Below are 57,671 nucleotides of genomic sequence, written 5' to 3' on the forward strand. Positions count from 1 at the left end.
ATAAACTCAAACGTTCAATTTCTTCATCAAATAGCTCAATACGCACGGCAATATCGTCCGATTCAGCCGGAAAAATATCAATCACTTCGCCACGCACTCGAAATGTACCACGCTGAAAGGCTTGATCGTTACGTGTATATTGCAACTCTGCCAATTTTGCCAAAATTTGACGTTGATCGATAATCGCACCCTGTTGCAAATGCAACATCATTTTTAAATAACTATCGGGATCGCCCAAACCATAAATCGCCGAAACGGAAGCCACCACAATGGTATCCCGGCGTTCCAAAAATGATTTGGTGGCAGAAAGGCGCATTTGTTCAATTTGATCGTTGATAGACGCATCTTTTTCAATAAAAGTGTCACTGCTCGGCACATAGGCTTCCGGCTGGTAATAATCATAGTAAGACACGAAATATTCCACCGCATTTTCAGGAAAAAACGCCTTCATTTCCGCATAAAGTTGAGCGGCGAGGGTTTTATTGGGTGCAAGCAACATTGCCGGTCGATTAAGTTTTGCAATTACGTTGGCAATGGTGAAGGTTTTCCCCGAACCGGTTACCCCAAGCAAGGTTTGATGGGCAAGGCCGTCATCTAAATTTTCTGCCAATTTTTCAATTGCTTGTGGCTGATCGCCTGAAGGTTTAAAGTCGGAATGAAGAATAAAAGGTTTGCTGTTAATTTTTTCTGCCATAAAAGTGCGGTTAAAATTTGATGAATTTTTGTGGGCGGCATTCTAGCATATTCTCACGCCTAATTAAGGAGAAAATGCAAGTTTTACACAGTGTTAGCAATGTCAAGCGGAAAACCATACAAATTTGAAAAAAATTTTTAAACTTTTTACTGGACTTTATCTAACTTATTGAAAAATAAAGAAATGTTATTTTGCAGTCAATTTTTGATCAGATTCGCAAACCCCTAGTATTTATGGGTATTCTGCGATCTTAATCTTATTTAATCCACAAAGTTATCCACAGTCTTTGTGGATAGAAAAAAATGAGGAAAAAACCTGAGGTAAATATTAAAAATTTTTATTTTCAAGCATTGACAATCGCTTTTTGGAACATTAAAATCCGCCACCAATTCTTCGTGACACAGAATTTATTCCTCCTTAGTTCAGTCGGTAGAACGGTGGACTGTTAATCCATATGTCGCTGGTTCAAGTCCAGCAGGAGGAGCCAATTTTTCTTTTGGCTTAGTTTTCGTTTGTCTCCTTTGACGAATCCTAAATTAGAACCCAAAAGATTTTAAGCCCGTCATATTAATGGGCTTTATTTTTTTCAACTATTTTCCAAACAATACAGCGCCACCCTCTACATCAAGGATTGTACTGTACAGTAAACTGGCAGCAAAAAAGATCACAATACAACCAGCAATCAGTTTAATAACTCTTCCACTATATTTATTCAATGCTTTTGCACCATACCAATGCCCTAATCGAATAGCGATTTGTTTTGCATAACGCACAAGTATGGCAAACAAGGAAAGCATTAGCCCCGTGCCAATTGACATCGAAAGGGTGGCGAAAATGCCCCATATAAAAAGATCGAGCATATAAGCCAGAAAAAGGACAAAAATAGCCCCTGTGCAAGGGCGCAACCCAATACTCATAATCACTAGAAACTGGTTTTTCCATGTGTTTGCTTGTTTTAATTGCACCATATTAGGTAAATGTTGATGCTCGCAACCACAATCCATTTTAAAAGTGCGGTTAATTCTGACCGCACTTTGCTTCATAGAATCAGCACGTTGAACGGACTTTATCTGAAATGCTGCTTTAGGCTTTTTTATTGCCTGTATCATCCAATAAATACCTAATCCCATTAATAAGATTAAAGCACTGCGTTCCAGCCACAGTTGACTTAACTTAAAATAGCGCGAGGAAAGATTCAGGATCACTACAATAATAGACGTTGCAGTTATCGCAACAATTCCTTGAATTAAAGATGAAAGTAAACTGAGCTTTACACTGTTTTTCAATTCACTTTCGTGAGTCGATAAATAACTAGCAATAATAAACTTACCGTGTCCTGGTCCCAGTGCATGTAAAAAACCATAAAGAAAACTTACACCAATTAATGCGATACCGGCTGAAGCAGAATGCTGCTGAATACGATGAAGGCTTTCAGAAATAAGTTGATTAAATGCCTGCTGCCAAGTCACGGATTGTACAAAAACCCAAGGCAAAAACCAAAACATTGCGCTAAATAGAGCCAACACACTAAACAATCGTTTTAAAGGAAAAGTAGATTTCATCATTTACTCACATTGAATATTCACTTTTTGGGCAAAAATCACACCAAGCGTATCATTTTCATATTTTTGCGTTTTGTCTAAAGAAGCAGCATAAGATTGCATTTTTTTATTTACATTCGGCGCAAGCACTTCCCCTTTGCAATATAGAGGAAGACCAGAAAAATTAACAGCACTTTTACCTTCAGGATAAACCATAGAAACATAATAAGTGCGATCATAAGTCATCATCGTAAAAGCATTATTTCGTAACGGTTGAGGATGAACGAGTAAAAAATCAAAATAATACTGCAAGTACATTCCTTTAATATTTACGCCATAATTTTGCACCTGTTTTTTATATCTGATTTTGCGATTATTTTTATCAAACAAATGAGTGAAATAATGCTCGTTCACAATATTATTCATCACATCATCAATCAATTTTTGTTGTGCAATTTTACTTTCGGCTTGTTGCATATCGTATAAAACTGCGGCAGAACTAGCTTCATCTAATGTCCATTTCATTGAAAATCCCACTAATTTATCTTCTTCAATCAAGAGGGCACTTTGCATCTCAATAAAGGCATGCGGGTGAGCCAATGCGATAGAAGCCGAAAACATACCAACCAATAAAAATAATTTTTCCACTTATAAAATCCCCAATAAATGTTTTCTCCGTTCCATTATAATGTTGAAAACATCATATCAAATGCTTATTTGGTAATCAAAAAAGAAATAAATTGAGAAAATTGTTTGATTTATATCAATAAATGATGAAATTGAATTTTGTTTAGCAAGAAATTTTATGTATCATTCCGCACATCAAGTGATTGCTTGATATTCATAAAGTTCCTAAATAAATAATCATAAATATAGCTAAACTACTTTCCTACCACCCGATTCGGGTGGTTTTTTTTCATCTAAAATTTGTGGAGTGTTAGGTAAATCCTAAAACTTCAAGTAAAATGACCGCACTTTTTTTAACTCATAAGAAGGACGATTATGTCATCTCAATTTGTTTATACGATGCATCGGGTTGGTAAAGTTGTACCACCGAAGCGTCATATTCTGAAAGATATTTCCCTCAGCTTTTTTCCGGGTGCCAAAATCGGCGTTTTAGGCTTAAACGGGGCGGGTAAATCCACGCTTTTACGTATTATGGCGGGCGTGGACAAAGAATTTGAAGGCGAAGCGCGCCCACAACCCGGTATTAAAATCGGCTACCTTCCGCAAGAACCTAAATTAGCGCCGCAACAAACCGTACGTGAAGCGGTAGAAGAAGCGGTTTCTGAAGTAAAAGGTGCATTAACCCGCTTAGATGAAGTCTATGCACTTTATGCCGATCCCGATGCGGATTTTGATAAACTGGCGGCAGAACAAGCCGAGCTTGAAGCCATTATCCAAGCACAGGATGGACATAACCTCGATAATCAATTAGAACGTGCAGCCGATGCGCTACGCTTACCGGATTGGGACGCTAAAATCGAGCATTTATCTGGTGGGGAACGCCGCCGTGTAGCACTTTGTCGCTTATTGCTCGAAAAACCGGATATGTTGCTGTTAGATGAGCCGACTAACCACTTAGATGCGGAATCTGTCGCTTGGTTAGAACGTTTCTTACACGATTATGAAGGCACGGTGGTGGCAATTACCCACGACCGCTACTTCTTAGACAATGTAGCAGGTTGGATCTTAGAACTTGACCGTGGTGAAGGTATCCCTTGGGAGGGCAACTATTCCTCTTGGTTAGAACAAAAAGAAAAACGTTTGGAACAAGAACAGGCGGCTGAAAATGCCCGTCAAAAATCCATTGCAAAAGAGTTGGAATGGGTGCGTCAAAATCCGAAAGGTCGCCAAGCGAAAAGCAAAGCCCGTATGGCACGTTTTGAGGAACTAAATTCAGGCGAATATCAAAAACGTAACGAAACCAATGAACTCTTTATTCCACCCGGCCCACGTTTGGGCGATAAAGTCATTGAAGTGCAAAATCTTACCAAATCTTATGGCGATCGCACTTTAATTGATGATTTATCTTTTAGTATTCCAAAAGGTGCAATTGTTGGCATTATCGGGGCAAATGGTGCGGGTAAATCAACTTTATTCCGTATGCTTTCAGGACAAGAGCAACCGGATACAGGCTCTATCACAATGGGAGAAACCGTTGTGTTGGCTTCGGTGGATCAATTCCGTGATGCGATGGATGATAAAAAAACCGTATGGGAAGAAGTATCAAACGGACAAGATATTCTCAATATCGGCAATTTTGAAATCCCAAGCCGTGCTTACGTTGGACGCTTCAACTTTAAAGGTGTCGATCAACAAAAACGTGTTGGCGAATTATCCGGCGGCGAACGGGGTCGTTTGCATTTAGCCAAACTTCTTCAGCGCGGCGGTAATGTCCTCTTATTAGACGAACCAACCAATGATCTTGATGTTGAAACCTTGCGCGCCTTAGAGAATGCAATCTTAGAATTTCCGGGCTGTGCAATGGTGATCTCGCACGACCGTTGGTTCTTAGACCGTATTGCCACCCATATTTTAGATTACGGTGATGAAGGCAAAGTCACATTCTACGAAGGCAATTTCTCGGACTATGAAGAATGGAAAAAGAAAACCCTTGGTGATGCGGCAACACAGCCACATCGTATAAAATATAAACGTATTGCGAAATAATCTTATTGCTTGGTGGGACATCCCACCAAGTTTTTTATTTATGAATATGATAAACCACCATAATTTATCGGAGTAAAAATGTTGATTAAACTACACGTTCTTTTTGCTTTTCTGAGCTTGGGCTTATTATTTATTCGAGGAATAATGCTATGTTTGGGAAAAAACTGGCGAAATATAAAAATCTTAAAAATCCTACCGCATTTAAGCGATACCCTACTATTAGTAAGCGGTCTTTACTTACTGTATCTTTGGGATTTTGACGTGCCTCTTTGGCTTGTAGAAAAATTTATTTTATTGGTGCTGTATGTCTTTTTCTCCACAAAATTTTTCAGTCGAAAACAAGCTCAAAATCGACCGCACTTTTTGATTCTCGCTTTACTCAGTTTTATCGGTGCAATGCTTTTAGCTTATTTTCGTTAAAAAACAAAATACCGAGTATCAAACTCGGTATTTTCTTTTCTTCACTAGCCACCGGCTAACTTCACCTTAAAACCTTTTTGCTCTAAAAGTTGTTTTAATAAATCACGCTTTTCACCTTGAATTTCAATCTTCCCATCTTTTACCGAACCACCACAGCCACAACGTTTTTTCAGTTCAGCTGCCAATTTTTTTAGTTCCTCATCGGGAAGATCCAACCCCGTAATAATTGATATGCCCGCGCCTTTTCGACCACTTGTTTGCTTTTGGATACGTACAATACCATCACCCTTCGGGCGTTGAACCTGTGATTTTTCTTCTTTAATACGTCCACGCTCAGTGGAATACACGAGAACAGAATCAGACATAATTTATTGAGAAATTGAGGCGTTAATTGCACGAAGGACTTCTGCCGGATTTGCAGCCTGCGTAATTGGGCGACCAATCACTAAATAATCCGAACCGGAACGAATTGCAGCCGATGGCGTCATTACACGGCGTTGATCGCCAAAATCTGCTCCAATCGGACGAATTCCCGGTGTGATTAATTTAAAATCCGCACCACAACTGTTACGTAAAATTTCAACTTCTTGCGGAGAACACACTACACCGTCTAAGCCTGCACGCTGCGTTAAATGAGCAAGACGTAATACCTGCTCCATTGGCGAAGCGTTAATGCCGATTTGAAGTAGATCCAAATCTTCCATACTGGTTAAAACCGTCACAGCAATTAAAAGCGGTGCATCTTTGCCATAAGGCTCCAAAATTTTTTTCGCTTCTTCCATCATTTTTAAGCCGCCACTAGCGTGTACATCCACCATCCAGACACCTAAATCTGCCGCTGAACGCACCGCTCTTGCTACCGTGTTTGGAATATCGTGAAATTTTAAATCAAGGAATACGTCAAAATCACGCTGATGAAGTTGTTTAACAAAATCTGTTCCCAAAGTTGTGAACATTTCCTTCCCAACTTTTAAACGACATAAGCTCGGATCAATTTGATCAACTAAAGCCAATGCCTCGGCTTCTGTTTCATAATCCAGTGCAACAATCACTTTACCGGTCATAATTCACCTCTCTATTATGTTAATTATATTCTTGTGCGGATAATGGTTTGATCGTTTCCCAATGACGACAGGAAGGACAATTCCACAATAATTTGTGGATTTGATAGCCACAATTTGTGCATCGATAAGCCGCACTCTGCTTTATTCGTTCCCCAACCATTTTATGCAATAAAATAAGGCTTTCCTTTCCTCTACCCTCTTCCGCGTCATTAATTTGATATTGAATAAAACGATGAAAAATAAGCATACTGGGCTTTTTGGTCAGCTGCTGATAAAGTTTAGCCTGCGCTGCGGATTTACCATCTTTTTCTTCAATCAATTTCGCCAATGCCAAATCCACATCATCATTTTTTATCTGCTGACCGGCACGAATCAAAAATAATTCAAAGTTCTCGATTTGATCTAATGAGTGATAACAGTTTTTTAATAACGGCAAGACTTCACCAATATAATCGGCATTTTGCTGAAGCACATTTTCCAGTGTTGTAATGGCTTGCGGATAGGCTTTTTCTTGAAGATCTAACTCTGCCAATAATATTGATGCTCTTACACAGGTTTTTGACACTTGAAGTGCTTTTTGTAAAATTTGTCGTTTTTCAACCGCACTTTCATCATCTAGACTTTGCGCATACTCGCAATAACACTGCGCCAATTTGATATTATTTTCCTGCGGACAAATTTTTGCTAATTTCTCGGCAACGTTAACAGCTTTTTTCCATTCTTTGGTTTTTTGATAAATGACTAAAAGTTGCTGTAATGCATTTTGCGCAAATTCAGGTTCATCCACCAACAGAATATAAAGATTTTCGGCGCGATCAAAAAAACCCACCGTCATAAAATCACGGGCGAGTTGTTGTTTGGCGAGGAGCTTTTGTTCAAAAGAATAATGAGGACTTCGATCAAGGGCTTGATGAATGCGTAACGCGCGATCAACTTCACCACGAGAACGGAATAGATTACCTAAAGTTAATTCAGCTTCAAATTGTGAGTGACTTTCTATTTCATTTTCCGCTTCTTGTTTTTGCAACATATCCAAGAACAAATCAACGGCTTTATCGGTTTGATTAGAAAGCAAAAAATTAACGCCCGTGACATAGTCACGGGAGAGTTTATTACTAATATCTTCCTGATCTTTTTTTGCACTACGCTGCCCCATATACCAACCATAAGCAGCAGCAATAGGCAAAAGCAGAAAGAGTAATTCAAGCATTATTCAGCCTTAGCTTTATCACGCGTTGTCGTTAGTTCATTAATTTGAAGAGTTTGACGTTTAATTTGACGATTAAGAGACATATTTTTGAATTTCAATTTTAAGTAGAAAAAACCGGTAATAAACCAACCTAAAATTAATCCTAAGCCAAATAAAATGGCAACCAATGTTGAAAGTTGGAACTGACTTTCCGCAACAATGTAATTGAAGGTAATAATTTGATCATTATTTGCCCCCACAGTAATGGCAACAAGTACGATAGCCAAAACAATAATAAATCCTAAAATATATTTAATCATAAATAACCCTTAAAAAATCTTACACTGAAGTCGTTTATCAACTCTAAAAATACAACACCTATGGTTAAGCGAATATATCTACACGCTCTTTCAGCGACTTACCGGCTTTAAAATGTGGAACGCATTTTGCGTCTAATTTGACGGCATCGCCGGTTTTTGGATTTCGACCTAAGCGGGGTTGCCGATAATGTAGAGAAAAACTACCAAAGCCACGGATCTCTGCACGATTCGTATTTTCTAGGGATTGGGCGATAAGTTCCAAAATATCTTTTACAATCGCCTCAACCTCTTTTGCCGATAAAAGGGGATGTTTAGCGGATAAATTTTCAATCAGCTCTGATTTAGTCATCATATTCTCCTTTTGTTACTAACATATCTATTTTGGACAACAAGATTTATGAATAATCTATCTTTACACAATAAATTATTCATAAATCTTAAAAAATAAGGCTGGGATTTCCCAGCCTTACTGAATAGATTAATTATTCACCTTTAGCTGCTTTGAAGGCTTCAGCCATTGCATTTGGAATAGCAACTTCTTCTTGTTTGTTATTCACACTTGCTACTGCTGCCGCTTCTTCAGCTTGATCTTTCGCTTTTACAGATAAGTGAACGATACGGGCTTTACGATCTACACCGGTATATTTTGCTTCAACCACATCGCCTGCTGCAACTTCGTTTGTTAAGTCGGCTGTACGAATGTAACCTTCAGCTCCGCCTACTAATTCAACTTTTGCACCTTTTGCATCTACTTCAACAACAGTTGCAGAAACGACTGCACCTTTTTTGTTGATAGAGATAAAGTTGTTAAATGGATCTTCTTCAAGTTGTTTAATACCTAAAGAAATACGTTCTTTCACTGCATCTACCGCTAATACCACTGCAGAAACTTCGTCACCTTTTTTATAGTTACGAACTGCTTCTTCACCTGATACATTCCAAGAAATATCAGATAAGTGAACTAAACCGTCAATACCGCCTTCAAGACCAATGAAGATACCGAAATCAGTGATAGATTTAATTTTACCGGTTACTTTATCGCCTTTATTGTGGGTTTCTGCAAATTGAGTCCACGGGTTAGGTTTGCATTGTTTTAAACCTAAAGAAATACGACGACGTTCCTCATCAATTTCTAATACCATTACTTCAACGGTATCGCCTAAGCTAACCACTTTAGATGGGTGGATATTTTTGTTCGTCCAATCCATTTCAGAAACGTGAACCAAACCTTCAACACCATCTAAAATCTCTACGAAACAGCCGTAGTCGGTTAAGTTAGTTACTTTACCGATTAATTTGCTATTTACAGGGTGATTTTCAGCGATAGCAACCCAAGGGTCTTGACCTAATTGTTTTAATCCTAAAGATACACGGGTACGATCTTTATCGAATTTTAATACTTTAACGGTAACTTCATCGCCAACATTCACGATTTCGCTTGGATGTTTAACACGTTTCCAAGCCATATCGGTGATGTGTAATAAACCGTCAACACCGCCTAAATCTACGAATGCACCGTAGTCGGTTAAGTTTTTAACGATACCTTTAACTTCTGAACCTTCAACAAGGTTTTCTAACACTTGTTCACGTTCTTGGCTGTTTTCAGATTCGATCACTGCACGGCGGGAAACAACTACGTTGTTACGTTTTTGATCTAATTTAATAACTTTGAATTCTAATTCTTTACCTAATAAATGATCCGCATCACGAGCCGGACGGGTATCTACTAAAGAACCAGGTAAGAATGCACGAACACCGTTTAACTCAACTGTGAAACCGCCTTTCACTTTGCCGTTGATTAAACCGATAACAGTCGCTTTGTCTTCGTAAGCTTTTTCTAATTCAATCCAAGATTCGTGACGAACCGCTTTCTCACGGGAAAGTTTGGTTTCGCCAAAACCATCTTCAACTGCATCTAATGCTACGTTTACAGTATCGCCAACTTGAATTTCAAGTTCGCCTTGTGCATTTAAAAATTCCGCAACCGGAATTGCAGATTCGGATTTTAAGCCTGCATCAACAAGTACGAAACCTTTTTGGATAGCGACTACAGTACCGTTAACGATTGAACCTTGACGGGTTTCAAGGCCTTTTAATGATTCTTCAAAAAGTTGAGCAAAAGATTCTGACATATAAATAATCTTCTATAAAAGTTAATAACATCCACATTTTGTCCATAATATGTGGGGTTGATAATAAATGTTTATTCGTCCTTGAACAAACCGGAAAATTAACCGTTTATACGCTGTTGAATATAAGCCAAGGCTTGAGCAACCACTTCATCAATACTCAATGTTGTGCTGTCTAATAACAACGCATCTTCAGCCGGTTTTAGCGGCGCGACTTCGCGATTTCTATCACGAAAATCACGTTCCTTTATCTCGGCTAAAATCTGCGCAAAGTTACCATTAATTCCTTTGTTTTGCAACTGTTTATAGCGTCTTTTTGCACGTTCTTCCGCGCCGGCATCTAAAAATAATTTCACTTGGGCAGTTGGAAATACCACCGTTCCCATATCACGACCATCAGCAATCAAACCGTCATTTTTCGCAAAATCTTGCTGAAGTTGTAACAATGCGGCGCGAACTTTTGGGAAAACGGCGACTTTTGATGCAGCATCCGCCACTTCTTGCGTACGAATTAAATGGCTGACATCTTCATCATTCAATACAATTTTCACTTCTCCCTCTTCGGGAATAAATTGAATCTCCAAATCACGTGCCAAGCTCGCCAACGCAGATTCATCGGTTAAATCGACCGAACTTTTTAAAGCCGCCAATGCCGTAACACGATAAATTGCCCCACTGTCTAACAATGCATAGCCCAATTTTTCTGCCAAGGCATAACATAATGTGCCTTTGCCCGCTCCACTCGGGCCATCAACGGTAATGATCATTCCCATTCATAACTCCTGATAAAACACCGATTATAATCTATCCAACATCGCCAACACTAATGCCGAGGATTGTTTGGCCGCAAGGGGTAAAAATTCCTCAAAAGACATACTTGCTTCGTCATCTCCCCCATCAGAAATGGCACGCACCACAACAAACGGCACATTAAAAGCGTGACACACCTGTGCGATAGCAGTCGCTTCCATTTCCACCGCCATGACATTGGGAAAATTTGCTTTTATCTCTGCAATTTTTTCTTCGCTATTGATAAAGCTATCACCGGAACAAATTAAACCACGTTTCACCGATTGTCCTTGATTTTTTGCGATTTCTTCCGCCAAATCTGCCAATTTATTATCAGATAAAAATGCTGGCGGATTGGCGGGAAGTTGCCCTTTTTCATAACCAAACACCGTCACATCCGCATCGTGATAACAGGTTTCATCGGAAATAACAATATCCCCTACGCGCAAGCCTTTTGCCACGCCACCTGCCGAACCGGTGTTAATCACTACATCAGGTTGTGTGAGTTGTAATAAGGCTGTTGTGCCAATAGCCGCCGCGACTTTGCCAATGCCCGATTGTAATAATGCCACCTCTTTGCCATTAATTTTACCTTCAAAAATGACCGCACTTGCTACACAGGTTTCTTTTCTATCCGCCATTAATCCGGTTAAAATCTCAACCTCTTGAGCCATCGCACCGACAATACCGATTTTCATTTTTTACGTTCCTTTTCCAATTTATTCACTAAATAATCCAACACCGCCACCGTATAATCATCATTATAAAGCGTACTGGCCGTCAGCACATATTTTCCACCGATGACCACATAAGGATAAGTAAACACACCATATTCTTCGGTTAATTCAATGGCGTCTAACACTTGTTCCTGCACGGAATCCGAATTTTCCATTTGGCTAAATTCACGTTTATCAAAGCCCTGTTCCTCCGCCCATTTTAGGATTTTGGCGGGCGAATTTAGCTCCGTATAACGGGATTTTTCTGCGGTTTCAAATAATAAAGCATCCGAGAGTTCATCCGCTTTAAGTGCTTTCAAAGTGTAAAATATTTTCGCACTAAATTGGTTTTCCTCTGTCGCCACAGGATACTGTTCCAGCGCAATTTTATTTGGACGAATTTGCTCATAAAGTTCCAAAATATCCTGTGCGGACGAACACACCCGACAATCATAATCAAAAAAGAATTGAATACGAATTTTTCTATCCGCCCGCCGGGGCTGTTCAATGGGATCTTGATAAGAAAAATAATCCCGCCCGTCTTCAAAGGTTAGACGGTTTGAAGACGGTAAGTGCGGTTGATTTTGTTCAGATAAATCTTGCACATTCCCTTCGGCAAGGGCAAATTGTGCCATTACCAAAAGCAACAACCCTCTCCACCGCCACACCATTATTTTACGCATCAATAGGCTCAATATAATCAACTAATAACTGTATATTACGATTGCCACGAAATTCATTGATATCCAATTTATACGCCAAACGCGCCCATTTGATGGACTTGTCCGGATACAATCGGGTATCCACATTAAAAGCAATCGCATCTAAAAGCGGCCCACCTTGTTTTGGTTCAACCAACATTTTGAGGTGATTCTGATTCGCCCCAACTGCACGCTGATCCAAAATTTTAAATTCACCGTCAAAAGAAGGCTCGGGAAAGGCTTGTCCCCAAGGGCCGCCTGCTTTAAGTTGTTCGGCGGTTTCAAGGGTGAGTTCATTTGATTTTAATTCGCCGTCTGTCCAAATCACGCCCTGTAAACGTTCTTCATCCAGCCAATCTGCCACCGTTTGATTAAAAATTCGTTGAAACTGCTCAAAACATTCCTCACGAATACTCAATCCTGCCGCCATTGCGTGGCCGCCAAATTTTAAGATCATATCAGGATGTTGAGAATGGATTCTCTCCAATAAATCCCGTATGTGCAATCCTTCAATGGAACGTGCCGATCCCTTTAAAACGCCCTCACCATCCTGTGCAAAAGCAATCACCGGTCGATGAAATTGATCTTTAATGCGGGAAGACACAATGCCCAACACGCCCTGATGCCAATCCGCCTGATAAAGCACAATACCGGTGGGTAATTCATTAAAAAGTGCGGTCAAATTTCGGCAAATTTCTAAGGCTTCCAGTTTCATTCCCGCCTCAATTTCTTTGCGGGTTTGGTTAAGCTGATCGAGATCCAACGCCAGCTCACGTGCCGTTTGCATATTCTCCGCAAGCAATAATTCAACGCCAAGGGACATATTGTCCAACCGCCCTGCAGCATTGAGTCTTGGCCCGATAGAAAATCCCAAATCACCGGCTGAAAATTGTTCTACATTACGATTCGCCACTTCCGCCAAAGCGATAATCCCCGGACGGCAATGTTTTGCACGGATACGCATTAAACCCTGATGTGCCAAAATTCGATTATTTTGATCAAGTGGCACAACATCGGCAATCGTACCGAGTGCAACGAGATCGAGTAATTCGGTGAAATTCGGTTGAGTTTCGGCACTAAAAATCCCTAATTCCCGAAATTTAGCCCGCACGGCGAGCATAAGATAAAATGCAACCCCCACACCTGCCAATGATTTTGACGGAAAACCACATTGGCTTAAATTCGGATTCACGATCGCATCAGCCGGCGGCAATATTTCAGGCGGCAAATGGTGATCGGTCACCAAAACCTGTACGCCCTGTGCTTTTAAAAATTGCACGCCCTCAAAAGACGAAACGCCATTATCCACCGTCATTAACAATTGTACGCCTTTTTCCAATGCCATTTCCGCCACAGAGATACTTAATCCATAGCCCTGTTCAAACCGATTCGGCACCAAATAATCAACATCGCTAAATCCTAATTGGCGAAGCGCAAGCACGCTTAATGCCGTACTGGTTGCGCCATCCGCATCAAAATCCCCCACAATCACAATTTTTTTTTGCTGTTGATAAGCCGATACCAATAATGCAACTGCTTGCTCAATGCCATATAACCGATTTGGATTAAGCATTGATTTCAAAGTGCGGTCTAATTCTTGGGGATTTTTGATATGGCGTGCGCGATAAAGACGATCCAACAATGGATTTTCCGAAACCGAATTTCCGCGTGGAATTTCACGACGTTTGATAAGTTTGTTCACAACAATTAAAAAAGAGAGAAAGTTAATGAGATCTTAAAAAAAGTGGGCATTCCGCCCACAACCATTATTCTTCTAACGCTGCCAATAAATCTGCCGGTTTTAAATATCCGCCAATCACTTCACCGTTTGAGGTAATAATGCTTGGTGTACCGTTCACCCCAAATTGAACACCCAATTCATAATGTTTTTTCACGATATTTGGCGTTTTTACTTCTTTAGGCAAATCGCCTTTTTCCGCTTCGTTTAAGGCGAAAACCGGATCTTTTGCCGTCCAAATGGCTTCCATTTGTTTTGCCGTTTCCGTTCTCATACCGGCACGCGGAAATGCCAAATAACGCACGGTAATACCAAGATCATTATATTCTTTTAACTGTTGGTGCAATAAATGACAATAATGGCAGGTGATGTCCATAAAAACGGTTACCACGTGTTTTTCATTTTTTGCCGGATAAACAATCATTTCATTTTTATATGAATTCAATTTATCCATCAATAATTTACCGGCAACATCCACCGGGCCTTTATTGGTTAATTCATAGAGTTTACCTTGGAAAGCATATTTGCCGTCTTCGGTAACATAAATAATCCCTTCATCGGTCACGGCTGTTTTAATGCCTGAAATCGGGGACGTTTTTACTTCAATACTTTTCGCACCAAGTGCCTGTAATTTTGCTTTGATAGCCGCATCATCCGCGATGGCGGCAGTGGAAGCAACACATAAAAGTGCGGTCAAAATTTTCTTCATTTTTTGTTCCTAAACTCGCTAACTCAAGAAAGCCTGAGATTATAAAGAGATTGCAAATTTGCGCAAGCCCAACTATCCAAAAATAAGAAAATAGCTTATAATCCCACACTTTATAACATTACCCTTCTATTATGTTTGAAATTAATCCTATAAAAAATAAAATCACCGACCTTTCCGACCGCACTTCCGTGCTTCGGGGGTATCTTTGACTTCGATGCCAAAGTTGAGCGTTTAGAAGAAGTTAATGCAGAATTAGAACAACCGGACGTATGGAATGATCCGGATAAGGCACAAGCCTTAGGCAAAGAACGGGTTTCCCTCGAACAAGTTGTCGATACCATCAAAAATCTTGAACAAGGTTTGGAAGATGTTGAGGGGTTATTGGAACTTGCCGTTGAAGCGGAAGACGAAGAAACCTTCAATGAAGCCGTCACCGAATTGGAACAGCTTGAGCAACAGCTCGAAAAATTAGAATTTCGCCGTATGTTTAGTGGTGAACACGATGCTTGCGATTGCTATGTGGATTTGCAAGCCGGTTCGGGCGGTACGGAAGCTCAAGATTGGACAGAAATGCTGCTACGAATGTACTTGCGTTGGGCGGAAAGTAAAGGTTTTAAAACCGAATTAATGGAAGTTTCGGACGGTGATGTCGCGGGCTTAAAATCTGCCACAATCAAAGTGAGCGGTGAATATGCCTTTGGTTGGTTACGCACAGAAACCGGTATTCATCGTCTTGTGCGTAAAAGTCCGTTCGATTCCAACAACCGCCGCCACACTTCCTTTAGTGCCGCATTTGTCTATCCGGAAATTGATGATGACATTGATATTGAAATTAATCCTGCCGATTTACGGATTGATGTTTACCGCGCCTCCGGTGCCGGTGGTCAGCACGTTAATAAAACGGAAAGTGCGGTGCGAATTACCCATATGCCAAGCGGTATTGTGGTGCAATGTCAAAACGATCGTTCCCAACATAAAAATAAAGATCAAGCAATGAAGCAATTAAAAGCGAAGTTGTACGAATTGGAATTACAAAAGAAAAATGCCGATAAACAAGCAATGGAAGACAATAAATCCGACATTGGTTGGGGCAGCCAAATTCGTTCTTATGTGTTGGATGATTCCCGTATCAAAGATTTGCGTACCGGTGTGGAAAATCGCAATACTCAAGCGGTATTAGACGGTGACTTGGATCGTTTTATTGAAGCGAGCCTTAAAGCCGGTTTGTAAAAATACATTGAGTATGAAATAGCCCACATCATACCCACAAAATCGCCATAAAGTGCGGTTATTTTTTTAATCGATTTTAATATTAATTAAGGTAACAAAAATGTCAGAACAAGAAGTAAAAGAACTGGATCTCAATGGCGAAATGCTTGCCCGCCGTGAAAAACTTGCCGCTTTGCGTGCGAAAGGCAATGCCTTCCCGAATAAATTCCGCCGTGATGCTCTTGCACAGGATTTACACGAAAAATACGATTCGGAAGAAGGTGAAACCCTAAAAGAAAAAAATATTGAAGTGCAGGTTGCCGGCCGCATTATGACCCGCCGAGCAATGGGAAAAGCCACCTTTGTCACCATTCAAGATATGAGTGGCAAAATCCAACTTTATGTGGCACGCGACAACTTGCCGGAAGGCGTTTATAAAGAAGATGTGGGACATTGGGATCTCGGTGATATTATCGGTGTAAAAGGGACATTGTTTAAAACCAAAACCAATGAACTCACCGTAAAAGCGACAGAAGTTCAACTTTTAACCAAAGCACTTCGCCCACTGCCCGATAAGTTCCACGGCTTAACCGACCAAGAAGTACGCTATCGCCAACGTTATTTGGATTTAATTTCTAACGAAGAATCCCGCCGTACATTTATCATTCGTTCTAAAGTGGTTGCCGGTATTCGTGAATATTTTCTTTCCAAAGGTTTTATGGAAGTCGAAACCCCTATGCTACAAGTCATCCCGGGCGGGGCTTCTGCACGACCTTTCGTCACACACCATAATGCCCTTGACGTAGATATGTATTTACGTATCGCCCCAGAACTTTACTTAAAACGCTTGGTCGTGGGTGGTTTTGAACGTGTGTTTGAATTAAACCGTAACTTCCGCAATGAAGGCGTTTCCGTTCGTCATAATCCTGAATTTACAATGCTCGAATACTACCAAGCCTACGCCGACTATCACGATTTAATGGATAACACAGAAGAATTATTACGCAAACTTGCCCTTGATATTCTCGGCACAACCATTGTGAAATACGGCGAATATGAATTCGACTTTGGCAAACCCTTTGAACGCATTACCTTGCACGATGCCACCCTCAAATATGGTGCGGATAAAGGTATCGTAAAAGAAGATTTATATGATTTTGACCGTGCCAAAGCCACTGCCGAACGCTTAGGCATTGAAGTGCAAAAATCTTGGGGATTAGGTAGCATTGTGAATGCCATTTTTGAAGAAGTGGCAGAACATCACCTCATTCAACCAACATTCTTAATGGCACATCCGGCAGAAATTTCCCCATTGGCACGCCGTAATGATGAAAATCCTGAAGTCACCGATCGTTTTGAATTATTCATTGGTGGGCGTGAAATTGGTAATGGCTTCTCAGAACTTAACGATGCGGAAGATCAAAACGAACGTTTTGATGCTCAGGTTGCCGCAAAAGAGGCAGGTGATGATGAAGCAATGTTCAAAGATGAAGATTTCGTTGTCGCCTTGGAACACGGCTTACCACCAACCGCCGGTGAAGGCTTAGGCATCGACCGCTTGGCAATGCTTTACGCCAATGCCCCCTCTATTCGCGATGTAATCCTATTCCCGGCAATGCGTCAAAAATAATTCATTGTTATATACAAAAGGAAGTCTCCTGACTTCCTTTTTTTCTATTCAATAAGATCAAAAATAGCTTTAAAATTAACCGCACTTTTATCTATTCATAATCAGGAACATCCATGCAAACACTCCTTAAATTCACCCAATTTGTCAGCAAAACCTTTGCACTATGGGCGATTATTTTCGCTATTCTCGCTTTTTTATTTCCGACGGAATTTAAAATTTTCGCCCCCTATATTCCCTATCTGCTTGGTTTAGTAATGTTTGGAATGGGGATAACGCTGACTTTTAATGATTTCGGCGAGGTGGCAAAACATCCCAAAGCCGTATTTATTGGTGTAGTCGGACAATTTGTTATTATGCCGGCGATAGCTTTCTGCTTGGCAAAAGCCTTTAGCCTTCCTTCCGATCTTGCCGTTGGCGTGATTTTAGTCGGATCTTGTCCGGGTGGAACATCATCCAATGTGATGACCTATCTTGCCAAAGGCAACACAGCACTTTCTGTCGCCTGCACCACCATTTCAACCTTACTTTCGCCACTTCTCACACCGGCTATTTTCTATGTATTGGCAAGTCAGTGGCTGGATATTAATGCTTCGGCAATGTTTATGTCCGTGTTAAAAATGGTGCTTTTCCCTATTTTCTTGGGCTTAATTGTTCGTTCGCTATTTAAAAATCTGATTACACAGGCAAGCCAAATCACACCACTTATTTCGGTCATATCAATCGTTTTAATTTTGGCGGCGGTGGTTGCCGTGAGCAAAGATAAAATCGTGGAATCGGGTTTATTTATTTTTAGTGTTGTCGTATTGCATAATTGTCTTGGTTATCTCATTGGTTTCCTTGCGGCACAATTATTTAAACTCAATACGGCAGACAGTAAAGCCATCGCCATTGAAGTGGGAATGCAAAATTCCGGTTTAGGTGCCGCCCTTGCAGCCGCACATTTTAATCCTATTGCCGCCGTACCCAGTGCATTGTTTAGCTTTTGGCACAATGTTTCCGGCCCGATTTTGGCAAATATTTTCTCCAATATGAAAAATAAAAAATAACGAAAAATCGACCGCACTTTATGAAAAAAGCCTCTTATACAAGAGGCTTTCTGTTCTTTATATTCTGATTACTTCACCGAACCACAATTTAAACAATATAAATACTGCCCTTTGGGATCGTTAAATTTACTCAGTTGATTCAATTGCGTTTTAACCTGTTGAAGGGGTTTTGGCAAATCAAGCCACGTGGTTATAAGTTGTTGTCCGCTACGTTTAAAATCACGGAACAATTTGCTCAGCATACTGCCCTCTTCTTCCGTGATCCATTCAACGGTAAATCCCTCAATCACCGTCTCGCGGTGAAGATTAACCAGCTCGGCTGCCTTTTCCACCGCACGATCAAAATCACCAAGTTCATCCACCAAATTATGCTTGAAAGCATCCTCACCAAGCCAAACCTTCCCTTGCGCAATTTTATCTACCGCATTTTTTGACATTTGGCGACCGCGACTGACTAAAGACAAAAACTTGTCGTAGCCGTGTTCAATTTCCAGCTGATAAATATCCTGCGTATTTTTAGAAAGCGGACTAAACACGGAGCTTTCGGCAAGCTCTGTGGTGGCGACACCATCGGCATTCACACCGATTTTTTTAATCGTATTTTCAAAAGTCGGTAACATTGCAAAAATACCAATCGATCCCGTGATGGTGTTTTTGTCGGCAATGATGTAATCGGATGTGGCTGAAATCCAATAACCGCCGGAAGCCGCCATTGCCCCCATTGAAACCACCACAGGTTTACCGGCTTTTTGAAGATTATCCACCTCCTGACGGATTAATTCGGAAGCAAATGCACTGCCACCCGGTGAATTTACACGCAATATCACCGCTTTGACCCGCTCATCATCGTAGGCTTGACGTAAAGAACGCACTATCGTATCGCCGCCCACCTCGCCTTCTGCACTTTCACCATCAATGATCGCGCCTTCTACATTGATAACGGCAATTTTATTTTCCGCTAATGAAAACACGGTACGATCTTGAAAATTCGATAAATAGCTGAACAAATCCACCATATTTGGCTTACCTTCGGTATCTTTACCAAAAAGTGCGGTCAATTTTTGTTCCAATTCTAAATTTGTTGCAATATCGGTAACCAATTTACGTTGTTTGGTGTAAGCCGTGCTATCACCTTTCAACGCCTTTAATTCGGACAAATATTGTTTGGCATTTGGCAACAACGTTTCCGCAGAAATATGGCGATTTTCACTCACTTTTTGCACATAATTTTTCCACATTCCGTTCAGCCACTGATTCATATTTGCCTTGGCTTCCGGCGACATTTCGTTACGCAAAAACGGTTCTACTGCCGATTTGTAAGTCCCAACCCGAAAAATATGCGGCGTAATCGCCAATTTTTCCAATAAATCCTTATAGTATAAATTTTCTTGTGCCAAGCCTTGAACGGATACCTGCCCTATCGGATTTAGGTAAATGTGATCGGCAAAACTGGCTAAAAAATACTGCCCCTGAGAATAATGATTGGCAAAGGCAATCACCGGTTTTTTCGATTCCTTAAAACTTTCAATGGTTTTACCAATGTATTCCATTGCCGGTAAATCGCCCCCTGAAAAATAATTTAGATCCAATACCAATCCACTGATTCGCTCGTCTTCTTTTGCCATATTAATGGCGTGTACGACATCAAAAGTGGAAATTTGCATTGGTGTGCGATCGGAGCTTAATTCACGCAACGTTTGCTGCCAACCCAGTGCGTCATCACGATTATCCGCCAGATAACCATCTAAATTCAGCAATAACGCACTGTTATCTGAGGATAAATTCGTGCTGCTTTTTTTGCTGTTTGTTGTCAGGCTGAAAAGCGTGATAACCAATAGAATGAAGACTAAAAAGAAAAGATTCATTACTAAATCACGAATAAAATTTAGTGCATTCCAACAGAATTTAATGACTCGAAAAATGGGATTCATAACGACTTAGATTTAAATATCGGTGAAAAAGATAGGTAAAAAAATTTCGCTTAGCGTAACACAAACCCACACTAAAAACTATGCTATAATCCACCGCACTTTTCATTTAAAGAGAGAAAAAATGGACGCTTTAACCCTTTTAACCACACGCCACTCAAATAAAAAACTCACCGCACCCGCCCCCAATAAAGCCCAACTTGAACAATTATTTCAAGCCGCACTTCACACACCGGATCACGGCAAATTACAACCTTATCGTTTTGTCGTCATAGAAAATGAAGGCTTAAATAAATTAGAAACATTGTTAAAAGATGCCGTAACGGAATTCAATCTTGGCGAAGATAAACTAAAAAAAGCAGAAAATTTAGCCCACCGCTCACCAATGGTTATCGCCGTTATCGCCAAAATAAATCCCGATGTCGCTAAAGTGCCGCAGTGGGAACAATTAGTCACGGCAGGCTGTGCCGCTTACGGTATTCAGCTTGCCGCCAACGCTCAGGGTTTTGATAATGTTTGGATCACCGGAAAATGGGTAAATGGCAGTGCGCTACGCCAAGCCCTTGGTTGTCGGGAACAGGATGAAATTGTGGCATTATTGATGATTGGCACGGCGGCAGAAAAAATTGAACGTGAATGTCGAACCGTCAATATTGAAGAATTTGTACGTTATTTATAGGTAAAAGTGCGGTTAAAATTAACCGCATTTTTAATTTAATTGATATTACATTGTAGTTGAACAAAGGTTCTATCAATTAAAAGTATCAAAATTCCTATTGAAATTTTACTCAATAGGAATTTTCTATTTTGATAAAGAACTTACTCAAGAACGAATCAATATGAAATTTGCTTAAACTAAACTGATAACACAAATATCGCTTTTTATTGCCTTGCAAATGTAAAATGGAATTACCCACACAATTTACAGCTTCTTGATTTTAATTCACAGCCACGCGAGAGTGGCTGCCGCCTGCCTCACGAGGCGGGCGGATTTTAACAAAACCATTTCAAATGGAAAATGCTGATATGCGAAAAATGAGGGAAATCCGTTGCTAGTGCTGTAAAAAATTATTGGCACGCGCAGAAAATGTACAACGCTTAGAAATTAAATGCGTGCGTTGTAAAACTTTAAATCAATTCAACAAATAAGAGTATCGGAGCACCAAGAATGCCGGAATGCCGGAATGCCATAATGAGAACTTATTATGGCAAAAAACAAAATTATCGTGTGGGCGTTATTTGATAGCGGTAACGGTTGTTATACCCAAGCAGCCAAAGCCTTTCCTGAAATGCGGGTTTATCCTATCGGCATTGATATTGAATGAAAAAATCGGCATTTTATCCCAGTTAATTTAGCCGATTATTCACGACTATTCGGCAATCACATCTTATTTAAAACATTAGACAGACTACCAAAACCCGATGTCATTCTTGCCAGTCCATCTTGTGAGAGCTGGTCACTTGCCAGCGAAATGAAAAGCAGCAATGCTTGTTGGCGGCAGATAAAACCTGCACCAAGCCATTTTCGCATCAGAAAGCGTGCCGATTACGCCAAAACCCGATTTAATTACGAACGCTCTTTTTTAATCGGATAAATAGTGAGCTTTGCATTTATAACACGATTGAAATTATCAAGCGTTATCAACCAAAGATTTATATTATCGAAAACCCCGCATTCGGTCGGATATGGGATTACATTGAGCATATTCTGGATTTTAGTATTCCTTTTGATAACCTGACTTATTACAGCGATTATGGCTACATTATTAAAAAACCGACTAAGTTTAAAAATAATATTGCATTGAGATTAAGCAGTCGGGGATTACCTTCTAAAGTGATCTAGAAAAAATTTAAAGGGATTACAATGAACAGTCTAATATCCCTTTGTCTTTTTGAAAGAAACCTATTCACAAATTATTAAACATCTAAATAACAAGAAAAAATGAAAATGACACAAAAGAAATTATTTAAACAAGCCCCATTACCATTTATCGGGAAAAAACGAATGTTTTTAAAACATTTTGAAACAGTACGGCGAAGGGTGGACGATTATCGATACATTCGGCGGCAGCGGTTTACTAAGCCATACTGCCAAATGACTAAAACCAAAATCCCACATCATTTACAATGACTTTGACGGCTATGCTGAGCGATTAGTACATATTGATGACACTAACGCATTATGCGCTCAACTTTATGTTGCTGCTATCGGTCCAAAAACAAACGTATGCTGAAGGAATAGAAGGCTGAACTCGTCAAAATCATTCAAGACTTTGAGGGATATAAAGATTTAAATAGCCTATCAAGTTGGTTGTTATTTAGTGGAGAGCAAATTGCAACACTTGATGATTTATTCCACCACGCACGAAATTCTTCCAAAATATTTTGCGCTAAGCTATCTCGTCCCGGGCAATCAGCATGTAGAAAACCGATTTGTGGATCTAACCCTATACCTTGCAATGCTCCACTGATGTCTTTTCCCATAATACTATGAAGAAACGAAAGCAACGCATTCACACCGTCACGAGACGGACAGCGATTGCGTCCCTAAAAACAAAAACCGCTATTCTCTTTAATCAATATTGCTTTAATTACTCCTCCGTAAACTTTAATTCAAATGGATCATTTAATACCTGCGCGGGTATTGCTCGTATGGTTCCTCAAAAAATTCTTTCCTAAAAGGCATATATTTATAAAATATCATATTGCTTTCTCATACTATCTAAGAAATTATTGCTGTTTAACCCCCCCCCCTTCGAGCTATCCTTTTCCAACAGCCGCGGTTGACAGAGGTCGATTAGCGAGCAAGCTTTGCAGCGTTTACTGTATTCAGGTAGAGGTGTTGTCCCGCTGTCTAAAAGTGACCGCACTTCGGCAATAGTGACAAGGGTTTTCGTGCGTGTAATTCAGGGGAAAAATGATCGGCAAACGGTGGCTGGTTTGCATACACCACAACGCCCCTTTGTCAATAGTTTGCCCTGTCATTTCTTCTAAACATAATGCTTAGGCGCAAAGCTGAATTTCATCAATCGGTTTAGGCTTGCCACGTTTGTATTCCACAGGCCTTAATTAGGCCGTCTTGAGATCTAGATCGACCAAATCCAAAATACCACTAATACCCAATTTTTTCGCTGCAACGTAAACCATTTGTTCAAAGAGAATCCCTTTGCGAACTTCTGGCTAGCTCGAATCTACCCGCTCTAGCAACGCTTTGCCTTGTACGGTCAGAAAATTTATTCAAGGACCGTCAAATACAATTAAATACAACATAATTCCTAGTTCTTTATATTTCTCATTTTAAGTGGTTGAGTACAGTGATTTTCCATTTTATACCTCATATTTTTTAGCTATCATCAATTTATTAAAGTGTAAGATTTCTATTCATAGCGTAATTATTTGATATCAACCTAATCAAAGATATTCTCATCCCCTAAATAAGAAAAAGTGCGGTCAAAATCAACTACATTTTCCAATTTAATGATATCCCGCCAAGCCCTTCCGAATCCATTTATCAAAGCCGTCATAATCCACCAAAAAGGCATCGTGTCCATAAATAGAAGGGAATTCGTGAAAAACGAAAGAAACATCACTTTGTTCTAAAAGCTGTTTACTTTTGTGTAAATCCACCGATTTGAAAAGTTGATCGGTGGTGACGGAAACCAGCGTATAACGTGCTTTTATACGGGAAAGCGCGGTTTTGGTATCGCCATAACCAAGGCTTGGATCATACATATCCAAAGCACGTAACAAATGAAGATAGCTGTTGGCATCAAAACGCTGGAGAAACTTTTTACCTTGATAGCTCAAGTAAGATTCCACTTGGAAATAATCGCCCCAAAAATCACCTTCCGATTTAGTGGCACGCCCAAATGCCTTGGCAAGCTGTAAATCCGTGCGATAAGTCAACATTCCCAACATTCGGGCAATGGATAGTCCTTGATCCGGCGGCGTACCGTCATAATAATCGCCACCATTAAAATTCGGATCGTTAATCACCGCCTGACGCATTACGTGGTTGAAACCAATGGCTTCCGCACTGAAAAAAAGTGACGAGCATAGATTTACAATGCCATCCATAAAATCAGGAAATTCAATCCCCCATTGTGTCGCCTGCATTCCACCAAAAGATCCGCCAATCACTGCTTTTAAGTGGGCAATGCCAAGATGATCAATCAGGGCTTTTTGCACCCGTACAATATCTTGCACCGTAATATTCGGAAATTGGCTGCCGTAAGGTTTATTGGTCTTTGGATTAATGGAAGCAGGGCCGGTCGTGCCTTTACAACCGCCCAATACATTTGAACAAATAAAGAAATAACGGGAAGTATCTAAAGCCAGCCCCGCCCCCATAAAATGTTGCCACCAACCGTCTTGTTCTTTATTTGGAAAATAGGGTTCGGCATCACCGGTGAGGGCGTGGCAAATAAGGACGGCATTAGTTTTCTCGGCATTCAATGTTCCGTAAGTTTGGTAAGCCACGTTGATTGGCGAAAGCTCGCCCCCAAGCACAAGCTTGAGCGGGTTGTCTTGAAAAAGCACCACATTTTGAACAGTCATTGAAAACCTATTACACAAACCAAGAAATGCCCCAATTATCAACAGCACATTACCTTTGTCAAGAAATTTTAGCCGTCTAAACGGCTAAAGAAAAATACCAACCGAAATCCCAATCATCGTAATAAAGACAAAATTCAACTTGAACTTATCACGCTTTTTCATTATGTTACGCCAACACATTCGCTTTCAAAACACTGCAAAAAATGACCGCACTTTCTTCCCTCAGCTCTCTCTTTCCTCTCAGAAAAATAATTCGGGCGATATGTTGTGTCGGTGCATTTTTGTTATTAGCCTGCCTCATTATCGATCAAGGTGTCAGTTTTTATGTTCGGGATCGTGTGTTTGAAAAAGTAGAAGATTTACCCTATCGCCCTTATGCCGTGGTGCTTGGTACTTCAAAATATGTGGCAACAGGAAAAACCAACGATTATTACACCAATCGACTTGCTGCGGCGAAAACACTCATTGAAAATCAAAAAGTCAGTTATCTGTTGTTAAGCGGTGATAATCGCACAATGCAATATAATGAGCCTCGCACTATGCGCAAGGATTTACGCAAAATGGGCATTGCGGAAGATCGGCTTTTTCAAGATTTTGCCGGTTTCCGCACGTTAGATTCTGTATTGCGTGCCAATAAAGTGTTCCAAGTGCCTTCTTACACGATCATTAGCCAAAAATTCCATTGTGAACGCGCCCTTTTCATTGCCAAATATTACGATATCAACGCCATTTGCTTCACCGCAAAGCAACCTGAGGTGTTCTTTGCCACCCGAGTGCGGGAAATGTTCGCCCGAATTAAGGCTATATTTGATTTACTTACGGGGGTTCAGCCTTATTTTCTGGGTGAACCGGAGCCACTTCCTCTCCCTGAAAATCATTAAAATTTATCTAAATTTCCAATCGTGAATTGATGTTTTTTTAATTAAAACAATTTTTATGGGCTTTTTTAGGGAATAGAATTGACAATTTTTTATGAAATCGCTATTTCTATACCCCTTGCAAATACAATATCAAAACATCAAACTTTAGGAGTCCTCTATGTCTCATTTATCCGTTGCTAAATTTGGCGGTACTTCCGTTGCCAATCACGCTGCAATGACCGCTTGCGCCAAAATCGTGATCGCCGATCCCAATACCCGAGTCGTGGTGCTTTCCGCTTCCGCCGGTGTAACCAATCTTTTAGTCGCCCTTGCCAATGGTGTTGAGGCGGAAGAACGCAGAAAATTGGTGGGCGAAATTCGTCAAATTCAAGAAAATATCTTAAATGAACTCAAAGACGACAGCCGAATTCGCCCTATTATCGAAAAATACCTTGAAAATATCGAATCCCTTTCAGAAGCCGCCGGTCTTGCTACCTCACCGGCATTAACCGATGAATTAATCAGCCACGGCGAAATGATGTCCACACAAATTTTTATTGAGATCCTGCGTGAACAAAATGCGAGCGGAACTTGGGTGGATGTGCGAACTATCGTGGCAACAAACGATAACTTCGGCAAAGCCGTACCAAACGACAAACAAACCCAAGCCAACAGCGACAATATTTTGAAACCTTTAATCGATCGTGGCGAATTAGTGGTGATACAAGGCTTTATCGGGCGTGAAGCCGGCGGCAAAACCACCACATTAGGTCGTGGCGGCAGCGACTACTCCGCCGCCTTATTGGCGGAAGTATTAAATGCCAAAGATGTGTTGATTTGGACGGATGTGGCAGGCATTTATACCACCGATCCCCGCATTGTTCCAACGGCACAACGCATTGGCACAATGAGCTTTGCCGAAGCCGCTGAAATGGCAACTTTCGGGGCGAAAGTGTTACACCCTGCTACTTTGTTACCGGCGGTTCGCAGTAATATTCCGGTCTATGTGGGATCAAGCAAAGCACCACAAGACGGTGGCACTTGGGTAACCCGTGATCCGCAACCCCGTCCTGCCTTCCGTGCCATTGCCCTACGCCGTGATCAAACCTTATTAACCCTTTCCAGTCTAAGTATGTTGCACGCCCAAGGATTTTTGGCAAATGTCTTTAGCATTTTGGCAAAACATAAAATCTCGGTAGATACCATCACGACTTCGGAAGTCAGCATTGCCTTAACCTTAGATAAAACCGGTTCGGCATCTTCCGATGCGGAATTACTTTCCGGTGAATTATTGGAAGAACTAAGACAATATTGCACGGTAAAAGTGGATACGGGATTATCCCTCGTGGCACTGATCGGCAATGATCTGCACATTGCCGCAGGCGTGGCAAAACGTATTTTCGATACATTGGAATCTTACAGTATTCGTATGATTAGCTATGGCGCAAGCACCAACAATGTTTGTATGTTGGTACAAAGCGAACACGCAGACGAAGTCGTTCGCTCACTGCATAAAGCATTGTTTGAATAAAATATTGTTTTAAAATTTATCACTTAAATTAAAAATCGGAATTGATGCATTGCATAATGCAAAAATGATTCCGATTTTGCCGTGTTATATGGATATTGTGTAATGAAAAGCCGTGTCCTTAATTATTTGATTTGGAGATAGGAACACGAGTAGCACGTCCCGACTAATCACCGTTATTTTCCCTTTATGGGTTCGCGACATAATACGGCAATTTTATTACTTTTGAACGCTTAACTTTTTAACCTTATAAAACAAGATAAAAAGGAAATTTTGAATGACATCTTTACAGAAAAAATCAAAACTAAAAACACTTGTCATTTCGACCGCACTTTGTGGTGTGATTGGCTATGCCATAAGTTATGGTATTCATCCCAAATGGAAAATCGAAGCGGAAATTACCCGCCCGACCTTATCTGAACTGGGTAATTATTATGGGCTATTTTCAATGTATCATTTGATGCAGGGGGAAAATAAAGCCGATGATCAGATTCCTACTTTTGTGTTCCAACATTTTACCGAACAGCTTGTTTCGTACGATAATGTGAAAGACTTTTGGCAACATTCAGACTACTACAAACAAAATTCTTCCGCTCAAAATAATAATGAAAAACAGGATTCTTTATTAGCGGATTTAATTGAAGGAACACAATTTCGACCAATGACGGCTAAAAGCGGAAAAATCAGCCTTACCCTAGATGATCCGACACAATTAGAGAGCTTATTAACCGCATTTGTTGAGCACACAAATAATGCAACCCAAAAGCAAATCTATGACGAACTGATTCTTCAATGGAAAAATCTCTTTACTCAAGTGAAAACTGCCGCTCAACTAAATCTGGGTAACATTTATTATGGTAACACGATGGGAAATCAAGATTGGCAAGGAAAACTGAATATGATGAAATCCGTCAGCCCCCTTGATGAAAAATTAACAGCCTTCCACTTTACCAAACAGCCTCAACATCCCGCGCCACAAGCACGACTTAGTTGGGGAGGAATGGGGGCAGGCATTGGCTTCTTATTAGGCTTGGTGAGTTTTTTATTTCGCCGCAATGAAAAAAACAAACCTTAATGCCAAATTGAATGAGATAACCGTAAGAAAATACTGGCAAGCCATAGCAGAATAGTTTAGCATAGCGGGTTGTGATTGACGCTCAACCAACGTGATTAAAAAGCGTTTCTGTTCGCCATCTCAAAGTCATAATCTTATTTCCTCATTCGTGGGAAATGTCAAATTCGTTAGCCTACAACGTAATTGTGAACAATAAATATTTGATGCGGTGTCTTACGCCGGCATTAATGAGAATTAACAAAAGTAGGATTGAGAATTTAACCGCGTCAAAAATAAAAATTTGACTATTCATTTAATCTTTTAACCAATTAAAAAGGTGAAATTATGGGAAAAAGTGTTGCTGTCCTAGGCGCTCAATGGGGCGATGAAGGTAAAGGCAAAATCGTTGATTTATTAACGGATCGCGTAAAATATGTTGTACGTTATCAAGGTGGTCACAACGCCGGTCATACGCTTATTATTAACGGCGAAAAAACCGTATTACGTTTAATTCCTTCCGGTATATTACACCCGAATGTAACCTGTTTAATCGGTAATGGTGTGGTACTTTCTCCTGCCGCATTAATGCAAGAAATGGGAGAACTTGAAAGCCGTGGTATTAACGTGCGTGAACGTTTATTGATTTCCGAAGCCTGTCCACTCATTCTGCCTTATCACGTTGCAATGGATCACGCCCGTGAAGCGGCACTTGGTAAAAAAGCCATTGGCACAACCGGTCGCGGTATTGGCCCGGCTTATGAAGATAAAGTGGCACGCCGTGGCTTGCGTGTGGGTGACTTGTTCGATAAAGAAGCCTTCGCGGAAAAACTCAAAAATATTCTTGAATACTACAATTTCCAACTGGTGAATTATTACAAAGTTGAAGCAATTGATTATCAAAAAACCTTAGATGAAGTGATGGCGGTTGCCGATACGATCACCGCAATAGTCGCGGATATTACCACCCTATTGGATACTGCCCGCAAAAATGGCGACAACATTTTATTTGAAGGTGCGCAAGGTACGATGTTGGATATCGACCACGGCACTTATCCTTATGTAACCAGTTCAAACACTACTGCCGGTGGTGTGGCAACCGGTGCAGGCTTTGGCCCTCGTAATCTTGATTATGTTCTTGGTATCATCAAAGCCTATTGTACCCGTGTGGGCGGTGGCCCATTCACAACGGAATTATTTGATGAAGTGGGCGCGGAAATTGCCCGTAAAGGCAATGAATTTGGTGCGGTAACCGGTCGTGCGCGCCGTTGTGGTTGGTTTGATGCCGTTGCGATTCGCCGCGCGATTCAACTTAACTCCATCTCCGGTTTCTGTATGACAAAATTAGACGTCTTAGACGGCTTTGATGAAGTTAAAATCTGTGTTGCCTACAAAATGCCAAATGGTGAAATTGTAGAATATGCACCACTTGCCGCCAAAGATTGGGAAGGCGTAGAACCTATTTATGAAACCTTACCGGGTTGGAAAGAAAACACGTTCCGTATCACTGATGTAAATAAATTGCCGCAAAACTGCTTGAACTACATCAAACGTATTGAAGAAGTGACCGGAGTACCGGTGGACATTCTTTCTACCGGCCCTGATCGTGTGGAAACAATGATTTTACGTGATCCATTCGGAGCGTAATTTAAACATCTATTACAGGGGCGTAATAAAAACGCCCCTTTAATATTTCATCCTCAAAATCCTATGAACACGCAAGATATCATTCATTATCTGAAAACCCATCCCGATTTTTTCACACAACACCCTAACTTGTTAGAAACACTTACACTCCATCATCCACATAAAGGTGTAATATCCTTGGTTGAGGCGCAGTTAATGCAACAACGCCGCCAAATTGGCACACTCACTTCGCAACTTGAAAAACTACACCAACTCGCCATTCAAGAATCGGATATTTTCTTCGCATTAATGCCGTTACAAAAGAAATTATTTCAGGCACAAGATTTTCTTTCCGCAGAGAGAAAAATAGATCAATGGGCAAAATCTTACGAATTAGAGGGGGCGAAAATTTTGCTGTTCACCGACAGTTGGGAAAAAGAGGAAAAATTGTCGGCGCAATATTGGATTGATCGCAACGCCTTTGAAATTATTCGGTTAGAACGCTTAGGCTTACGCCAATTTTATTTGGGGGATTTAAGCAACAAAGAAAAATCCCTTATGTTTTTGCCGGAAGAATTCCCCATTGGTTCGGTGGCTTGTTGTCTGCTCGGCACAAAAAACACCCATAAACCGACCGCACTTTTGCTCTTTCGTTCACGTGATACCCAACGTTTTCATCACGGACAGGATGTTTCCTTTCTTAAACATTTGGTGGATATTGTGGATATTCATTTGGAAAGATGGCTGATAAAAAAAGAAGGGAAGATTTAAATTTGCCGTATTAGTGATGAAATTATGGGGAATTTAAAAAAGTAGAGACGCCACGTTGGCGCCCCAACCATTCACATTATTTCCTCTTTAAGCATTTGCGACAAATACCGCTTTTTTTGACCGCACTTTAACTCAAAAAGCCTGAAATATAGGAAATAATGGTTTTCACACTCAAAACACCCATTACGATAACCACTAACCAGCCCATTATCGTCATCCACATTGGGTGTTTATAATCGCCCACAATATTTGAGCGATAGGCGGCAAGTAAAATAATACCAAGTGCAAGAGGTAAAATTAAACCGTTTAATGTTCCGACAAACACCAATACTTGAGCCGGTCTGCCAACGGTTGCAAGCACAAAGGTTGAAACCACAATAAAAGCGATAATCCATTTATTTTTATGCGTGCTGATTTTTTCGTTAAAACCTGAAATGAAAGAAACGGAAGTATAGGCTGCACCGATGACAGAAGTAATGGATGCCGCCCAAATCACAATGCCGAATAAGATACTACCCAAATTGCCTGCCACATATTGAAAAGGTGTTTCCGCCGGATTTTTCGGGTTCAATGCAATTCCTTTACTCACCACGCCCAATACCGCTAAGAAAAGCACAATTCGCATCACTGAGGCGATTAAAATGGCTGAAACCGAACTACGGCTCACTTCCGGCAATGCCGCTTTTCCTTGAATACCGGCATCTAATAAACGGTGCGCACCGGCAAAGGTGATGTAGCCTCCAACCGTGCCGCCGACAAGCGTAACAATTGCAATAGGATCTAATTTTTCCGGTAAAAATGTGTGATGAATGGCTTGTAGAACAGGCGGTTGCGTTTTAAAGGCAACATAAACCGTTAAGGCAATCATAATAAATCCCATTAATTGGGCAAAACGATCCATTAAAATACCGGCATCTTTACTTAAAAAGATCAAAATCGCAAAAATACCGCTGATCACCGCCCCCATTTCAAGTGAAATACCTAAAATAGAATGAAGCCCTAATCCCGCTCCTCCTACATTGCCAATATTAAAAGCCAGTCCTCCCATTACAATAAGCAATGCTAACAAATAACCGGCAGCGGGAAATACCTGATTGGCAATATCTTGCGCACGTTTACCGGAGACGGCAATAATACGCCAAATATTAAGTTGCGCCCCAATATCCAACAAAATAGACAGCAATATGACAAAGCCAAAACTGGCGAGTAATGTATGGGTAAATGTCGCCGTTTGTGTCAGAAATCCCGGCCCAATGGCAGATGTTGCCATCAAAAATGCCGCTCCTAATATTGCATTTCTGCGTTGAGAAGTTGATGCCATAAATGACCTCCCTAATGATGTTGTGTTTAGTCGTGTTTTATTTTGTTGTGATATGATGTTTTTTAAATTCCGCCACGATACGTTGAGCAAATGCTAAGGCGTGTTGATTATCACCGTGCAGGCAAATACTCTCCGCTTTGACAGGAATCACTTTCCCATTTATTGCCGTCACCGTTCCCTCTTTCACCATTTGTAACACTTGGGCGATGGCTTCATCATCGGATTCCACCATTGCATTCGGCTGCGTTCTCGGCACCAGTGAACCGTCTTCTAAATAATGGCGATCGGCAAAGACCTCCGAGATAGTTCCCACCCCTTCTTCTTCGGCAATTTTCAACATTAGGCTTCCTGCCAAGCCCATTAATTTTAATGAAGGATCGAACCGGTAAACCATCTTGGCAATTAAAGCCGCTAAGTTTTCATCTTTTGCGGCTTGGTTATAAAGTGCGCCGTGCGGTTTTACATAAGCAATAGATACGCCTTCCGCCCGGCAAATTGCCTGTAATGCCCCCAACTGATAATTAAGATATGCCACCAATTCTTGTGGCGCAAATTGCATTGCTGTTCGACCGAAATTTTCACGATCAGGAAAGCCGGGGTGCGCCCCAATACGTACTTGATTTTCTTTGGCAAATTTGACCGCACTTTGCATTGCCACGGCATTGCCTGCGTGCAATCCACAGGCAATATTGGCAGAAGAAAGCAGGCTTAATAAAGCCTTGTCATACGGGAAACCTTCTGCAAGATCAGCATTTAAATCAACGTGTCGCATCAACAATTCTCCTAATATGGTTAAGATAAACTTCATTTTGGCGGCGATATTTTGTGGCTTGAGCCAAATTCACCATTTCAAATTTAACGGTTGACCCCAACCGAATTTGTGCCAATCGACCGAGATCCGCGTCAATAATATTGGCAATTTTGGGGTAGCCCCCCGTAGTTTGGGCATCTGCCATTAAAATAATCGGCTGACCATTTGGCGGCACTTGCACTGTCCCAAACTGAATAGCGTGCGATAACATTTCCAAAGGTTTCATTAATTCCAGCGGGTCACCTTGAAAACGGTAGCCCATTCGATCAGAATTACTTTGCAATGTCCATTTTCCCTGCCACCAATGGTATTGCGATTTCCGTTTGAAATCGTCATATTCGGAAGACGGCACGGCGTAAATCGTATCTTTTAAGGGAATAGGTGCTACCGCCAATTCACATAATTTTCGACTATCAGAATATGTTTTTAAGCCATCGCCTTGCTGCAAATAACGCCCTGCCACCCCGCCTAAGGTTGCACGAATATCTGTCGCCGCAGAGCCTAACTCCAACGGCACATCAATCCCTCCCTGTACACAAAGGTAGCCATACATTCCGATTTTCGCACGGTGTAATGTCAGAATTTGTCCTGCTTCGGCATAATAACGGCAATAGGCATAAATCGGCTTATCATCAAGGTTCATTTCATAAAAAGCACCGGTAACACAAAACGCCATACTTTTTAAAAACTTTACCCGAACACTGCTTAATGCAATTTCAATCGCCGCACAATTCGGATCGTTCCCCAACAATAAATTTCCTGCCTGTAACGCCAATTTATCCATTGCACCGCTATGACTAATGCCCAAATGCCGATAACCAAAACGCCCTAAATCCTGCACGGTCGCGCGGGCTTGAATTGCTAAAATTTCAATCATCATTCCACCCCTGCTACAACAAATTTCACCTGATCACCGGCTTTTAATAAGGTGGGTTGGGGATGATGTTTATCAAAAAGGGAAAGTTCGGTATAACCAATTAACTGCCAACCGCCCGGTGAAGAAAAAGGATAAATACCCGTTTGGCTTCCGCCAATACCTACCGAACCTGCCGGTACCAGCGTTCTTGGTGTTGCTCGTCTTGGTGTGTGTAGGGATTCGGGTAAACCGCCTAAATAAGGAAAACCGGGCTGGAAACCGATCATATAAACGGTGTAAAGAGGCGCACTATGCATTTCAATAATCTGCTCCGGTGTCGTGTGATGAAATTTGGCAACCTCACATAAATCTGCACCACGTTCTCCCCCATAAATCACCGGAATTTCAACAATTTTAGATTCACTTGGCGAGGCTTCCAATGAAAACCAAGCCTGCTCCAATTGTTCAATTAAAGGAGAAAAATCAAGTAAAAAATCCGTGAACACCGTAATGTTATTCATTCCGACAACAACATCAAAAATGTTTTCCTGTTGTGATAAATAATCGGAAAAAGCCCATAATTTACGTTGTTGGGAAAGATTGGCGGGCGGATTTAAAATGCAAACCAGTGCATTTTCACTAATGGGGGTTATTCGCATAAAAAATCCTATTGTTAGATTGCTTTTGATAAGTTTTATTAATCCAATCTTTTACAAAATTTTAACAACTAATGTCAATAGAGTTCAGAAAAAATAATTTGTGATCAAGATCTCATTCTTGAACATTGGCTTTTCTGTGAAAATTTTAAATCGCATATAATTTCAAAGGCTATTTAAAAAAGAAAAGGGAACAAAATGAAAACATTAAGTGAATTTATTGTTGAACGCCAAGCGGAATACCCAAGTGCAAAAGGTGAATTGAGTGGAATTTTGTCATCCATTCGCCTGCTGGCGAAAATTATTCACCGTGATATTAACAAAGCGGGGTTAACCAGTATTTTAGGGCAATCCGGTGTGGAAAATGTGCAAGGAGAAAGCCAAATGAAATTGGATCTCTTTGCGCATAATACGATGAAAGCCGCCCTAATGGCACGTGAAGAAGTGGCGGGTTTTGCCTCTGAGGAAGAAGAAAGTTTTATTGCCTTTGATACCGAACGGGGACGTAATGCAAAATATGTGATTTTAACCGATCCCCTTGACGGTTCATCTAATATTGATGTGAATGTTTCTGTGGGAACGATTTTCTCGATTTATCGCCGCATTTCCCCCATCGGCACACCGGTGACCTTAGAAGATTTCCTGCAACCGGGCAATAAACAGGTCGCCGCCGGTTATATTGTGTATGGTTCTTCGACAATGCTGGTTTACACCACCGGAAATGGGGTAAATGGTTTTACTTACGATCCTTCCATTGGCACGTTCTGCCTTTCTCACGAAAATATGCAAATGCCAAAAGAAGGGAGAATTTATTCCATCAATGAAGGGCAATACCTCAAATTTCCACAAGGGGTGAAAAAATACATTAAATACTGTCAAGAAGAAGATAAAGCCACCCAACGCCCTTATGTATCCCGTTACATTGGCTCGCTTGTAGCAGATTTTCACCGCAATTTATTGAAAGGCGGTATCTATATTTACCCAAGTGCCACCACCTATCCAAAAGGCAAATTACGCTTACTTTATGAAGGAAATCCAATGGCGTTCTTAGCGGAACAAGCAGGCGGACTGGCAACAGATGGCTATCGCCGAATTTTAGATATTGAACCCAAAGAATTGCACGAACGCGTGCCATTATTTGTTGGTTCGGAAGAAATGGTGAAAAAAGCACAAAAAATGATGGAGGAATTTAAAGAGGATTAACCGGCGAAAAGTAAAAGTGCGGTCGGTTTTATTAAAATTTTAGATCCATTCTTCATTTAATTATAGGGACAGGATGCGCGTGTCCTTCTCTAAAAATCAAATAATTTCATCAATAAGTAAAAAATTAAGTTTTGATGAATTTGTAGGGACGCCACGCTGTCGTTCTGAATGTTAATTTATTGAAATTGCTTGGTTTTTTGATAAGGACGCGAGCATCGCGTCCCTACCAATCACGTTATTTGGCGTTGTATGGTGGGTGAAAATTTTGATGAATTCGTAGGAACGCCACGCTAGCGTCCTAAATGTTAATTTATTGAAATTGCTTGATTTTTTGATAAGGACGCGAGCATCGCGTCCCTACCAATCACGTTATTTGGCGTTGTACGGTGAGTGAAAATTTTGATGAGTTTATAGGGACAACACGCTGGCGTCCTAAATGTTAATTTATTGAAATTGCTTGATTTTTTGATAAGGGGCGCGAGTATCGCGTCCCTACCAATCACGTTATTTAGGCGTTGTGTGATGAGTGAAAATTTTGATGAATTAGTAGGGACGACACGCTGGCGTCCTTAGTTAATTCATTGAAATTGATTGATTTTTTGATAAGGACGCGAAGTATCGCCTCCCTACTTTTTCTCTTTGCTTCATTCATTGTGTCGCTGTTGCATAATTTAGAAATTTTAAAATTCATCCTAAATTGACCGCACTTTTCCGCCGGATAACTAATCCCGTTTTCGGGTCAAAAGCCACCAAATAATCACAATGAACAATAGACTTGGAATCAATGCCCCGAACATTGCCGGCATATTGTAAACCACACTGAGTTGTCCGAAAATTTCGTTCACCACATAAAACAGGAAGCCAAAACAAATGCCCGTGACAATTCTCGCCCCTGCCGTCACACTTCGTAAAGATCCGAAAATAAAGGAAAGTGCCAACATCATCATTACGCCAACCGAAATAGGTTGGAAAATTTTACGCCAGAAGATTAATTCAAAACGGCGGGCGTCTTGTCCTGTTTCTTTCAAAAAAGCGATATATTCATATAATCCGCTGATTGAGAGTGAAGTCGGACGCAAGGAAACTGCACCCAATTTATCCGGCGTTAAATTGGTTTCCCAACGTTCGGATAAGCGATTTGTATTAGATATTTGTTCTGTACCAATTTGTGAAAGACTGACTTGGCGGAGTTCCCATTTTCCTTCTTCAGGCAAGTAAGTCGCTTGATTGGCGTGTTTTAGACGAATCAATGTGCGATTGTTGTCAAAGGTGTAAATATAAATATCATTGAGCTTTGCTTCTTCCGACACCCTACGTACAAAAACAAAATTATCCCCATCTTTTGCCCACACGCCATTTTTTACCGAAAGCATTGAACCGCCGGAAACCGCTCTTGCACGCATATCACGGGCAAATTGTTCCGTTTGTGGAATACCCCATTCGCCAATCACCATCGTTAAAATCACTAAGGGTAAGGCGGTTTTCATTACCGCCAAACCAATTTTAAAACGGGAAAATCCTGCCGATTGCATTACTACCAATTCACTACGTCCTGCAAGCCCGCCAAGAGCAATTAATGCCCCAAGCAATGCCGCCATCGGGAAAAAGGTTTCCACATCTTTCGGCATGGTCAAAAAGGTGTAGGCAACCGCCTGTAACACATCATAAGTACCTTTCCCCACGCTTCGGAATTGTTCAACAAATTTAATAATCGCCGACAAGCCGACAAGCGTTAAAAGTGTGGCAAAAATTGCCCCTAAAATGCTTTTACCGATATAACGGTCTAAGGTATTCATTATCATTTGGCTTATCCTTTTCGGCTAAAAAGACTGCGGAATTTATACATCGGCGCACTATCCCAAGCGTTTAATACAATACCGAGCAATAAGAAGGCAATATTGACAAGCGGCATAAACATTGCCGCATCCAATTTATCGGCAGAACCGGCGGATTTGAGCGAACTTTGCAATAAGAAATAGATAAGATAAAGCAAGAGTGCCGGTAAAATCTTCGCAAAACGCCCTTGACGAGGATTCACACGGCTAAGCGGTACGGCAATTAATGCCATTAACGGCACGGCAAATACCAACGAAATACGCCAATGTAACTCTGCTCTTGCGGCTGAATTGTTTTGTTTGATTAATTCATCTAATGACAAGGTTGCCGCTTCGTCCGATTTGTTCTCGGAAGCTTGATAACCTAAATAGGCTTGATAATCATCAAAATGAGTAATACGAAAATCCGGCAATGCGGCAGTGCCTTCTACCCGTTGTACATTTTGTAAATTTAATACCTGATCACCATTTGGCAAGGCTTTCAACTCACCTTTCTCTGCGGTTACAACAGAAGGTTTGGTTTGTCCTTTAGGGGCAGTTTGGAACAAATACACATCATTAATTTGACTGCCTTTAATGCTCTCAATAAATAATACAAAATTACTGTTACCGGTGGACATAAACTGCCCAGAAGAAAGCGCCCCCATTGTCGGATTGGCTTTGGCATCTTCCACAATCGTACTTTGCTTTTGAATCGCCCAAGGGGAAAGCCATAACGCATTGTAAGCCGCTAATCCGGCGGTGAATAAGGAAAGTAATAAGGCAACACGAACCAAAATTCGCTGCCCCACGCCACAAGCACGCATTACGGTAATTTCACTTTCTGCATATAAACGCCCGAAAGTCAACAAAATCGCAATAAATAAACACAATGGCAACATCAACTGCGCCATTGCCGGCATTCCCAATCCTAACAAAGAAAACACTAAATCTGCCGGCACTTTGCCGTTTGCGGCAGAACCCAATACCCGCACAAGTTGCTGAGAAAAGAAAATCACCAATAAAATGAACAAAATCGCCACTTGGCTTTTGAACACTTCTTTTGTTAAATATCGCGTTAAAATCATCTTATTTCGTTGTTGCCTATCGTTGAAATCAAGAGGGGGAAAACCAACTGCCCCTAGCTAAAATCGGTCGCGTATGATACCTTATTTTCGCTGATTTAAACAGACAAAATAAGGAAATCAAATGAAATATCAAGCAAAATCAACCGCACTTTCGCAAGCTGCCGAATGTATTCTTATCGGCGTTTATGAGAACCACGAATTTTCAAAAAGTTTCAGTGAAATCGACCACGCCACACAGGGCTATCTCAACCGATTAATTCAATCCGGCGAACTGACAGGCAAATTAGGTCAAACCGTTTTATTGCGTGATCTGAATGGTATTGCGGCAAAACGTGTTCTGATTGTCGGTTGCGGCAAAAAAGGCGAATTGAACGAACGCCAATATAAACAAATCATCCAACACACCTTAAAGGCATTAAAAGAAGCAAACATTCACGAAGTTGTGTCTTATTTAACGGAAATTGAACTGAAAGATCGCGATCTTTACTGGAACGTACGCTTTGCCATTGAAACAATGGAACACGCCAATTACCAATTCGATCAATTTAAATCTCAAAAAGCAGAAGCTAATAGCCTGACAAGTTGCATTTTTAACACCGATTGCACACAAGCCCAACTCGCCATCACACACGCTCAAGCTATCGCCTCCGGCGTGAAAGCTGCACGTGATATTGCCAATATGCCACCGAATGTATGTAATCCTGCTTACCTTGCGGAACAAGCGAAAAATTTAACCGAAAAATCAACCGCACTTTCCCTTGATGTGATTGATGAAAAAGCAATGGCAGAACTGGGTATGAACGCTTATTTAGCCGTGTCTCGCGGTTCGGCAAATCCTGCCTATATGTCCGTTCTTCACTTCAACAATGCCCCCGATAAAAACGCCAAACCTATCGTGCTTGTGGGCAAAGGCTTAACCTTTGACGCCGGCGGTATTTCCCTAAAACCTGCGGCGGATATGGATGAAATGAAATACGATATGGGCGGTGCGGCTTCCGTATTCGGCACAATGAAAGCCATTGCGGAACTCAATTTACCTTTGAATGTTATTGGCGTACTTGCCGGCTGCGAAAACTTACCGGACGGCAATGCTTACCGACCGGGAGATATTCTTACCACAATGAACGGCTTAACGGTGGAAGTGTTAAATACCGATGCGGAAGGTCGCCTTGTACTTTGTGATGCCCTCACTTATGTTGAACGTTTCGATCCAACATTAGTGATTGATGTAGCAACCTTAACGGGGGCTTGTGTCGTTGCCTTAGGACAACACAACAGTGGTTTAATCACAGAAGATGAAAATCTGGCTGAAGATTTACTCAACGCCGCCCGCCAAACTCACGATAAGGCTTGGCGTTTACCGCTAAGTGAAGAATATCAGGAACAGCTCAAATCGCCTTTTGCCGATCTTGCCAATATCGGCGGACGTTGGGGCGGTGCAAGCACGGCTGGCGCATTTTTGTCTCATTTCACCAAAAAATATCGCTGGGCGCATCTTGATATTGCCGGCACAGCGTGGTTACAAGGGGCAAATAAAGGGGCAACGGGTCGTCCGGTATCTTTATTGACACAGTTTTTGATTAACCAAGTGAAATCATACTAAACGTTGTATCCGGACAGAATGGAGATAAATAAACAAAATCCCCAATGAAACCAATGTAACGGCGTGATAAAATTACGCCGTTTATTTAACTCAACAAGGAAAATAACGATGAGAGAAACGCACAAATCCATTATTCAACGCAGAATCAGAAATATTAATTTCATTAACCGCTACTTTGTTGGAAACGGTATTGATATTGGCGGCGGGCCTGATTCACTGGCACAATTTCTTGGTGTTTTCCCCAAAATGCAAAGTGTCAGAACTTGGGATCTTGAAGACGGTGATGGACAATATCTGGCAACCATTCCGGATGCAACCTTTGATTTTGTTTATTCCTCCCATTGCTTAGAACATTTACATAATCCCGTTATTGGTTTGGAAAACTGGTTACGCGTGCTTAAACCAAAAGGTTTTTTGATTGTTACGGTGCCTGATGAAGATCTTTATGAACAAGGAATTTGGCCTTCAGTCAAAAATACCGATCATAAACATAGTTTCACGATTCATAAAAATCACTCTCAAATGCCGGCATCAGTTAATATTTTAGATTTAGCCAAACATTTTTCCGATCAAGTAAATATTGAAAGCATTATTCAAGTTCACGATTATTATCGTGAGGGATTGCCACCACACATTGACCAAACGTTAGGCGATGCAGAATGTGCTATTGAATTCATTTGGCAGAAAAAATAACGCTGAAATGAAGTGATTGGTAAGGGAAAACCAAGGCTAGTCAACATACTGAATGTTCTCTCATTAGAGATGTTTGAGTTTTAATAATGACGCCCAATTAGGCGTCTCTTTTTATTAAAATTATTTAGATGCCATTGCTACATAATAGGTTATTTGTAGGTTTTAACCCACTTTTATCAATCACTTTACTAATTACTTTTATAACCCCAATCTTTCTTTAATGCGATCAGCAAACATTCCGATACTTACCGCAAAATTATTGGATTTATTCCAGTCTAAAAGCGTACGGAAGTTGTTAGAAACCAAAAACGCCCGTCCCACTTCTTTATCCGGACGAACCAGCCAAAGTTCTGCATTGGAAAGTGCGGTCAATTTTGCTTGTTCTTCCTGGCTAAAACCAAGCGGCATTACACCCAGTGATTGCCATTCACGCAAAGAACGGGCTTTATTTTTCTCAATACCGGAAAGGGATAAATCAAGCGGTTGATTCAAGCTAACTTCCATCCCCCAAGGCAATTTGTCGTTCCAGCCGACTGTGTGCAAATAATTGGCAATGGAAGCAAAGGTATCAAATTGGTTTGTCCAAATATCTTTTACGCCGTCATTATTACCGTCTGCGGCATAATTTAAGAAAGCACTCGGCATAAATTGTGTTTGCCCCATCGCCCCTGCCCACGAGCCTAACATTCGATGGCGTTGAATATGATCCCGTTCCAACATTTTCATCGCATTGACAAATTCTTTGCTAAATAGGGCTTCACGTCTGCCGTCAAATGCCAAAGTCGCCAGAGCGGAAAGCACATCATATCGCCCTTGATAATGCCCGAAGCTACTTTCCATTCCCCACAACGCAAGGATATATTCTTGTTGTACACCATAACGTTGGCTTGCCCGTTGTAACGGTACTTGCACTTCCCAATAGCGTTCTTCCGCCACATTTACTTTGTTGTTGGTTAATACTTTATTGAGATAATTTGTTGTGCCATTCGGATTTGAAACTGCCGGTTTATTTGGATCACGTTTTACCGTTCTGCCCGCCTGCGCACGATCCAACGCCACCGCTTTTTCCATATATTGAATATTATTTTGGGCGTTTAAGACAGAAGCCGAAACCCCTTCTGCAGCTGCTTTTCCTTTGAGGAAGCGAACATAATCATTGAAGTTATCAAGCGTGCGAGGTTTGTTATAAGTCGCATTACGGCTTATGTTAGGAATAGTTTCCGCAGAAGTCGGCGCATTATTTGAACAAGCCGTGATAAGGCAGGACAAAAGTGCGGTCGATATTAAAGAGATTTTTTTCATTTTTTATCCTTATGAGTCAAGATTGATATTAATTATTCCTTTTTCCCTTACTTATGAATTAAATAAGGAAATGCTATTTTCTTAAAAATTGATGATAAACCGCCTTCAATAATGAAGTCGGTAACAAACGGGAGCCTGAACGCAGTGCAAAAGTAAACAAGCCCGATAACAAACCTTGAACCCTTAAGCGGTATTTCAATTTGAACAAACGCCACTCCGCCTTAGCTTGATTTAAACCACGGCGGCGACCGACCATACCGTTCCCCACGCGGGCATAAACCAAAATATCAGGCAAATTTGCCACCGGTTTACCCTGTGCCACAAGTTTAATCCACAAATAATAGTCTTCTTGCAGATCTTCATAACCGTCACAATGAAGTACCGCATTTTTTTGATACGCCACCGTCATATGATTGAAGGGACAACGTTTTTGCGTAAATTTCACGATCTCTTGCGCCGTTGTGGGGACGTGACGATAAGCCACAATATCGTTGGTATTTTCGCCAAATTCGGCAATTTGTCCGCCGAAAATAATGGTTTGCGGATGTTGTTCGATGAAGGCAACTTGTTTTTCAAAACGTTCCGGCACGCAAATATCGTCCGTATCCATACGAAAAACCCAATCATACGAACAATGCAACAACCCCTCATTTAAGGCGTTGCCTAATCCCCGATTTTGCGGCAATTTCACTAATTTTAACGGCAATTTTGTTTCAAATGCCGACACCACGACTTCCAATTCCGCCGTCACGTCACCATCAAACACCAAAACAATTTCATCGGCTTGATGGGTTTGGGCGACCAAACTTTCAAAACATTCCCTTAAATATTGTGGTTTTTCCTTAATGTATAAGGACATTAAAACTGAAAATTTCATCACTTTTTCTCTATATAAAGCGTTTTAAATGAATGGCTAATTTAGGTGAAATTAACACCACTAAGGCAATCACCAGTTGTTTGATACTTTTTGTTTGTTTAAAGATTGCAAAATAATGCGTTGCCGCGCGGCGGGATAAGTTCATCACCTGCGGATACGCCAACATATATTGTGCATTGATGGCAAAATTGCGTGCTTGCCTTTCCGTTTCAACATAATGTGCTTGAATATAATCAATCGCCTTTTGTGTCTGGCTTGTGTCCGTTGAAACACTGGAACGCTTGGTATGAAATGTGCAGTGCGTGAGCGGTTCACTAATTTTGTAAGGGGTGAATGTCGGCTCTTTCACTAATTTCAACAAAAAATCATAATCTTCCAAAGAACGAAGTGCGGTCGATAATCCGCCTATTTTTAAGAAAAGATCTTTTTTCACCGCAATCATCGGCATTCCGCCAATTTTATTTGCCAATAGAAGGCGGTCAATATTAATTTCCTGTGGCTCAATGGGATGGGTGATGTAACTAAAGCCTTCGTTCACCATTTCGCATTTTGCGGGGTGATAAATAAAGTTAATATTGGAATGTGTTTCAATAATTTCGGCTAAACGTTCACATTTTTGATGGGCAAAACGATCATCATCATCCAAAAATAGCAACCATTCTCCCGTTGCCATACGCGCACCGATATTACGACTTTCTGCTGCTCCTTGGTTGCTTTCATTGCGAATAACACGCACATCAAAAGGATATTTTTGATTCACTACAACAGGTTCTTTTGAACAATCGTCCACAATCACCACTTCAAATGAATGAAGGGTTTGTTGCGCTAAACTTTCCAACAAGGCCGGAATTTCTTCTTTTCGGTTGTAAGACGGCACAATAACGCTAAACATTTTTCGCTTCCTTTTGTTTTAAGAAAATACACTGTTTCCCCTGAGAACCAAACAAGGATAAAAACATCAACATCACAAACATAATCCCCGGGAAAGCAAAGGTATCGGCTTTTATGTTGCAGGCAGCGAGGATGACGAAAGTCGAAAAAATAAATTTCCAACTGCCGTTAAACCAATTCAATGCCACTTTACGCACAAAATAAAAGGTAACAAGAAAACACAGCAAGGCATAAGCCACGCCACCATATAAAATTTGACGTAAGAAGCCGGAATCCGTGTTGCCATAGTAGCGTCCCACCTCCAACTGTCCGTTCATATACATTCCATCGCCCATTACAAATTGCTTCCAAGTGGGTAAAAATAGGTGATTTTTCACTAATGTATCTGTGGACGAACTCACAAAACCTGCACCGTGGAGTAAATTGATCACCGGTTCTAAGGCGTGTGCCACATACGGATTTTGCGGAAGGAAATAGGCTAGCCCGAGGATTAAGAGGGTAAAGGCAATCAGTGATGGCACATATCGCCATTTAAAATAGACGACAATGCTGACCACGGAAAGTAACAAAAAGGTTCTGCCGGAAATGAGTCCGATACATAACATCAAAAATACTAAAATACTTGGCATTTGGCTGTGTTTTGCATTGTAAGCCAACAAAAAATGACACAGCATTAGATAAAACAAACTGAGTTGGAAAAATGCCGTTGCGGTGAGGTTATACAGACGATATTCCTGCTCCGAACCATAGAATCGAGCAGGTAAAACGGCATTGGTGGAAAGTAGAAAATCCACTAAAAATGGAACGCCAAGCAAAGCTGATACCCCCACGACAAATTGCACCATCACGCCGATTTGTAAATCACGCACGACACGTTGTTGCCCGTTTGGTTTGGCATAAAAAGCGTTATAAAGCCCGATTCCCAAGATGAATAAAATCAAGGCTTTCACATACATCATTATCACGGAAAAATCCCGTGTGCCATTCACAAATAGCGGAATGAGGCTGAACAAAACTAACCCGATAAGCACAGCAAGGCTATCAATCGGCACAATGATCCCTTGTGTTTGTTGTTTTTTTACATAACGATACGCCAACAGGGAAAAGGCTGCCAATCCTGCCACCACGGACATACGCACTACGTGAAAAAACCAAGGATCATAAAGATAGAAAAGATTAAAAAGTGCGGTCATTTTTTTCCTAAATTTTTTTGAATCGCCATTAATTTTTTAAGCGGATACTTCATTAATTTTTTTATGAAATGATTCGCTTGAGAGCCTCGACTTCCTTCTAAATTACTCATTAATTGCGGATTTTCAATCACCATTAATGGACGTACCACCTGATTTTGCAGGGCAAATTTTGTTTCAAATAATAAGAAATCATCGGCAAGCCAAAAAGGCTTGGTTTGCTTGAGTTGGCTCAATAAGGAACGCGCCGCCGATTTTTTGATTAAATAGCCCACCGTGCCGGCAAAATAGCTTTTGTAGGGATAAGCATAGGTTACGCAGCCTGCTTGATGACGGAGAAAGGAAAAGGTTGTCGGGTAGTTTATTTCCAACTCGCCATCATCAAAAGCCGCAATTTTTGATTGTCCGATTAATACAATGGGCGTTTTATTATGTTGTGCCAAAAGTGCGGTCAAATTTTGCTGAAAATTTGGCGCAAACAACGCATCATCTTCACAAATAAGGGCATAATCATTTTCTTCCACGTTTTCATCGGCAACAAGAAGGCGATATACCGCCAAATGGCTTAGTGTGCAGCCAATTTCGCCTTTGGTTACTTTGCGTCCATAATGTTGTTCAAATTTGATTAAATCAAAATTTTCCCCCAATTCGCACCATTCACATTGCATGGTATTAATTGCCGAAAAAACACGGAAATCTGCGGTATCCGCTTGTGAGAAAAAAAGCGTACGCCGTTGTTCATCTTTATCAAGGGAAATTAAATATTTATTCATAATTGTCTCGATTAATTTGTACCGCGTATTTGATTAAAAAAATGACGAATAGTTGCATAAAAAGGTGGCTGATTATACTAAAGTTATCCTTGGGTTTGAAAGGAAAGTACGGTTAAAAATGGCGGTATTTTTTCAATGCGATACGATAGCTGCACAAACAAACTATTCAGAGAAAGAAGTAGGAATAGCACGCTTGGCGTTCGCAATGTTAATCTACTAAAATTGTTTAATGTTTTAAATTAACACAAGGATGATTTCCCTACCGTATTTTGGTTTTGTGTGTTTACGACATAATACCGTATAATCCCCTCAAATTTTCTAACCCCAAATCGCTATGTCGAATAAAACCATTGTTAAAAATACCCTTTTTCTCTACATCCGTATGCTCTTTAATATGGGCGCAATGCTTTATATTTCGCGGGTTGTGTTGCGTGTATTGGGGGTAGAAGATTTTGGTATTTATAACATTGTGATGGGCGTGGTGATTTTATTTTCCTTTTTTAATGGCACGATGACGGCAACCACACAACGCTTTATTAATGTAGAAAAAGCCTCAAATGAAGTTGCGCGTGTCAATAAAGTCTTTAACATCAGCCTGCTCAACCACCTATTGATTATGGTTGTGGTGGCAATCCTTGCCGAAACCGTAGGGCTTTGGTTTTTAAATCACAAATTGAATATCCCTGCCGCCCGAATGCAAGCCGCAAATGTGGTGTATCAGATCGCACTTTTAATTGCTCTCATTGAAATTATCAAAGTGCCATTTAATGCGATGATTGTGGCGCACGAACGAATGTCCTTTTATGCGTGGTTAGGCTTGGGAGAAACGGCATTAAAACTTTCCGCCATCTTTATTTTGATGCAAATTGAACAATACGATAAATTGATCGCTTACAGCTTGCTCTTACTTTGTGTGAGCGTACTTGTCTTTTCACTTTATTTTAACTTCACACGCCGTGCATTTTATGCGGAAACCCGTTTTCGCTTCCAAAAAGATTTAAGCAAAACCAAAGAAATGGCGGGATTTTCCGGTTGGATGTTGCTCGGACAAACCGCTTATGTGGCTTCCACACAAGGCTTAAATATGGTGATCAACCTCTTTTTTGGCGTAACCGTTAATGCGGCAGTGGGCATTGCGACACAGGTAGATACCGCCGTTTATAGCTTTGTGAACAATTTTCAAGTAGCGTTCAATCCACAACTGGTGCAGTCTTATGCGGCAAAAGATTATGAACGAAATAAAAAACTCATCCTCGGCACATCAAAATATTCCTTTTATCTAATTGCGATTTTATCCGCCCCTGTATTTTATTTTACCCATACCCTCTTAACATTTTGGTTGGGCGATCACCTGCCAAAATATGCAGAACAATTCGTACAAGCCACGTTATTATGTTCGTTAATCAGTGCAATGGCAGGATCATTTTGGATGACGGCACTGGCGATTGGCTCAAACAGTATTAGACAATACAACATTATCCTAGCCTGTATCGATCTTTTCACCGTGCCACTTGCCTACTACTTATTCACACTGGGTTATCATCCGGTGTATGCATTTATCGGCAGATTTTCCACCGCACTTTTAATGCAAATGTATCGTTTCTATTTTATTAATAAAAAAATTAAATTTAACCGAAAAGAATTTGTCACATATCTGTTTAATATCGGAATAATTTTCGTGCTATTAATCGGATTGATTTATTTGTCGGATACGCAACGCACCTATTCTTTCTTTGAATTTGTGGGTGAAGCTGTCTTATTGGAAAGCGGTCTAATTGCGATGATTTTAATTTTCGGCTTAAACCGTGCAGAAAAAACATTCCTGTTTAGTTATATTTTGAAAAAGGTAAAAAAATGAATTCAACATTAACCTCTCTAAAGCAAAAACTCGCCCCTATTGCGGATTTGATTAAAGATAAAAACGATGTGTTTTACTTTGATTACCCCCTGCATTTGAACGTTGGCGATTTATTGATTTATCACGGCACAGAACAATTTTTTAAAGATCACCAAATTAACGTGAGATTAAAACGTTGCGAATTTGATATGGATATTAACGAGGTAAAACAAAAAATCACCCCCAATACCACGATTTTGTTACACGGCGGCGGTAACTTTGGCGATCTTTATCCTCAACACCAAAAAATCCGTGAGGCAATGATTCAACATTTCCCTCAAAATCGCATTATCGTGCTGCCACAAACCTTATATTTTAAAGATCAAAAAAATCTGCAAAAATCAGCCGCACTTTTCAATCAGCATCAGGATTGCCACTTGCTCGCCCGCGATGAACGCACGGCGGAAGCCTTCAAACAATTTTCACCAAATGTTGCCCTTTCGCCGGATATGGCACACGAACTTTACGGCACATTGCCAACCAAGCAAGGCAATACCGGCAAACCACTTTATTTCTTGCGAAAAGATATTGAAGCAAGCGAAGTGGAAAAAAATATCCTCGCAACACTGCCTGCCACAGCAAATGTGAAAGATTGGGGGGATATTCTTTCCCCTGTCGATGATATTGTATTGGCACTCGGCTGGCGGATTGATAAATTTGCGAATAAACAAAATTGGGGATGGCTGAAAGATCTTTTCCATAAATTTTGGTTTGCCTACACCAAACATATTGTGAAACGGGTGGCAAAAATCTTCCTACAAAACGATTCAATCACAACAACCCGTTTACACGGCCACATTTTTTCCTGCCTACTGGAAATTCCAAACCGCGTTTGCGATAACGCCTATGGCAAAAACTCCGGCTATGCCAATTTATGGACAAAAGAGATTGATTTTGTGGAAATTGATAAAAAATAACATCGAAAGCATCCAACAACAGGATGCTTTTTTATTTGAAGCCCCCCCATCATTGTGCAATAATCCGTACAATATTATTTATTATTTTGGAGAATAAAATGAATGTGATGAGCTATTCCGCTTTCCGTGCCGAACTTGCCTCCACCCTTGATCAAGTGGTCGCCGATCATAGCCCTGTTATGATTACCCGCCAAAACGGAAAGCACGCTGTTGTAATGAGTCTTGAAGATTTTTCTTCCTACGAAGAAACCGCCTATTTACTGCGTAACCCGAAAAACCGTGAACGTTTACTTGAATCTATTGAACAATTAAACCAAGGCAAAATTGTAGAAAAAGCGCTAAAAGAATGATGTTATCGTGGACTGAAAATGCTTGGGAAGACTATTTATATTGGCAACAAACCGATAAAAAAATCCTTTCCCGTGTTAATAAATTAATTCAAAGCACTCAGCGAACCCCCTTTTCAGGATTGGGTGATCCCGAGCCTTTAAAACATCAATTATCCGGTTTTTGGTCGCGTAGAATTGATCGAGAACATCGATTGGTTTACCGCGTAACAGATGAAGGTATTATTATCATTCAATGCAGGTATCACTATTAATCTATTATGTTTGAATTGAAAAAACTCATCACGGCGATGATTTTGCCACCCTTTAATATTTTAATTTTATGGCTACTGGCATTAATTTTCGCCAAATTAAAATTTAAAAAATTAAGCCGAATTTTGACCGCACTTGGTATCGGTTTGCTTTACATTTTGAGTATTCCATTTACTGCACAAACCCTAAAAGACAGCCTTATCAGCAAAGATCATTTGACCCTTGAGGATTATAAACAGGCACAAGCCATTGTGTTATTGGGGGGCGGTTTGCGGGATAGTAAAGAACTTTATGCGCCGCTCGCCTCCACTGCAATTCAGTTAGAACGTTTACGCTATGCGGCTTATTTGCAAAAAGAAACGCAGTTGCCTTTATTAATCACCGGTGCAAGCCCAAGTGGTGCAGTTGAAGCCAAAATTGCCGCCCAAGAATTACAGTATTTCTTTAATGTGCCAACCAAATGGATTGAGCCAAATGCCCTAACCACAAAAGAAAATGCCTTATTGACAAAGCAAATGTTGGACAAAGAACAGATCAACAAAATTATTCTTGTCACCAATGAATGGCATATGCAACGGGCAAAACTTCTCTTTCAACAACAAGGTTTTGATGTGTTACCGGCAAGTGTTGGTGAAGGGATTACGCCGCCGGAATATAGATTAAATATTATGCATTTTATTCCCCAAGGTGGTGCATTAGCGAAAAATATGCAGTTATTGAAAGAGTGGATTGGCTATTGGAAGGAAAGATAACTGTTTGGCGTAAAATACCATTTTAATATGATATAAAGAAAAGTGCAGTTAAATTTGACCGCACTTTTTTACATCCAATTTATCGCCACAATTTGAATTGATTAATCAATCCGTTGGTTGAGCTGTCGTGGCTTGAAATTTTCGCATTGTCTGCCAACTCAGGAAGAATACGGTTCGCCAGTTGTTTACCTAATTCCACGCCCCATTGGTCAAAGGTAAAAATGTTAAAAATCACGCCTTGAACAAAGATTTTGTGTTCATACATCGCAATCAATGCGCCCAAAGTAAATGGTGTAATTTTTTGCACCAAAATAGAGTTAGTCGGTTTATTACCGGTAAACACTTTAAATGGCACAATCTCTTTTACTTCGTCTAAAGATTTACCTGCTTTCACAAATTCCGCTTCCACTTCTTCTTTTGTTTTACCAAAAGCGAGGGCTTCTGTTTGTGCAAAGAAGTTAGACAGTAATTTGTTATGATGATCCGCTAACGGATTATGGGTTTGCGCCGGCGCAATAAAATCACAAGGAATCAAGGTTGTACCTTGGTGAATTAATTGATAGAAGGCGTGCTGACCGTTTGTTCCCGGTTCACCCCAAATGATTGGGCCGGTTTGATAATTTTTGATTGCATTACCATTACGATCCACATATTTACCGTTTGATTCCATATTGCCTTGTTGGAAGTAAGCGGCAAAACGGTGTAAATATTGATCGTAAGGTAAAATGGCTTCCGTTTGTGCGCCAAGGAAATTGGTGTTCCACAAGCCAACCAACGCCAATGTGGTTGGGATATTTTGCTCAATCGGTACGGTGCGGAAATGTTTATCCATTTCGTGCGCACCACTTAATAGCTGTTCAAAATTCTCAAAACCAATGGAAAGGGCAATGGATAAACCAATCGCAGACCATAAAGAATAACGACCGCCAACCCAATCCCAAAATTCAAACATATTGTTGGTATCAATGCCAAATTCCGCCACCGCTTTGGCATTGGTAGAAAGAGCGGCAAAGTGTTTTGCCACCGCACCATTATCTTTCGCCGAAGCCAATAACCAATCACGCGCACTTTGTGCATTCGTCATTGTTTCTTGTGTGGTGAAGGTTTTTGACGCCACTAAGAAAAGTGTGGTTTCCGGATTAACTTTTTTCAAGGTTTCCGCAATATGCGTGCCATCGACATTCGATACAAAATGCATTGTGAGGTGATTTTTATAGGGACGTAACGCCTCTGTCACCATATAAGGGCCAAGATCCGAACCACCAATACCGATATTCACCACATCGGTGATGGCTTTGCCGGTATAACCTTTCCATTCGCCGGAAATAATGTTTTGGCAAAAATCTTTCATTTTGGCGAGAACGGCATTGACTTCCGGCATTACATCTTTGCCGTCAACCATTACCGGTGTATTCGCACGGTTACGAAGTGCGGTGTGCAATACGGCACGATTTTCGGTGCGGTTAATTTTCTGCCCGCTAAACATTGCCTCTTTGGCACTCTCTAACGCACATTCTTGCGCCAGTTGGCGAAGCAATGAAAGGGTGTGTTGATTAATGTTGTTTTTTGAGAAATCTACTAAGATTTGATCGTTAAAAGTTAAAGAATAATCTTTAAAACGATCTTTTTCCTGTTGGAATAAATCTTGAATAGTAACGTTTGCCAATTCGGTTTGGTGCGCTTGTAAGGCTTTCCAAGCATTGGTAGTCGTTGGATTAATATTTTTCATAGTTTTTTCCTTCTATTATTAATTTAAAAATTTAATCGACATATTCTGTAATCACACGTGGCGTTAATTTTGTAATCAATTCATAACTTAAAATACCGGTGAATTTTGCAACCGTTTCAATAGGCAAGGCTTTGCCCCATAAAATCACTTCATCTCCGACTTGATCTTGGCTCTCCGCCCCTAAATCAACCGTCAGCATATCCATTGATACCCGTCCGACAATCGGCACAATGCGACCGTTTAGATACACCGGCGTGCCTTCCGGCACATCGCGCGGATAACCATCGCCATAACCGATTGCCACCACACCGATTTTGGTATCGCACGGGCTTTTCCAAATGCCGCCGTAGCCTACCGGCTCGCCTTTTTTGTGATGACGTACGGCAATTAAAGAAGAGGTGAGATTCATCACCGGTGTTAAACCAAATTCTGCCGCCGCCGTCTCCGTTGGGGAAATGCCGTACATAATAATGCCCGGACGAATCCAATCTAAATGGGATTCCTGCCAAAATAAAATTCCCCCCGAAGCGGCAATACTGCGTTCGCCCGATTTATCTTGAGTGACCGATAAAAAACGTTGAATTTGTAGAGGAGTGTAATCGGATTCCAGTTCATCCGCACGACTAAAGTGGCTCACAAAGCCTAAGTGCGGTTGAATTTGCGGGAGTTTTTTCAGGGCTTGATAAAATTCTTCCACTTCATCAAGTGCCACGCCCAAACGGTGCATTCCGGTATCAATTTTAAGCCATACTTTAATCGGGCTTGGCACCGTTGCACGTTGTAAGGCTTCAAGTTGTTCCCGATTATGCACAATGGTTTCAATATTATTGACGGCAAGAATGGGTAAATCTTCTTCATTGAAAAAACCTTCCAGCAATAAAATCGGTTTAATAATACCGCTGGAACGCAGGGCAAGGGCTTCTTCCAAACGGGCTACGGCAAAGCAATCGACATTTTTTTCGAGCGTTGAGGCAACAAATACCACGCCGTGTCCATAAGCATTGGCTTTAACCACCGCAATAATTTTGCTATGCGGTGCTTTTTGTTTAATCACCTCTAAATTATGTTTTAAGGCTTGCGAACTAATTTTTGCAGTCGCCGGCTTTACATTCATTTTATATCCTTAATAATCATCACGATATTCACGTTGTTCGGCAAGGTTATCAAAACGTGAAAATTGTCCGTTAAATTTTAAACGCACCCGACCAATCGGGCCGTTACGCTGTTTACCGATAATAATTTCCGCCACGCCTTTATCTTCGGAATTGTCGTTATACACTTCATCACGGTAAATAAACATAATTAAGTCCGCATCTTGCTCAATGGAACCGGATTCACGTAAATCGGAGTTTACCGGACGTTTGTCGGCACGTTGTTCCAACGTGCGGTTTAACTGGGAAAGGGCAATCACCGGCACTTCCAATTCTTTTGCCAAGGCTTTTAAAGAACGGGAAATTTCGGCAATTTCTAAGGTACGGTTGTCGGAAAAGGCAGGTGCACGCATAAGTTGTAAATAGTCCACCATAATCAGACTTAATCCACCGTTTTCCCGATAAACACGGCGGGCGCGGGATCGCAATTCCGTTGGCGTTAAACCGGAAGAATCGTCAATGTAAAGATTATTCTTCTGTTTAAACATTCCAAATACACTGCTGATTTTATTCCATTCAATTTCGTCTAAGCCTTGTCCGGTACGGATTTTGGTTTGATCTACCCGTGCAAGGGAGGCGATCATACGCATCATAATTTGTTCGGCTGGCATCTCTAAACTAAACACCAACACCGGTTTTTCACTTGCCATTGCGGCATTTTCACAAAGGTTCATTGCAAAGGTGGTTTTCCCCATAGAAGGGCGTGCCGCCACAATGATTAAATCCGAAGGTTGAAGTCCGGCGGTTTTTTTATCGAGATCGGTAAAGCCCGTTGTCACACCGGTAACGCCTGAATGGTTATCCAACTTACTTAATGTATCAATACGCTCAATAGTGTTTTGCAATACACTAATCACATTTTGCGGCCCTTCACTTGACGTGCTGCGTTTTTCTGCGATAGCGAAAACTTCGCGTTCGGCTTCATCTAAAATAAGTTTAATATCTTGCCCTTTCGGTGAATAACTGTTTTCTGCAATACGATTTCCAACGGAAATGAGTTCACGCAAAATCGCCTTTTCACGCACAATATCCGCATAGGCTAAAATATTGATGGCATTTGGCGTATTATTGGAAAGCTCGGCAAGGTAAGCAAAGCCGCCAACTTCTTCACTGATCCCTTTATTTTTTAGGGCTTGATCGAGCGTAATCAAATCAATCGGTGACTGATTGCGCATTAAATCTTCCATCGCTTGGAAAATGGCACGGTGGGCAAAGGTATAAAAATCATCGGCAATCACACGTTCGGCAATGCCGTCCCAGTGTTGATTGCTTAACATAATACCGCCTAAAACGGCTTGTTCGGCTTCAATAGAATGAGGCGGTACACTGATTTGTGCGGTTTGTTTGTCGGATGATTTAATTTGTGGTTGAGATGCCATAGAAATGCAAAAGACATAAAAAAGGGCTATAAAAATTGGTGCTAATGATACCGCAAATGAGGGGGAGATTTAAGTGAAAAGTGCGGTCGATTTTAAGATTAAATTTAATTGCAAAAAAAAGCCCCCAATCGCTTGGGGGAGTCAAAAAGGAATTTATGAATAAAATCTCTAAAGTTTAGCTTTATCAAAAGGAATCTCGATAAAACGCTGAGGATTATATTTACAATTCTTTACAAAAGCAAGAAAAAATTTACATTTTCTTGAATTTTGTGATTTCTACAATCACCTCAACGGCTTTTTCCATCCCTTCAAGGGAAATTAACTCGTGCTTGCTGTGGAAATTGTAGCCACCGGTAAAGATATTCGGACAAGGCAATCCTTTTTCCGATAAAAACGCCCCGTCTGTCCCACCACGAATGGGTTTATGAATCACTTTAACATCACACAAATCCATCGCTTTCTCGGCAATGGTGATAGCCTGTGGCACTTTTTGAACGGCTTCATACATATTTTTATAACTGTCTTGAATGATACAACCGACCTGCTGTTTTAGCCCCTTTTCAATATTAAATGTAGCCGTCCAATCTTCAATAAATTGTTTCCGTTTTTCAAAAGACTGCGTATCAAAATCCCGAATCAAATAGTGCAACTCTGCCTTTTCAATGTCGCCCGAAAAATGAGCCAAATGGAAAAATCCCTCTTTTCCACTTGTTTTTTCCGGCACGTCATCTTTTGAAAATCCTTGGTGAAAATCGCAAGCCAACGCCAATGCATTGATCATTTTGCCTTTGGCGTAACCGGTGTGAATACTTCTGCCGGTAAAACAAATTTTCGCAGTCGCCGCATTAAAGTTTTCGTACTCCAATTCCCCCACTTCTCCCCCATCAATGGTGTATGCCCAATCGCAAGAAAAATCCTCCAAGGGAAAATATTGCATTCCTAAGCCAATTTCTTCATCCGGTGTAAAGGCGATACGTAAATTACAATGGGGCAGATTTTCTTGTTGAATTATCTCAAGTGCGGTCATAATTTCTGCAATGCCGGCTTTATTGTCTGCTCCAAGCAAGGTATTGCCATCCGTTACGATTAAGGTTTTACCGATTAATTGATGCATAAAGGGATAATAAACCGGACTAATAAATTCATCGCCAATTCCCAATGCAATATCGCCGCCACGATAGTTTTCAATTACTTCAGGTTTAACATTCTTCCCACTACATTCGGGCGAAGTATCTAAATGGGCAATTAAGCCAATCGTATGCGAAAGTTCCGTTCGATTTGAAGGCAAATAAGCGGTCACAATAGCGTGTTTGTCTAAAGTAACGTTTTCTAAACCCAACTCAATTAATTCCTTTTGCAAATGCTGTGCCAGCTTCATTTGCCCGCTAGAACTGGGGGAATGTTTCGCATTGGGTTTGGACTGGGTATCAAAAGACACATAGTGTAAAAACCGACCTAATAAGTTATTTTTATAATCTTTCATTTTTATTACCTGTTATCAACAATAGGCGTTACTTTAACGTTAATTTAACAATTGATTTTTGATATATGACAAACATTTTCCAATTTACCGAAAATAAGGAAAAATCTATCAAAGTGCGGTCATTTTTTTGTGACTTTTTTAAGGGGGAAATTTTTTCCCTCAATCGCAATGAAATTCTTTGCATTATTGATAATTCGCTATATCATACGCATCTATTTTATGTCGTCCCTGCAGTCTTGCAGGTTTTTGTTTCTACTCAGTACCAAATCATTGGTGAAATTAGGGAGAAAACCAAAGCTAGTGGAAAATCCGGTTCAAAACAAGCCTATTATTGAGCTTCGTTCTATCAAAAAATCCTACGGTTCTAACACCATTATTAACGATTTCAATTTAACCATTAATAACGGTGAATTTGTCACTATTCTCGGCCCTTCCGGCTGTGGTAAAACCACAGTGTTACGTTTATTGGCGGGATTAGAAGAATTAGATTCAGGCAACATTATTTTGGATGGTGAAGACATCACCAATGTGCCGGCGGAAAAACGCCACATTAATACGGTTTTCCAAAGCTATGCCCTGTTTCCACATATGACCATTTTTGAAAACGTTGCTTTTGGTTTACGTATGCAAAAAGTGCCGGAGGCAGAAATCAAACCTCGTGTGTTGGAAGCCTTGCGTATGGTGCAGTTGGAAGAAATGGCAGATCGCAAACCAACTCAATTATCCGGCGGTCAGCAGCAGCGTATTGCCATTGCCCGAGCGGTGGTCAATAAACCAAAAGTTTTGTTGCTTGATGAATCCTTATCTGCATTGGACTACAAACTACGTAAACAAATGCAGTACGAACTCAAAGTATTGCAACGTCAATTAGGTATTACCTTCATTTTCGTTACCCACGATCAAGAAGAAGCCATCACAATGTCCGATCGGATTGTCTTGTTACGCAAAGGTAAAATTGCACAAGACGGTTCGCCACGTGAAATTTATGAAGAACCGGCAAATCTTTTTGTCGCCCGTTTTATCGGTGAAATTAATGTGTTTGAGGCTACCGTCATCGAACGCAAATCCGAAAACGTGGTACTTGCCAATGTGGAAGGTCGGGTATGTGATATTTACACCGATATGCCGGTCGAAAAAGATCAAAAACTTCAAGTGCTACTTCGCCCTGAAGATATTGTGATTGAAGAATTAGATGAAAATGAACATTCCAAAGCCATTATCGGTCATATTGTTGACCGCACTTACAAAGGAATGACGTTAGAATCTACCGTAGAATTTGATCACAACGGAATGCGTGTTCTCGTCAGCGAATTTTTCAATGAAGACGATCCGCATATGGATCACAGTGTTGGACAACGTGTAGGCATTACGTGGCACGAAGGTTGGGAGGTTGTACTCAACGATGAAGATAATCAATAATAAATTTCAGAAAATTACTGTTGCGATTATCTTCGGTTGGCTAATCTTCTTTGTGCTAATCCCAAACCTGTTGGTTTTAGCCGTTAGTTTTCTAACCCGAGATAGCAGCAACTTTTATTCATTCCCGATTACAATTGAAAACTACGCCAACTTGTTTAATCCGCTTTATGCGCAAGTGGTGTGGAATTCTTTGTATATGTCGGGCATCGCCACCATTATTTGCTTGCTCATTGGCTATCCGTTTGCCTTTATGATGAGCAAAATAAACCCGAAATATCGACCGCTCTTGTTGTTCCTTGTGGTTTTACCCTTCTGGACAAACTCGTTGATCCGTATTTACGGGATGAAAGTATTCCTTGGCGTGAAAGGCGTACTAAA

At 40.8% G+C, this 57,671-nt stretch carries 53 protein-coding genes, 1 tRNA gene and 3 pseudogenes (2 of these 57 only partly in view); 24 read left to right on the forward strand and 33 right to left on the reverse strand.

Annotated features, from left to right (window positions below):
• On the reverse strand, nt 1-694 hold the 5' portion of the coding sequence (uvrB, locus tag BKL49_RS05525; protein ID WP_077423616.1) for an excinuclease ABC subunit UvrB. Its footprint begins 1,343 nt before the window's first position; 694 of the gene's 2,037 nt are visible here — the first part of the coding sequence; the start codon lies at nt 692-694; its stop codon lies off the left edge, out of view.
• Nucleotides 695-1,105: 411 nt separating this feature from the next.
• On the opposite strand from uvrB, the gene BKL49_RS05530 reads away from it, so the two are divergent.
• A tRNA-Asn gene (locus BKL49_RS05530) sits at nt 1,106-1,181 on the forward strand.
• Nucleotides 1,182-1,284: 103 nt separating this feature from the next.
• Here BKL49_RS05530 and zevB read toward each other — a convergent pair.
• Together zevB and zevA are read right to left on the reverse strand one after the other, a co-directional pair.
• Complete coding sequence (gene zevB, locus BKL49_RS05535) at nt 1,285-2,256, reverse strand: zinc transporter permease subunit ZevB (RefSeq protein WP_077423727.1); 972 nt, start codon at nt 2,254-2,256, stop codon at nt 1,285-1,287.
• Between the two features lie 3 nt (nt 2,257-2,259).
• A complete protein-coding gene (gene zevA, locus BKL49_RS05540) occupies nt 2,260-2,883 on the reverse strand; it encodes a zinc transporter binding subunit ZevA (protein ID WP_167367118.1) in 624 nt (207 codons plus the stop codon).
• Between the two features lie 354 nt (nt 2,884-3,237).
• Between zevA and ettA the strand changes: the two genes are divergently transcribed.
• Both ettA and BKL49_RS05550 read left to right on the forward strand, forming a co-directional pair.
• Nucleotides 3,238-4,908, forward strand: a complete 1,671-nt coding sequence (gene ettA / locus BKL49_RS05545) for an energy-dependent translational throttle protein EttA (protein WP_077423617.1) — start codon at nt 3,238-3,240, stop codon at nt 4,906-4,908.
• 78 nt (nt 4,909-4,986) lie between these two features.
• Nucleotides 4,987-5,328, forward strand: coding sequence for a SirB2 family protein (locus BKL49_RS05550; RefSeq protein WP_077423618.1), 342 nt, complete (start codon nt 4,987-4,989; stop codon nt 5,326-5,328).
• Between the two features lie 44 nt (nt 5,329-5,372).
• Here the strand turns inward: BKL49_RS05550 and yciH are convergent, their stop codons facing one another.
• The 11 genes from yciH to dsbC all read right to left on the reverse strand — a co-directional run bounded on the left by yciH (nt 5,373) and on the right by dsbC (nt 14,683).
• A complete protein-coding gene (yciH, locus tag BKL49_RS05555; protein ID WP_077423619.1) occupies nt 5,373-5,693 on the reverse strand; it encodes a stress response translation initiation inhibitor YciH in 321 nt (106 codons plus the stop codon).
• A 3-nt stretch (nt 5,694-5,696) separates the two neighbouring features.
• Complete coding sequence (pyrF, locus tag BKL49_RS05560) at nt 5,697-6,392, reverse strand: orotidine-5'-phosphate decarboxylase (RefSeq protein WP_077423620.1); 696 nt, start codon at nt 6,390-6,392, stop codon at nt 5,697-5,699.
• Between the two features lie 19 nt (nt 6,393-6,411).
• Nucleotides 6,412-7,602, reverse strand: a complete 1,191-nt coding sequence (gene lapB, locus BKL49_RS05565; protein ID WP_077423621.1) for a lipopolysaccharide assembly protein LapB — start codon at nt 7,600-7,602, stop codon at nt 6,412-6,414.
• Nucleotides 7,602-7,901, reverse strand: coding sequence for a LapA family protein (locus BKL49_RS05570; RefSeq protein WP_077423622.1), 300 nt, complete (start codon nt 7,899-7,901; stop codon nt 7,602-7,604). The genes lapB and BKL49_RS05570 overlap by 1 nt, the downstream gene beginning before the upstream one ends.
• 64 nt (nt 7,902-7,965) lie before the next feature.
• The gene (locus tag BKL49_RS05575) at nt 7,966-8,250 is read right to left on the reverse strand and encodes an integration host factor subunit beta (protein WP_077423623.1); all 285 of its coding nucleotides are present in this window, start codon (nt 8,248-8,250) and stop codon (nt 7,966-7,968) included.
• A 133-nt stretch (nt 8,251-8,383) separates the two neighbouring features.
• Nucleotides 8,384-10,033, reverse strand: a complete 1,650-nt coding sequence (gene rpsA / locus BKL49_RS05580; protein WP_077423624.1) for a 30S ribosomal protein S1 — start codon at nt 10,031-10,033, stop codon at nt 8,384-8,386.
• A gap of 98 nt (nt 10,034-10,131) precedes the next feature.
• Entirely contained in the window at nt 10,132-10,803 is a 672-nt protein-coding gene (gene cmk / locus BKL49_RS12155) for a (d)CMP kinase (RefSeq protein WP_143530817.1), read from the reverse strand.
• A 24-nt stretch (nt 10,804-10,827) separates the two neighbouring features.
• Nucleotides 10,828-11,517 (reverse strand): 5'-methylthioadenosine/adenosylhomocysteine nucleosidase, encoded by a 690-nt coding sequence (locus BKL49_RS12160; protein WP_143530818.1) that lies wholly within the window; start codon nt 11,515-11,517, stop codon nt 10,828-10,830.
• Nucleotides 11,514-12,218 carry a thiol:disulfide interchange protein DsbA/DsbL gene (locus tag BKL49_RS05590; RefSeq protein WP_077423625.1) on the reverse strand — a complete coding sequence of 235 codons (705 nt, stop codon included), beginning with the start codon at nt 12,216-12,218 and terminating at the stop codon, nt 11,514-11,516. Before BKL49_RS05590 ends, BKL49_RS12160 begins: the two co-directional genes overlap by 4 nt.
• Nucleotides 12,211-13,938: a single-stranded-DNA-specific exonuclease RecJ gene (gene recJ / locus BKL49_RS05595; RefSeq protein WP_077423626.1), complete on the reverse strand. Its 1,728-nt coding sequence runs from the start codon at nt 13,936-13,938 to the stop codon at nt 12,211-12,213. The genes BKL49_RS05590 and recJ overlap by 8 nt, the downstream gene beginning before the upstream one ends.
• Nucleotides 13,939-14,002: 64 nt before the next feature.
• Nucleotides 14,003-14,683 carry a bifunctional protein-disulfide isomerase/oxidoreductase DsbC gene (gene dsbC / locus BKL49_RS05600; protein ID WP_077423627.1) on the reverse strand — a complete coding sequence of 227 codons (681 nt, stop codon included), beginning with the start codon at nt 14,681-14,683 and terminating at the stop codon, nt 14,003-14,005.
• Nucleotides 14,684-14,814: 131 nt separating this feature from the next.
• Between dsbC and prfB the strand changes: the two genes are divergently transcribed.
• The 3 genes from prfB (at nt 14,815) to BKL49_RS05620 (ending at nt 18,568) form a co-directional block, all read left to right on the forward strand.
• Nucleotides 14,815-15,913 (forward strand): peptide chain release factor 2 gene (gene prfB, locus BKL49_RS05610; RefSeq protein WP_143530819.1). Its coding sequence is split into 2 segments (ribosomal slippage): nt 14,815-14,889 and nt 14,891-15,913, totalling 1,098 coding nucleotides; the frame shifts between segments, so codons are not numbered across the junction.
• A gap of 100 nt (nt 15,914-16,013) precedes the next feature.
• Nucleotides 16,014-17,522 (forward strand): lysine--tRNA ligase, encoded by a 1,509-nt coding sequence (gene lysS, locus BKL49_RS05615; protein ID WP_077423629.1) that lies wholly within the window; start codon nt 16,014-16,016, stop codon nt 17,520-17,522.
• Nucleotides 17,523-17,635: 113 nt separating this feature from the next.
• Nucleotides 17,636-18,568 (forward strand): bile acid:sodium symporter family protein, encoded by a 933-nt coding sequence (locus BKL49_RS05620; protein ID WP_077423630.1) that lies wholly within the window; start codon nt 17,636-17,638, stop codon nt 18,566-18,568.
• A 68-nt stretch (nt 18,569-18,636) separates the two neighbouring features.
• Here the strand turns inward: BKL49_RS05620 and sppA are convergent, their stop codons facing one another.
• The gene (gene sppA, locus BKL49_RS05625) at nt 18,637-20,490 is read right to left on the reverse strand and encodes a signal peptide peptidase SppA (protein WP_167367123.1); all 1,854 of its coding nucleotides are present in this window, start codon (nt 20,488-20,490) and stop codon (nt 18,637-18,639) included.
• Nucleotides 20,491-20,620: 130 nt separating this feature from the next.
• Here sppA and BKL49_RS05630 point away from each other — a divergent pair, with 130 nt between their 5' ends.
• The 3 genes and pseudogenes from BKL49_RS05630 to BKL49_RS12675 form a co-directional block, all read left to right on the forward strand.
• Nucleotides 20,621-21,175, forward strand: coding sequence for an NAD(P)H nitroreductase (locus BKL49_RS05630; RefSeq protein ID WP_077423632.1), 555 nt, complete (start codon nt 20,621-20,623; stop codon nt 21,173-21,175).
• 392 nt (nt 21,176-21,567) lie between these two features.
• On the forward strand, nt 21,568-21,645 hold the full coding sequence (locus BKL49_RS12895; protein ID WP_208607805.1) for a hypothetical protein: 78 nt from the start codon (nt 21,568-21,570) through the stop codon (nt 21,643-21,645).
• A gap of 799 nt (nt 21,646-22,444) precedes the next feature.
• Nucleotides 22,445-22,852, forward strand: a pseudogene (locus BKL49_RS12675) (hypothetical protein); the annotation flags it as partial.
• Here the strand turns inward: BKL49_RS12675 and BKL49_RS05650 are convergent.
• The 3 genes and pseudogenes from BKL49_RS05650 to metX form a co-directional block, all read right to left on the reverse strand.
• Nucleotides 22,762-23,076: pseudogene (locus tag BKL49_RS05650) on the reverse strand (CRISPR-associated endonuclease Cas1); the annotation flags it as partial. The pseudogenes BKL49_RS12675 and BKL49_RS05650 sit on opposite strands and share 91 nt — an antisense overlap.
• Nucleotides 23,077-23,186: 110 nt before the next feature.
• Nucleotides 23,187-23,730 (reverse strand): annotated as a pseudogene (gene cas4 / locus BKL49_RS12900) (CRISPR-associated protein Cas4); the annotation flags it as partial.
• A gap of 240 nt (nt 23,731-23,970) precedes the next feature.
• A complete protein-coding gene (gene metX / locus BKL49_RS05660) occupies nt 23,971-25,053 on the reverse strand; it encodes a homoserine O-acetyltransferase MetX (RefSeq protein ID WP_077423633.1) in 1,083 nt (360 codons plus the stop codon).
• Between the two features lie 203 nt (nt 25,054-25,256).
• Here metX and BKL49_RS05665 point away from each other — a divergent pair, with 203 nt between their 5' ends.
• The 5 genes from BKL49_RS05665 to BKL49_RS05685 all read left to right on the forward strand — a co-directional run bounded on the left by BKL49_RS05665 (nt 25,257) and on the right by BKL49_RS05685 (nt 30,889).
• A complete protein-coding gene (locus BKL49_RS05665) occupies nt 25,257-25,934 on the forward strand; it encodes a SanA/YdcF family protein (protein ID WP_077423634.1) in 678 nt (225 codons plus the stop codon).
• 157 nt (nt 25,935-26,091) lie between these two features.
• Nucleotides 26,092-27,444 (forward strand): lysine-sensitive aspartokinase 3, encoded by a 1,353-nt coding sequence (gene lysC, locus BKL49_RS05670; RefSeq protein WP_077423635.1) that lies wholly within the window; start codon nt 26,092-26,094, stop codon nt 27,442-27,444.
• A 274-nt stretch (nt 27,445-27,718) separates the two neighbouring features.
• Complete coding sequence (locus BKL49_RS05675; protein WP_077423636.1) at nt 27,719-28,516, forward strand: hypothetical protein; 798 nt, start codon at nt 27,719-27,721, stop codon at nt 28,514-28,516.
• A 324-nt stretch (nt 28,517-28,840) separates the two neighbouring features.
• The gene (gene purA / locus BKL49_RS05680; protein ID WP_077423637.1) at nt 28,841-30,139 is read left to right on the forward strand and encodes an adenylosuccinate synthase; all 1,299 of its coding nucleotides are present in this window, start codon (nt 28,841-28,843) and stop codon (nt 30,137-30,139) included.
• Between the two features lie 63 nt (nt 30,140-30,202).
• The gene (locus tag BKL49_RS05685; RefSeq protein ID WP_077423638.1) at nt 30,203-30,889 is read left to right on the forward strand and encodes a DUF484 family protein; all 687 of its coding nucleotides are present in this window, start codon (nt 30,203-30,205) and stop codon (nt 30,887-30,889) included.
• A 127-nt stretch (nt 30,890-31,016) separates the two neighbouring features.
• Here the strand turns inward: BKL49_RS05685 and BKL49_RS05690 are convergent, their stop codons facing one another.
• From BKL49_RS05690 to pxpB, 4 genes are read right to left on the reverse strand one after another with little or no spacing between them, the layout of a single operon-like run.
• Nucleotides 31,017-32,210, reverse strand: a complete 1,194-nt coding sequence (locus BKL49_RS05690) for an NRAMP family divalent metal transporter (RefSeq protein WP_077423639.1) — start codon at nt 32,208-32,210, stop codon at nt 31,017-31,019.
• A gap of 37 nt (nt 32,211-32,247) precedes the next feature.
• Complete coding sequence (gene pxpA, locus BKL49_RS05695; RefSeq protein WP_077423640.1) at nt 32,248-32,982, reverse strand: 5-oxoprolinase subunit PxpA; 735 nt, start codon at nt 32,980-32,982, stop codon at nt 32,248-32,250.
• Entirely contained in the window at nt 32,969-33,898 is a 930-nt protein-coding gene (locus BKL49_RS05700) for a 5-oxoprolinase/urea amidolyase family protein (RefSeq protein ID WP_077423729.1), read from the reverse strand. The genes pxpA and BKL49_RS05700 overlap by 14 nt, the downstream gene beginning before the upstream one ends.
• On the reverse strand, nt 33,898-34,536 hold the full coding sequence (pxpB, locus tag BKL49_RS05705; protein WP_077423641.1) for a 5-oxoprolinase subunit PxpB: 639 nt from the start codon (nt 34,534-34,536) through the stop codon (nt 33,898-33,900). Before pxpB ends, BKL49_RS05700 begins: the two co-directional genes overlap by 1 nt.
• A gap of 195 nt (nt 34,537-34,731) precedes the next feature.
• On the opposite strand from pxpB, the gene fbp reads away from it, so the two are divergent.
• Entirely contained in the window at nt 34,732-35,736 is a 1,005-nt protein-coding gene (gene fbp, locus BKL49_RS05710) for a class 1 fructose-bisphosphatase (RefSeq protein ID WP_077423642.1), read from the forward strand.
• A 722-nt stretch (nt 35,737-36,458) separates the two neighbouring features.
• Here fbp and lptG read toward each other — a convergent pair.
• Nucleotides 36,459-37,532, reverse strand: a complete 1,074-nt coding sequence (gene lptG, locus BKL49_RS05715; protein WP_208607806.1) for an LPS export ABC transporter permease LptG — start codon at nt 37,530-37,532, stop codon at nt 36,459-36,461.
• 11 nt (nt 37,533-37,543) lie between these two features.
• Nucleotides 37,544-38,638: an LPS export ABC transporter permease LptF gene (lptF, locus tag BKL49_RS05720; protein ID WP_077423643.1), complete on the reverse strand. Its 1,095-nt coding sequence runs from the start codon at nt 38,636-38,638 to the stop codon at nt 37,544-37,546.
• Between the two features lie 121 nt (nt 38,639-38,759).
• Between lptF and BKL49_RS05725 the strand changes: the two genes are divergently transcribed.
• On the forward strand, nt 38,760-40,241 hold the full coding sequence (locus BKL49_RS05725) for a leucyl aminopeptidase (RefSeq protein ID WP_077423644.1): 1,482 nt from the start codon (nt 38,760-38,762) through the stop codon (nt 40,239-40,241).
• A gap of 108 nt (nt 40,242-40,349) precedes the next feature.
• Nucleotides 40,350-40,934 carry a methyltransferase domain-containing protein gene (locus tag BKL49_RS05730; RefSeq protein ID WP_077423645.1) on the forward strand — a complete coding sequence of 195 codons (585 nt, stop codon included), beginning with the start codon at nt 40,350-40,352 and terminating at the stop codon, nt 40,932-40,934.
• A gap of 198 nt (nt 40,935-41,132) precedes the next feature.
• On the opposite strand, the gene BKL49_RS05735 is transcribed toward BKL49_RS05730, so the two are convergent.
• From BKL49_RS05735 to BKL49_RS05755, 5 genes are all read right to left on the reverse strand, one after another.
• Complete coding sequence (locus BKL49_RS05735; protein ID WP_077423646.1) at nt 41,133-42,236, reverse strand: lytic murein transglycosylase; 1,104 nt, start codon at nt 42,234-42,236, stop codon at nt 41,133-41,135.
• 73 nt (nt 42,237-42,309) lie between these two features.
• Entirely contained in the window at nt 42,310-43,113 is an 804-nt protein-coding gene (locus BKL49_RS05740) for a glycosyltransferase family 2 protein (protein WP_167367119.1), read from the reverse strand.
• A 10-nt stretch (nt 43,114-43,123) separates the two neighbouring features.
• A complete protein-coding gene (locus BKL49_RS05745) occupies nt 43,124-44,005 on the reverse strand; it encodes a glycosyltransferase family 2 protein (RefSeq protein ID WP_077423647.1) in 882 nt (293 codons plus the stop codon).
• Entirely contained in the window at nt 43,998-45,197 is a 1,200-nt protein-coding gene (locus BKL49_RS05750) for a hypothetical protein (RefSeq protein WP_077423648.1), read from the reverse strand. Before BKL49_RS05750 ends, BKL49_RS05745 begins: the two co-directional genes overlap by 8 nt.
• Nucleotides 45,194-45,967 carry a glycosyltransferase family 25 protein gene (locus tag BKL49_RS05755; RefSeq protein ID WP_077423649.1) on the reverse strand — a complete coding sequence of 258 codons (774 nt, stop codon included), beginning with the start codon at nt 45,965-45,967 and terminating at the stop codon, nt 45,194-45,196. The genes BKL49_RS05750 and BKL49_RS05755 overlap by 4 nt, the downstream gene beginning before the upstream one ends.
• 334 nt (nt 45,968-46,301) lie before the next feature.
• Here BKL49_RS05755 and BKL49_RS05760 point away from each other — a divergent pair, with 334 nt between their 5' ends.
• From BKL49_RS05760 to BKL49_RS05780, 5 genes are all read left to right on the forward strand, one after another.
• Nucleotides 46,302-47,825: an MATE family efflux transporter gene (locus BKL49_RS05760; protein ID WP_077423650.1), complete on the forward strand. Its 1,524-nt coding sequence runs from the start codon at nt 46,302-46,304 to the stop codon at nt 47,823-47,825.
• A complete protein-coding gene (locus BKL49_RS05765; protein WP_077423651.1) occupies nt 47,822-48,781 on the forward strand; it encodes a polysaccharide pyruvyl transferase family protein in 960 nt (319 codons plus the stop codon). Before BKL49_RS05760 ends, BKL49_RS05765 begins: the two co-directional genes overlap by 4 nt.
• Before the next feature lie 98 nt (nt 48,782-48,879).
• Nucleotides 48,880-49,131 carry a type II toxin-antitoxin system Phd/YefM family antitoxin gene (locus BKL49_RS05770; RefSeq protein WP_077423652.1) on the forward strand — a complete coding sequence of 84 codons (252 nt, stop codon included), beginning with the start codon at nt 48,880-48,882 and terminating at the stop codon, nt 49,129-49,131.
• On the forward strand, nt 49,128-49,382 hold the full coding sequence (locus tag BKL49_RS05775) for a Txe/YoeB family addiction module toxin (RefSeq protein WP_077423653.1): 255 nt from the start codon (nt 49,128-49,130) through the stop codon (nt 49,380-49,382). Before BKL49_RS05770 ends, BKL49_RS05775 begins: the two co-directional genes overlap by 4 nt.
• A gap of 6 nt (nt 49,383-49,388) precedes the next feature.
• Nucleotides 49,389-50,132, forward strand: a complete 744-nt coding sequence (locus BKL49_RS05780; protein ID WP_077423654.1) for a YdcF family protein — start codon at nt 49,389-49,391, stop codon at nt 50,130-50,132.
• A gap of 79 nt (nt 50,133-50,211) precedes the next feature.
• Here BKL49_RS05780 and pgi read toward each other — a convergent pair whose 3' ends face one another.
• The 4 genes from pgi to pepT form a co-directional block, all read right to left on the reverse strand.
• Nucleotides 50,212-51,861, reverse strand: coding sequence for a glucose-6-phosphate isomerase (pgi, locus tag BKL49_RS05785; protein WP_077423655.1), 1,650 nt, complete (start codon nt 51,859-51,861; stop codon nt 50,212-50,214).
• A 31-nt stretch (nt 51,862-51,892) separates the two neighbouring features.
• A complete protein-coding gene (gene alr, locus BKL49_RS05790) occupies nt 51,893-52,975 on the reverse strand; it encodes an alanine racemase (protein ID WP_077423656.1) in 1,083 nt (360 codons plus the stop codon).
• Nucleotides 52,976-52,984: 9 nt separating this feature from the next.
• On the reverse strand, nt 52,985-54,391 hold the full coding sequence (locus tag BKL49_RS05795; RefSeq protein ID WP_077423657.1) for a replicative DNA helicase: 1,407 nt from the start codon (nt 54,389-54,391) through the stop codon (nt 52,985-52,987).
• Between the two features lie 250 nt (nt 54,392-54,641).
• The gene (gene pepT, locus BKL49_RS05800) at nt 54,642-55,874 is read right to left on the reverse strand and encodes a peptidase T (RefSeq protein WP_077423658.1); all 1,233 of its coding nucleotides are present in this window, start codon (nt 55,872-55,874) and stop codon (nt 54,642-54,644) included.
• A 300-nt stretch (nt 55,875-56,174) separates the two neighbouring features.
• Between pepT and potA the strand changes: the two genes are divergently transcribed.
• Both potA and potB read left to right on the forward strand, forming a co-directional pair.
• The gene (gene potA / locus BKL49_RS05805) at nt 56,175-57,293 is read left to right on the forward strand and encodes a spermidine/putrescine ABC transporter ATP-binding protein PotA (protein ID WP_167367120.1); all 1,119 of its coding nucleotides are present in this window, start codon (nt 56,175-56,177) and stop codon (nt 57,291-57,293) included.
• Nucleotides 57,277-57,671: the start of a spermidine/putrescine ABC transporter permease PotB gene (gene potB, locus BKL49_RS05810; RefSeq protein ID WP_077423659.1), read on the forward strand. 466 nt of this gene lie beyond the right edge of the window; 395 of the gene's 861 nt are visible here — the first part of the coding sequence; it begins with the start codon at nt 57,277-57,279; its stop codon lies beyond the right edge, outside the window. The genes potA and potB overlap by 17 nt, the downstream gene beginning before the upstream one ends.

Origin of the sequence: Rodentibacter myodis (assembly GCF_001999305.1) — a bacterium.
GTDB lineage: Bacteria > Pseudomonadota > Gammaproteobacteria > Enterobacterales > Pasteurellaceae > Rodentibacter > Rodentibacter myodis.

What these genes read in the sequence shown, in the direction of transcription:
- zevB (WP_077423727.1), bottom strand. Translation starts at nt 2,256, where the DNA reads ATGAAATCTACTTTTCCTTTAAAACGATTGTTTAGTGTGTTGGCTCTA.
- ettA (WP_077423617.1), top strand. Translation starts at nt 3,238, where the DNA reads ATGTCATCTCAATTTGTTTATACGATGCATCGGGTTGGTAAAGTTGTA.
- BKL49_RS05550 (WP_077423618.1), top strand. Translation starts at nt 4,987, where the DNA reads ATGTTGATTAAACTACACGTTCTTTTTGCTTTTCTGAGCTTGGGCTTA.
- yciH (WP_077423619.1), bottom strand. Translation starts at nt 5,693, where the DNA reads ATGTCTGATTCTGTTCTCGTGTATTCCACTGAGCGTGGACGTATTAAA.
- pyrF (WP_077423620.1), bottom strand. Translation starts at nt 6,392, where the DNA reads ATGACCGGTAAAGTGATTGTTGCACTGGATTATGAAACAGAAGCCGAG.
- lapB (WP_077423621.1), bottom strand. Translation starts at nt 7,602, where the DNA reads ATGCTTGAATTACTCTTTCTGCTTTTGCCTATTGCTGCTGCTTATGGT.
- BKL49_RS05570 (WP_077423622.1), bottom strand. Translation starts at nt 7,901, where the DNA reads ATGATTAAATATATTTTAGGATTTATTATTGTTTTGGCTATCGTACTT.
- BKL49_RS05575 (WP_077423623.1), bottom strand. Translation starts at nt 8,250, where the DNA reads ATGACTAAATCAGAGCTGATTGAAAATTTATCCGCTAAACATCCCCTT.
- rpsA (WP_077423624.1), bottom strand. Translation starts at nt 10,033, where the DNA reads ATGTCAGAATCTTTTGCTCAACTTTTTGAAGAATCATTAAAAGGCCTT.
- cmk (WP_143530817.1), bottom strand. Translation starts at nt 10,803, where the DNA reads ATGGGAATGATCATTACCGTTGATGGCCCGAGTGGAGCGGGCAAAGGC.
- BKL49_RS12160 (WP_143530818.1), bottom strand. Translation starts at nt 11,517, where the DNA reads ATGAAAATCGGTATTGTCGGTGCGATGGCTCAAGAGGTTGAGATTTTA.
- BKL49_RS05590 (WP_077423625.1), bottom strand. Translation starts at nt 12,218, where the DNA reads ATGCGTAAAATAATGGTGTGGCGGTGGAGAGGGTTGTTGCTTTTGGTA.
- dsbC (WP_077423627.1), bottom strand. Translation starts at nt 14,683, where the DNA reads ATGAAGAAAATTTTGACCGCACTTTTATGTGTTGCTTCCACTGCCGCC.
- lysS (WP_077423629.1), top strand. Translation starts at nt 16,014, where the DNA reads ATGTCAGAACAAGAAGTAAAAGAACTGGATCTCAATGGCGAAATGCTT.
- BKL49_RS05620 (WP_077423630.1), top strand. Translation starts at nt 17,636, where the DNA reads ATGCAAACACTCCTTAAATTCACCCAATTTGTCAGCAAAACCTTTGCA.
- BKL49_RS05630 (WP_077423632.1), top strand. Translation starts at nt 20,621, where the DNA reads ATGGACGCTTTAACCCTTTTAACCACACGCCACTCAAATAAAAAACTC.
- metX (WP_077423633.1), bottom strand. Translation starts at nt 25,053, where the DNA reads ATGACTGTTCAAAATGTGGTGCTTTTTCAAGACAACCCGCTCAAGCTT.
- BKL49_RS05665 (WP_077423634.1), top strand. Translation starts at nt 25,257, where the DNA reads ATGACCGCACTTTCTTCCCTCAGCTCTCTCTTTCCTCTCAGAAAAATA.
- lysC (WP_077423635.1), top strand. Translation starts at nt 26,092, where the DNA reads ATGTCTCATTTATCCGTTGCTAAATTTGGCGGTACTTCCGTTGCCAAT.
- BKL49_RS05675 (WP_077423636.1), top strand. Translation starts at nt 27,719, where the DNA reads ATGACATCTTTACAGAAAAAATCAAAACTAAAAACACTTGTCATTTCG.
- purA (WP_077423637.1), top strand. Translation starts at nt 28,841, where the DNA reads ATGGGAAAAAGTGTTGCTGTCCTAGGCGCTCAATGGGGCGATGAAGGT.
- BKL49_RS05685 (WP_077423638.1), top strand. Translation starts at nt 30,203, where the DNA reads ATGAACACGCAAGATATCATTCATTATCTGAAAACCCATCCCGATTTT.
- BKL49_RS05690 (WP_077423639.1), bottom strand. Translation starts at nt 32,210, where the DNA reads ATGGCATCAACTTCTCAACGCAGAAATGCAATATTAGGAGCGGCATTT.
- pxpA (WP_077423640.1), bottom strand. Translation starts at nt 32,982, where the DNA reads ATGCGACACGTTGATTTAAATGCTGATCTTGCAGAAGGTTTCCCGTAT.
- BKL49_RS05700 (WP_077423729.1), bottom strand. Translation starts at nt 33,898, where the DNA reads ATGATTGAAATTTTAGCAATTCAAGCCCGCGCGACCGTGCAGGATTTA.
- pxpB (WP_077423641.1), bottom strand. Translation starts at nt 34,536, where the DNA reads ATGCGAATAACCCCCATTAGTGAAAATGCACTGGTTTGCATTTTAAAT.
- fbp (WP_077423642.1), top strand. Translation starts at nt 34,732, where the DNA reads ATGAAAACATTAAGTGAATTTATTGTTGAACGCCAAGCGGAATACCCA.
- lptG (WP_208607806.1), bottom strand. Translation starts at nt 37,532, where the DNA reads ATGAATACCTTAGACCGTTATATCGGTAAAAGCATTTTAGGGGCAATT.
- lptF (WP_077423643.1), bottom strand. Translation starts at nt 38,638, where the DNA reads ATGATTTTAACGCGATATTTAACAAAAGAAGTGTTCAAAAGCCAAGTG.
- BKL49_RS05725 (WP_077423644.1), top strand. Translation starts at nt 38,760, where the DNA reads ATGAAATATCAAGCAAAATCAACCGCACTTTCGCAAGCTGCCGAATGT.
- BKL49_RS05730 (WP_077423645.1), top strand. Translation starts at nt 40,350, where the DNA reads ATGAGAGAAACGCACAAATCCATTATTCAACGCAGAATCAGAAATATT.
- BKL49_RS05735 (WP_077423646.1), bottom strand. Translation starts at nt 42,236, where the DNA reads ATGAAAAAAATCTCTTTAATATCGACCGCACTTTTGTCCTGCCTTATC.
- BKL49_RS05740 (WP_167367119.1), bottom strand. Translation starts at nt 43,113, where the DNA reads ATGAAATTTTCAGTTTTAATGTCCTTATACATTAAGGAAAAACCACAA.
- BKL49_RS05745 (WP_077423647.1), bottom strand. Translation starts at nt 44,005, where the DNA reads ATGTTTAGCGTTATTGTGCCGTCTTACAACCGAAAAGAAGAAATTCCG.
- BKL49_RS05750 (WP_077423648.1), bottom strand. Translation starts at nt 45,197, where the DNA reads ATGACCGCACTTTTTAATCTTTTCTATCTTTATGATCCTTGGTTTTTT.
- BKL49_RS05755 (WP_077423649.1), bottom strand. Translation starts at nt 45,967, where the DNA reads ATGAATAAATATTTAATTTCCCTTGATAAAGATGAACAACGGCGTACG.
- BKL49_RS05760 (WP_077423650.1), top strand. Translation starts at nt 46,302, where the DNA reads ATGTCGAATAAAACCATTGTTAAAAATACCCTTTTTCTCTACATCCGT.
- BKL49_RS05765 (WP_077423651.1), top strand. Translation starts at nt 47,822, where the DNA reads ATGAATTCAACATTAACCTCTCTAAAGCAAAAACTCGCCCCTATTGCG.
- BKL49_RS05770 (WP_077423652.1), top strand. Translation starts at nt 48,880, where the DNA reads ATGAATGTGATGAGCTATTCCGCTTTCCGTGCCGAACTTGCCTCCACC.
- BKL49_RS05775 (WP_077423653.1), top strand. Translation starts at nt 49,128, where the DNA reads ATGATGTTATCGTGGACTGAAAATGCTTGGGAAGACTATTTATATTGG.
- BKL49_RS05780 (WP_077423654.1), top strand. Translation starts at nt 49,389, where the DNA reads ATGTTTGAATTGAAAAAACTCATCACGGCGATGATTTTGCCACCCTTT.
- pgi (WP_077423655.1), bottom strand. Translation starts at nt 51,861, where the DNA reads ATGAAAAATATTAATCCAACGACTACCAATGCTTGGAAAGCCTTACAA.
- alr (WP_077423656.1), bottom strand. Translation starts at nt 52,975, where the DNA reads ATGAATGTAAAGCCGGCGACTGCAAAAATTAGTTCGCAAGCCTTAAAA.
- BKL49_RS05795 (WP_077423657.1), bottom strand. Translation starts at nt 54,391, where the DNA reads ATGGCATCTCAACCACAAATTAAATCATCCGACAAACAAACCGCACAA.
- pepT (WP_077423658.1), bottom strand. Translation starts at nt 55,874, where the DNA reads ATGAAAGATTATAAAAATAACTTATTAGGTCGGTTTTTACACTATGTG.